This is a genomic window from Pseudomonas sp. MWU12-2319, from assembly GCF_023242525.1.
Taxonomy (GTDB): Bacteria; Pseudomonadota; Gammaproteobacteria; order Pseudomonadales; family Pseudomonadaceae; genus Aquipseudomonas; species Aquipseudomonas gingeri_D.
In genome coordinates this window covers 1-56610 of sequence record NZ_JALJES010000020.1, presented here as the reverse complement: position 1 = coordinate 56610, position 56610 = coordinate 1, and the positions used below count along the sequence as shown (strand labels likewise).

50 protein-coding genes (1 of these 50 only partly in view) are annotated in these 56610 nt (G+C 63.8%); 32 read left to right on the top strand and 18 right to left on the bottom strand.

The annotated features are described in order from the left end of the window. The 5 genes from M5C01_RS26910 to cobG all read right to left on the bottom strand — a co-directional run. A protein-coding gene (locus tag M5C01_RS26910) for an ATP-binding protein (RefSeq protein ID WP_152741589.1) crosses the window boundary here: on the bottom strand, positions 1 to 1121 show its 5' portion. The gene continues 61 nt to the left of window position 1, outside the view; only the first 1121 of its 1182 coding nucleotides appear in the window; it begins with the start codon at positions 1119 to 1121; its stop codon lies off the left edge, out of view. Positions 1122 to 1252: 131 nt separating this feature from the next. After that, positions 1253 to 2959, bottom strand: coding sequence for a precorrin-3B C(17)-methyltransferase (gene cobJ, locus M5C01_RS26905; RefSeq protein WP_152741587.1), 1707 nt, complete (start codon positions 2957 to 2959; stop codon positions 1253 to 1255). Continuing rightward, positions 2956 to 3687, bottom strand: a complete 732-nt coding sequence (locus M5C01_RS26900; RefSeq protein ID WP_100944275.1) for a precorrin-2 C(20)-methyltransferase — start codon at positions 3685 to 3687, stop codon at positions 2956 to 2958. The genes cobJ and M5C01_RS26900 overlap by 4 nt, the downstream gene beginning before the upstream one ends. Further along, positions 3687 to 4313: a precorrin-8X methylmutase gene (locus M5C01_RS26895; RefSeq protein ID WP_100944274.1), complete on the bottom strand. Its 627-nt coding sequence runs from the start codon at positions 4311 to 4313 to the stop codon at positions 3687 to 3689. The genes M5C01_RS26900 and M5C01_RS26895 overlap by 1 nt, the downstream gene beginning before the upstream one ends. After that, positions 4306 to 5631: a precorrin-3B synthase gene (gene cobG / locus M5C01_RS26890; RefSeq protein ID WP_248764418.1), complete on the bottom strand. Its 1326-nt coding sequence runs from the start codon at positions 5629 to 5631 to the stop codon at positions 4306 to 4308. The genes M5C01_RS26895 and cobG overlap by 8 nt, the downstream gene beginning before the upstream one ends. 137 nt (positions 5632 to 5768) lie before the next feature. Between cobG and cbiE the strand changes: the two genes are divergently transcribed. The 25 genes from cbiE (at position 5769) to ureC (ending at position 30549) form a co-directional block, all read left to right on the top strand. Beyond that, entirely contained in the window at positions 5769 to 6971 is a 1203-nt protein-coding gene (gene cbiE / locus M5C01_RS26885; RefSeq protein ID WP_152741584.1) for a precorrin-6y C5,15-methyltransferase (decarboxylating) subunit CbiE, read from the top strand. A gap of 126 nt (positions 6972 to 7097) precedes the next feature. Beyond that, positions 7098 to 8195: a cobalt-precorrin-5B (C(1))-methyltransferase gene (locus tag M5C01_RS26880; RefSeq protein WP_152741582.1), complete on the top strand. Its 1098-nt coding sequence runs from the start codon at positions 7098 to 7100 to the stop codon at positions 8193 to 8195. Next, positions 8192 to 8917 (top strand): cobalt-precorrin-6A reductase, encoded by a 726-nt coding sequence (locus M5C01_RS26875; RefSeq protein WP_152741580.1) that lies wholly within the window; start codon positions 8192 to 8194, stop codon positions 8915 to 8917. The genes M5C01_RS26880 and M5C01_RS26875 overlap by 4 nt, the downstream gene beginning before the upstream one ends. Before the next feature lie 54 nt (positions 8918 to 8971). Further along, on the top strand, positions 8972 to 9307 hold the full coding sequence (locus tag M5C01_RS26870) for a type II toxin-antitoxin system RelE/ParE family toxin (protein WP_152741578.1): 336 nt from the start codon (positions 8972 to 8974) through the stop codon (positions 9305 to 9307). Between the two features lie 7 nt (positions 9308 to 9314). Beyond that, entirely contained in the window at positions 9315 to 9638 is a 324-nt protein-coding gene (locus M5C01_RS26865; protein WP_100944269.1) for a transcriptional regulator, read from the top strand. A 146-nt stretch (positions 9639 to 9784) separates the two neighbouring features. Then, entirely contained in the window at positions 9785 to 10186 is a 402-nt protein-coding gene (locus tag M5C01_RS26860) for a DUF2946 domain-containing protein (RefSeq protein ID WP_152741577.1), read from the top strand. A gap of 48 nt (positions 10187 to 10234) precedes the next feature. After that, complete coding sequence (locus M5C01_RS26855) at positions 10235 to 10729, top strand: copper chaperone PCu(A)C (RefSeq protein WP_103495217.1); 495 nt, start codon at positions 10235 to 10237, stop codon at positions 10727 to 10729. 21 nt (positions 10730 to 10750) lie between these two features. Further along, a complete protein-coding gene (locus M5C01_RS26850; protein WP_152741576.1) occupies positions 10751 to 11176 on the top strand; it encodes a DUF2946 domain-containing protein in 426 nt (141 codons plus the stop codon). A 97-nt stretch (positions 11177 to 11273) separates the two neighbouring features. Beyond that, positions 11274 to 13394, top strand: a complete 2121-nt coding sequence (locus M5C01_RS26845) for a TonB-dependent copper receptor (protein WP_152741574.1) — start codon at positions 11274 to 11276, stop codon at positions 13392 to 13394. 89 nt (positions 13395 to 13483) lie between these two features. Continuing rightward, positions 13484 to 14866: a PepSY domain-containing protein gene (locus tag M5C01_RS26840; protein WP_152741573.1), complete on the top strand. Its 1383-nt coding sequence runs from the start codon at positions 13484 to 13486 to the stop codon at positions 14864 to 14866. Positions 14867 to 15019: 153 nt separating this feature from the next. Beyond that, a complete protein-coding gene (locus M5C01_RS26835) occupies positions 15020 to 17146 on the top strand; it encodes a TonB-dependent receptor (RefSeq protein ID WP_152741572.1) in 2127 nt (708 codons plus the stop codon). Positions 17147 to 17447: 301 nt separating this feature from the next. Then, positions 17448 to 18236, top strand: coding sequence for an ABC transporter ATP-binding protein (locus M5C01_RS26830; protein ID WP_152741571.1), 789 nt, complete (start codon positions 17448 to 17450; stop codon positions 18234 to 18236). Then, complete coding sequence (locus M5C01_RS26825; RefSeq protein WP_152741570.1) at positions 18233 to 19183, top strand: ABC transporter substrate-binding protein; 951 nt, start codon at positions 18233 to 18235, stop codon at positions 19181 to 19183. The genes M5C01_RS26830 and M5C01_RS26825 overlap by 4 nt, the downstream gene beginning before the upstream one ends. After that, entirely contained in the window at positions 19180 to 20190 is a 1011-nt protein-coding gene (locus tag M5C01_RS26820; protein ID WP_152741568.1) for an iron ABC transporter permease, read from the top strand. Before M5C01_RS26825 ends, M5C01_RS26820 begins: the two co-directional genes overlap by 4 nt. A gap of 312 nt (positions 20191 to 20502) precedes the next feature. Further along, the gene (gene urtA, locus M5C01_RS26815) at positions 20503 to 21768 is read left to right on the top strand and encodes an urea ABC transporter substrate-binding protein (protein WP_152741566.1); all 1266 of its coding nucleotides are present in this window, start codon (positions 20503 to 20505) and stop codon (positions 21766 to 21768) included. A 159-nt stretch (positions 21769 to 21927) separates the two neighbouring features. Beyond that, positions 21928 to 23430 (top strand): urea ABC transporter permease subunit UrtB, encoded by a 1503-nt coding sequence (gene urtB / locus M5C01_RS26810; protein WP_152741565.1) that lies wholly within the window; start codon positions 21928 to 21930, stop codon positions 23428 to 23430. Then, a complete protein-coding gene (gene urtC / locus M5C01_RS26805; protein WP_152741564.1) occupies positions 23430 to 24509 on the top strand; it encodes an urea ABC transporter permease subunit UrtC in 1080 nt (359 codons plus the stop codon). The genes urtB and urtC overlap by 1 nt, the downstream gene beginning before the upstream one ends. Next, complete coding sequence (gene urtD, locus M5C01_RS26800) at positions 24506 to 25366, top strand: urea ABC transporter ATP-binding protein UrtD (protein WP_103495227.1); 861 nt, start codon at positions 24506 to 24508, stop codon at positions 25364 to 25366. Before urtC ends, urtD begins: the two co-directional genes overlap by 4 nt. Positions 25367 to 25394: 28 nt before the next feature. After that, positions 25395 to 26093, top strand: coding sequence for an urea ABC transporter ATP-binding subunit UrtE (gene urtE / locus M5C01_RS26795; RefSeq protein WP_103495228.1), 699 nt, complete (start codon positions 25395 to 25397; stop codon positions 26091 to 26093). Positions 26094 to 26123: 30 nt separating this feature from the next. Next, positions 26124 to 26963 carry an urease accessory protein UreD gene (locus tag M5C01_RS26790; RefSeq protein WP_152741563.1) on the top strand — a complete coding sequence of 280 codons (840 nt, stop codon included), beginning with the start codon at positions 26124 to 26126 and terminating at the stop codon, positions 26961 to 26963. A gap of 43 nt (positions 26964 to 27006) precedes the next feature. Further along, entirely contained in the window at positions 27007 to 27309 is a 303-nt protein-coding gene (gene ureA, locus M5C01_RS26785) for an urease subunit gamma (RefSeq protein WP_103495230.1), read from the top strand. Between the two features lie 8 nt (positions 27310 to 27317). Next, positions 27318 to 27851 carry a GNAT family N-acetyltransferase gene (locus M5C01_RS26780; protein WP_152741562.1) on the top strand — a complete coding sequence of 178 codons (534 nt, stop codon included), beginning with the start codon at positions 27318 to 27320 and terminating at the stop codon, positions 27849 to 27851. Positions 27852 to 27856: 5 nt separating this feature from the next. Further along, positions 27857 to 28390 (top strand): GNAT family N-acetyltransferase, encoded by a 534-nt coding sequence (locus M5C01_RS26775; protein WP_103495232.1) that lies wholly within the window; start codon positions 27857 to 27859, stop codon positions 28388 to 28390. Next, positions 28387 to 28695, top strand: coding sequence for an urease subunit beta (locus M5C01_RS26770; protein ID WP_100944249.1), 309 nt, complete (start codon positions 28387 to 28389; stop codon positions 28693 to 28695). Before M5C01_RS26775 ends, M5C01_RS26770 begins: the two co-directional genes overlap by 4 nt. 153 nt (positions 28696 to 28848) lie before the next feature. After that, entirely contained in the window at positions 28849 to 30549 is a 1701-nt protein-coding gene (gene ureC / locus M5C01_RS26765; RefSeq protein ID WP_152741561.1) for an urease subunit alpha, read from the top strand. A 29-nt stretch (positions 30550 to 30578) separates the two neighbouring features. Here the strand turns inward: ureC and M5C01_RS26760 are convergent, their stop codons facing one another. Beyond that, positions 30579 to 30833 (bottom strand): hypothetical protein, encoded by a 255-nt coding sequence (locus M5C01_RS26760; RefSeq protein ID WP_152741560.1) that lies wholly within the window; start codon positions 30831 to 30833, stop codon positions 30579 to 30581. A 198-nt stretch (positions 30834 to 31031) separates the two neighbouring features. Here M5C01_RS26760 and M5C01_RS26755 point away from each other — a divergent pair, with 198 nt between their 5' ends. Then, the gene (locus tag M5C01_RS26755; RefSeq protein WP_152741559.1) at positions 31032 to 32171 is read left to right on the top strand and encodes a HAMP domain-containing sensor histidine kinase; all 1140 of its coding nucleotides are present in this window, start codon (positions 31032 to 31034) and stop codon (positions 32169 to 32171) included. Positions 32172 to 32186: 15 nt separating this feature from the next. Here the strand turns inward: M5C01_RS26755 and M5C01_RS26750 are convergent, their stop codons facing one another. Together M5C01_RS26750 and M5C01_RS26745 are read right to left on the bottom strand one after the other, a co-directional pair. Next, positions 32187 to 32492, bottom strand: a complete 306-nt coding sequence (locus M5C01_RS26750; protein ID WP_152741558.1) for a chaperone modulator CbpM — start codon at positions 32490 to 32492, stop codon at positions 32187 to 32189. Between the two features lie 2 nt (positions 32493 to 32494). Then, a complete protein-coding gene (locus M5C01_RS26745) occupies positions 32495 to 33445 on the bottom strand; it encodes a DnaJ C-terminal domain-containing protein (protein WP_103495237.1) in 951 nt (316 codons plus the stop codon). A 309-nt stretch (positions 33446 to 33754) separates the two neighbouring features. On the opposite strand from M5C01_RS26745, the gene M5C01_RS26740 reads away from it, so the two are divergent. Further along, entirely contained in the window at positions 33755 to 35020 is a 1266-nt protein-coding gene (locus M5C01_RS26740) for an Hsp70 family protein (protein WP_152741557.1), read from the top strand. A gap of 152 nt (positions 35021 to 35172) precedes the next feature. Here M5C01_RS26740 and M5C01_RS26735 read toward each other — a convergent pair whose 3' ends face one another. The 3 genes from M5C01_RS26735 to M5C01_RS26725 all read right to left on the bottom strand — a co-directional run bounded on the left by M5C01_RS26735 (position 35173) and on the right by M5C01_RS26725 (position 37620). Continuing rightward, on the bottom strand, positions 35173 to 36183 hold the full coding sequence (locus M5C01_RS26735) for a hypothetical protein (RefSeq protein ID WP_152741556.1): 1011 nt from the start codon (positions 36181 to 36183) through the stop codon (positions 35173 to 35175). A gap of 201 nt (positions 36184 to 36384) precedes the next feature. Then, a complete protein-coding gene (locus M5C01_RS26730; protein WP_103495240.1) occupies positions 36385 to 36750 on the bottom strand; it encodes a PsiF family protein in 366 nt (121 codons plus the stop codon). Between the two features lie 84 nt (positions 36751 to 36834). After that, complete coding sequence (locus M5C01_RS26725) at positions 36835 to 37620, bottom strand: helix-turn-helix transcriptional regulator (RefSeq protein ID WP_152741555.1); 786 nt, start codon at positions 37618 to 37620, stop codon at positions 36835 to 36837. A 100-nt stretch (positions 37621 to 37720) separates the two neighbouring features. Between M5C01_RS26725 and M5C01_RS26720 the strand changes: the two genes are divergently transcribed. Continuing rightward, a complete protein-coding gene (locus M5C01_RS26720; RefSeq protein WP_152741554.1) occupies positions 37721 to 38596 on the top strand; it encodes a DMT family transporter in 876 nt (291 codons plus the stop codon). Between the two features lie 23 nt (positions 38597 to 38619). On the opposite strand, the gene M5C01_RS26715 is transcribed toward M5C01_RS26720, so the two are convergent. The 4 genes from M5C01_RS26715 to M5C01_RS26700 all read right to left on the bottom strand — a co-directional run bounded on the left by M5C01_RS26715 (position 38620) and on the right by M5C01_RS26700 (position 42255). Next, on the bottom strand, positions 38620 to 39741 hold the full coding sequence (locus M5C01_RS26715) for a GNAT family N-acetyltransferase (RefSeq protein ID WP_152741553.1): 1122 nt from the start codon (positions 39739 to 39741) through the stop codon (positions 38620 to 38622). A gap of 162 nt (positions 39742 to 39903) precedes the next feature. Next, positions 39904 to 40407: an OmpA family protein gene (locus M5C01_RS26710; RefSeq protein WP_103495244.1), complete on the bottom strand. Its 504-nt coding sequence runs from the start codon at positions 40405 to 40407 to the stop codon at positions 39904 to 39906. A gap of 4 nt (positions 40408 to 40411) precedes the next feature. After that, a complete protein-coding gene (locus tag M5C01_RS26705; protein WP_177101376.1) occupies positions 40412 to 41680 on the bottom strand; it encodes a diguanylate cyclase in 1269 nt (422 codons plus the stop codon). After that, positions 41680 to 42255, bottom strand: a complete 576-nt coding sequence (locus M5C01_RS26700) for a YfiR family protein (RefSeq protein WP_152741551.1) — start codon at positions 42253 to 42255, stop codon at positions 41680 to 41682. The genes M5C01_RS26705 and M5C01_RS26700 overlap by 1 nt, the downstream gene beginning before the upstream one ends. A gap of 333 nt (positions 42256 to 42588) precedes the next feature. Here M5C01_RS26700 and M5C01_RS26695 point away from each other — a divergent pair, with 333 nt between their 5' ends. From M5C01_RS26695 to M5C01_RS26680, 4 genes are all read left to right on the top strand, one after another. Continuing rightward, on the top strand, positions 42589 to 43440 hold the full coding sequence (locus M5C01_RS26695) for a TIM barrel protein (RefSeq protein ID WP_152741550.1): 852 nt from the start codon (positions 42589 to 42591) through the stop codon (positions 43438 to 43440). Positions 43441 to 43452: 12 nt separating this feature from the next. Further along, complete coding sequence (locus tag M5C01_RS26690; RefSeq protein ID WP_152741549.1) at positions 43453 to 44511, top strand: 2-oxoglutarate and iron-dependent oxygenase domain-containing protein; 1059 nt, start codon at positions 43453 to 43455, stop codon at positions 44509 to 44511. A gap of 42 nt (positions 44512 to 44553) precedes the next feature. Then, on the top strand, positions 44554 to 45342 hold the full coding sequence (locus M5C01_RS26685; protein WP_152741548.1) for an ABC transporter substrate-binding protein: 789 nt from the start codon (positions 44554 to 44556) through the stop codon (positions 45340 to 45342). 225 nt (positions 45343 to 45567) lie between these two features. After that, the gene (locus M5C01_RS26680) at positions 45568 to 47109 is read left to right on the top strand and encodes an amino acid ABC transporter permease/ATP-binding protein (protein ID WP_152741547.1); all 1542 of its coding nucleotides are present in this window, start codon (positions 45568 to 45570) and stop codon (positions 47107 to 47109) included. Positions 47110 to 47223: 114 nt separating this feature from the next. On the opposite strand, the gene recD is transcribed toward M5C01_RS26680, so the two are convergent. Genes recD through recC form a run of 3 tightly spaced genes read right to left on the bottom strand, consistent with a single transcriptional unit; the run spans position 47224 to position 56464 of the window. Continuing rightward, entirely contained in the window at positions 47224 to 49326 is a 2103-nt protein-coding gene (gene recD / locus M5C01_RS26675) for an exodeoxyribonuclease V subunit alpha (protein ID WP_152741546.1), read from the bottom strand. Beyond that, a complete protein-coding gene (gene recB / locus M5C01_RS26670; RefSeq protein ID WP_152741545.1) occupies positions 49323 to 53009 on the bottom strand; it encodes an exodeoxyribonuclease V subunit beta in 3687 nt (1228 codons plus the stop codon). Before recB ends, recD begins: the two co-directional genes overlap by 4 nt. Further along, positions 53006 to 56464 carry an exodeoxyribonuclease V subunit gamma gene (gene recC, locus M5C01_RS26665; RefSeq protein WP_152741544.1) on the bottom strand — a complete coding sequence of 1153 codons (3459 nt, stop codon included), beginning with the start codon at positions 56462 to 56464 and terminating at the stop codon, positions 53006 to 53008. The genes recB and recC overlap by 4 nt, the downstream gene beginning before the upstream one ends. Positions 56465 to 56610 lie beyond the last annotated feature (146 nt).

The window sequence follows — 56610 nt, the reverse complement described above, 5'->3', positions numbered from 1 at the left end:
ACGACGCTTTGCTCCTCGACGGCGTAGACCCCTCGTGCCGCGCGCCACACCAGCTTCTTCTCCTGCAACGCCACAAGCGCCTGTTGTACGCCGGTGATTTCGGCTTTCGCCACATCAGGAGCAATGCCGGCCGCCAGCAGTGCAACATCGTAAAGCGCCATGGTCTGGCTCTCGAAGGGGGCGTAATCCGACCCCGCAGCCGCCATCACCCGTAACACCGCGGATTGAATCGGTGTGAGGCTATGCACCACTCGCATCAATTCCTGATTCATACCCTGTGCCTGAATGAGCACTTCCTCGGCAAAGCGCGCCGGCCCGTCCTCATCGCTCAGATCGAACTCGTACTGTAAAACCCCTGCCGCCGCCGCGAGGACCTCGGGACGGCTCGAGGCCTGCCTGAACAATTCAAGAACCGACTTGGGCTCCAGAGCGAAGGGCAAAGCCACATTGGCACAGAACCACTCAATGTAATCAGCGCCCAATGGTGGGAACTTGATCAGGGGCGCGCCGAAGAATGCCTGGTCCTTGCTGTTGCGCAGCATCGCCAGCTTGTCACTGTTGGACCCGGTACAAACCACCCGTAAACCAAAGTGCCGGCTACTGTTGAGCTCGTCGCGGGCGGCCTTGAGGGCAAACATCGTCGCAACGCCCGCCTCGGTGGTGATCGCGTGCTGGGCTTCATCGATGATCAGCACAATCATCTTCCGAGTTTCATCCGAGAGTGCCGCCAGCGCGGCACTCAAGGAAATATCCTTGCCCAGGCCGATACGATCAAGGTCGAACGACAACCCGCCGACCTTGAGCTTGTCCATTCCGGCCCCCTTGGCCAGGCGCTGGATAACCCCTTCATTTTTTGCCAGCTCGCCGCGAATGGCGCTCAGGATGACGGTGCCCGGATCGGCCGACATGTTTTCCCAGAGGTCGGCGTATACCACCAGGGTCCCTGCCGCCTCCAGCGCCGGGCGCAAGTCTTCACGCATGAAGGTGGACTTGCCGGTTCGACGTGGCGCGGCAAAAAACAGACCGGAGCTGGCGGCGCTGCCAACAGCCGTGCTGAGGATATTTTTGGTGTATGCCTGGGCCTGACCCGCGCGGTGGAAAAACGGCTGATGGGAGGACATGACAGGCTCCTTTATAGTCAATTATAGATGATTATAGTCAATTATAGATGATTATAGAAAAGCCGTTTTACAGCCAATTACATACGATTATAGAGAATTATAGACGCCGTCCTTTTTGAGCCCGCAGCCCCTCAAGACCGTGGCTTTTCACCGTACCAGCGCGGGGTGTAGACCCATTCGCCACCCTCGGCACGGGGAAAGACACAGGTGGTGGACGAACCGATGATGACCATGGTGCGCATGTCCACCTGGTCCGGCGTCAGCTCACCCAATGTGGTCACCCGCAAGGTCTGTCCCGGCCGACCGATATCCCGTCCCAGCACCACCGGCGTCTGCGCCGTGCGGTGCCCGGCGACGATCTCCAGGGCCCGGCCCAACTGCCAGGGCCGCGAGCGCGAGATCGGGTTGTAGAAGGCCAGGGCCAGATCGGCCCGGGCCGCCAGGTCGAGGCGCGTCTCGATGATGCTCCAGGGCTTGAGGTTGTCCGAGAGCGACATCACACAGAAATCATGCCCCAGCGGCGCACCGGCCTGGGCCGCCGTCGCCAGCGAGGCGGAAACCCCCGGCAGGATTTCCAGATCGACGCTGTGCCAGCGCGGGTCAGTGGACTCATGCAGGGCTTCGAGCACCGCCGCCGCCATGGCGAACACGCCTGGATCACCGGATGACACCACCACCACCGAACGCCCCTCGGCCGCCAGTTCAAAGGCGTGTCGGGCACGCTGCATCTCTTCGCGGTTATCGGTGCAATGCAACACCTGATCCGCACGGAACGGACCGGCCATGCGCACGTAGGTTTCATAACCCAGCACGTCGTTGGCCTTGGCCAGTTCGGCCTTCACCGCCGGCACCATCAGTTCGGCGGCACCGGGACCGAGGCCGATCACCGCCAGCCGCCCGCGAGGACGACCGATGCGCTCAGGCTCCAGTGGCTGACTGGCGACCGCGATCGCCAAGCCCTCACCGACAGAGATCGGCGGCAGCAACTGCGGTATCGCCTGTTGCGCCATTTCAGCGACAGAACCGGTCGAGGCGACAAACCGCAACGGCACGCCCAACTCGACAGCCGCTTCTCGCAACGCGGGATTGGCCATCTCGCTGTCCGCCGCCAACAGGCAGGCCAGCGACTGGCGGGCGATGTTTGCGCCGTGCAAGGCATCGCGCACTGCTCTGGCCAGTTCCGGCACACGGGCGGCAACTGCCACCAGCACGCTACGCGGATAAATCAGCAACTCATTGGCCGCCGGCGCACGCTCGGCGCTGCCGACATGAATCGACAGGCGCGCCTGATGGTCTTCCGGCAAATGCGCCTGCGCCAACCAGGGTGCCGCGCCTTCGATGCGCACGCTTTCACCGGCCAGCAGGTCCGAGACAAAACGCTTGCCCAGTTCCAGGTCGCCCAGGGCATAACCGCTCGGCGGGTTCAGCAGGCAGGTGCCGAAACGCAGCTCGCCGCTGGTGGTGATGGCCGCCGCCACGCCGAGGCCGGCGGCCATTTCCCGGGCCATGACATTCACCCCGCCCAGTCCGCCCAGCAGCGGCACCACGGCGCTGCCGTCCTCGGCCACCGCCAGCACCGGCGGTTCGGCACCTTTCTCCAAGAGCACCGGGGCCAGCGTGCGAATCACGATACCGGCCGCGCACAGGGCAATGATCGGGGTGTCCTGCTGATAGAGCTGGCGCAGCGTCGCGCCAAACTCCTGATACAGCCGATCCGCGCCGTCGACCCGCTCCGCCAGCCCGTAGACCAGCGCATCCGGATAGATCTGTTGCAGCCGCCGCGCCGTTGCCAGGCTGCCATTGCCGAGGATGACAATGGCCGGTTGCGCGCGGCTCATCCCTGCCACCGTTCGCCGGGCACGATAATCAGCGAGAAGTATGGCGAGGACATCGGCTCGACCTTATCGAGCGGGACGATTTTCTGGTTGGCCATGGTCGCGCGCTCCACATAGAGCGCCCGGTCGGCCAGGCCCAACTCTTCCAGCACCTGGCGAACCTTGGGGAAGTTGCGCCCCAGTTTCATGATCACCGCCGCATCGGCGTCGGCCAGGCGGCGCTTGAGTTCGTCATGGGGCAGCACACCGGACAATACCGACAGGCTCTGGTTGCGGTACACCAGCGGCACGCCGAGCACCGAGGCGCCGCCGAGCATCGAGCACACGCCGGGAATCACTTCGGTCTCATAACGCTCGGCCAGGCGGTCGTGCAGGTACATGTAGGAACCGTAGAAGAACGGATCGCCTTCGCAGATCACCGCCACATCGCGACCGGCATCCAGGTGCGCGGCCACTTCCAGGCTGGCTTCGTCGTAGAAGTCGCTGATCACCTGCTCATAGGACAGGGGCGCGGGCAGTGCCTCGGTGGTCACCGGGTAGACCAGCGGCAGCAGGCCCTGGGCCTCCTGCAGGTGCGCCTCGATAATACCGAACGCGTTGCCTTTCTTGCCCTTGGCGACGAAGTACGCCACCACCGGCGACTCGCGCAGCAGGCGCAGGGCCTTGACCGTAATCAGTTCCGGGTCACCGGGGCCCACGCCGAGGCCGATCAGACGTCCAGGCTGCTGCATCATTCAATCTCCGTAGCGAGGGCATTCACGGCGGCGGCGGCCATGGCGCTGCCACCGAGCCGACCCTGCATGATCACGAACGGCACGCCGCGGCTGTCGGCCGCGAGCATCGCCTTGGATTCGGCGGCACCGACAAAACCCACCGGAAAACCGAGGATCAACGCCGGTTTCGGCGCGCCGGCATCGAGCATTTCCAACAGGTAGAACAGCGCCGTCGGTGCATTGCCGATCACCACCACGCTGCCTTCCAGATGGGGCCGCCACAACTCCAGTGCCGCCGCCGAACGGGTATTGCCCAGCTCCTGGGCCAACTCGGGCACGCGCTCGTCACGCAGGGTGCAGATCACCGGGTTGTTGGCCGGCAGGCGCGCACGGGTCACGCCCTCGCTGACCATCCGCGCATCGCAGAGAATCGCCGCGCCGGCCGCCAGGGCCTCGCGCCCGGCCTTGCCAGCACCTGGGGAAAACTGCAGGCCGTCGATGGCATCGACCATGCCGCAGGCGTGGATCACCCGCACGGCGAGCTTTTCCAGATCCGCAGGAATCCGTGCCAGGTTGGCTTCCGCGCGAATGATCGCGAAGGAGTTGCGATAGATCTCCTGACCGTCGCGGATGTAATCAATCATCGGTGTTGCTCCGTGAGCGGGCTGCCAGCAGGGCGCCCGCCGCATCAATAGTAAGGTGGCGGGCGTGCAGCCGGCCGAAGCCCGGGTGCGCGACATCGCGGAAATAGAGGTCGTAATGGCCGGACGCAACCGCCAGCAAGGTGGCGGGCGCGACATGGGCCGCCGCGCAGGATCGCGTACAGCCGGAAAGGTGCACGCCCTGGGGCTGGTCTTGCAGGTGCTGCGCCAGGCGGCGGGCGTCGGCCTTGGTGTCGGCCAGGCCCTTGCCGCAACCGGCCAAGCCGGTGCAGGCGATCAGTTGCGCCAGGGCGTCGGCGGCGTCGCATAACAGGCCGAGGTGTTGCAGCCGGGTGGTAACGGTGAGCGCATCTTCGGCACGGATATTGGGCAGCAACAGGCTCTGCCAGGGTGTCAGGCGCAGGCTGCCATCGCCGAACTCACTGGCCAGTCGGGCCACGCCGTCGAGCATCGCAGCGTCGAGTCGGCCCAGGGGCGTCGCAGCCCCCACGTACACACGCCCCGGCTGGCGCTGTGGATAAGTGCCGATATGCAGCAGACCGGGAGAGGCTGGTCGGTGCCAGGACGGGACTGCCGCCGGTTCGTAGCCAAGGCGCAGGGTCAACCGAGCAAGAAACTCAGCGGGCACGACTTCAGCCAGCAGATGGCGCATGCGTGTCTGTTCGGGACGGGCCAGATCGAGGAACAGCTCCAGCACCGCCACCACCAGCGAATGCCCTTCGGCCAGGGGCACGGCGGCCAGGGGCAGGTCATCGGCCGGACAGCCGGCCAGGCCGAATGCCAGGTATGGCTGATCGTCCAGCAGCAACGCCGACAGCCACAGGTCATGGGAATGCTCCAGCATCGCCAGGGCTTCGCCGCCATCCAGTTGCAGCGCGAACTTGGCCGACAGCTCATGAAAGCGTGGATGAGTCTGCAAGCTCGCCAGGATCTGCTCGGCCAGGGGCCGGGTATCGATCAATAACTGACGGTCGATACCCGCGCCCGGACTGAGCATCAGGTTGCGTACATCATCGCCCGCGGGCGTGGTCGGTCCGAGGCCTGCGGCCAACAATTCGTCGATCAACGCTGCCTGCTGCTCGCCGATACCGCGAATCTGCAGGTTGGCCCGGTTGGTCGCCTCGATCACGCCACCGGCATAACGTGCGGCCCCCCGGGCCACGGCCTGGGCCTGGGCGCTGCCGATCACCCCGCCGGCCAGCTTGATCCGGCAGATACCGCCGTCCAGCGCCGGGACGATGCGCAGCAACCCCGGACAGGCCGAGGGGCGAATAGCAGTGGCGGGCGGGCGTTGGTTCAAGGGGCAACCGGCAGTAAAGGAAAGGTATAGGCTGTTATCGAAGAGCATTTCGCCCTCGAAGGCACGGTATTATGCCTGCTTTGTCCGATGGCATGAAAAGCCTGCCCGTCGGAACCGCTGTGTTTTGAGGATTTTAGATGGTGCCTTGGCTGACAATCGTGGGAATCGGTGAAGACGGCTTCAGTGGCCTGGGTCAGCAGGCCCAGGCAGCTCTGTCGGCAGCTTCGCGGGTATTCGGCGGCCAACGGCAGCTTGACCTGCTGCCGGACTCCGTCCGCGCCGAGCGTCTGGACTGGCCGAGCCCGTTTTCCCTGGAGCCCGTGCTGGCCCTGCGCGGTGAGCCGACCTGCGTGCTGGCCAGTGGCGACCCGATGCTGTTCGGCGTCGGTGCCAGTCTGGCGCGGCGAGTGACCACCGAGGAAATGCAGGTGCTGTCCGCGCCGTCCTCCTGTTCACTGGCCGCTGCCCGACTGGGTTGGGCCTTGCAGGATGTGGTGACGCTCTCGGTGGTCGCCCGTCCGCTGGCGGCTCTGAATGCCCATCTGCACAGCGGTGTGCGTCTGCTGGTGCTGAGCAATGACGGCCTGAGTCCCGCCGCGATTGCCGCGCAGTTGCGCGAACGGGGTTTCGGTCCGAGCCGGATCAGCGTTCTGGAACACCTCGGTGGCCCGGTGGAACGGCGGATCGACGGACTGGCCGATGACTGGAGCGACCCGCCGGTGGCTGACCTGAACCTGGTGGCCATCGAATGCCTGGCCGCTCCAGGCACGCCACGTCTGTCGCGTATCGGCGGGCTGCCGGACAGCGCCTTCGAGCATGATGGACAACTGACCAAACGCGATGTCCGCGCCATCACCCTGGCCCGCCTTGCCCCGGTGCCCGGTGAACTGTTGTGGGATGTCGGCGCGGGCAGCGGCTCCATCGGTATCGAATGGATGCGCGCCCACCCCAGTTGCCGGGCCATCGCCATCGAGGCCGATACCGGGCGCCAACACTTGATCGAGCGCAACCGGGACAGCCTCGGTGTGCCAGGCCTGCAATTGATTCGCGGCAGTGCGCCCGAGGCCCTGGAAGGACTGGAGCCGCCGGATGCGATCTTTATCGGTGGCGGCGTTACCCGTCCCGGTGTCCTGGACAGTTGCTGGGCGCAGCTCAAGCCGGGAGGCCGGCTGGTGGCGAATGCCGTGACCCTGCAAAGTGAAATGCTGCTGATGAACTGGCGCCAGGTCCATGGCGGCGAACTGACCCGCATTCACATCGCCCAGGCCCAACCGCTGGGGGATTTCGACACCTGGCGCCAGGCCTTGCCGATCACCTTGCTCGACGTGGTCAAGCCTTGAACCCCTCAGACACTGTAGGAGCGAGCTTGCTCGCGATGGGCGTCAACGATAACGCGGGGAGCCTGATACCCAGCGGTGCCTGGACTACCATCGCGAGCAAGCTCGCTCCTACAAAGAGCAATCGTCATGCGCGATGAAACCGCCGAACAGCCCGCCCCTCTGCGCAGCGGCCTGACCACCGGCAGCTGCGCCACCGCCACCGCCCTGGCGGCGGCACGCCTGCTGCTCAGCGGCATCAGCTGCGATGCGGTGCAGATCACCCTGCCCAAGGGCAAGCGTGTGGATATGCGCCTGGAGTTCTGTCGCCGCCATGACGACGGCGCCGAGGCCGGCACTATCAAGGATGCCGGCGACGACCCGGATGTCACCCATGGCGCCCTGCTCTACTCGCAAGTGAGGCTGATCGCCGAACCCGGCGTACGTTTTCATGCCGGAAAAGGCGTCGGCACCGTCACCCGCCCCGGCCTGGTCCTGGCCGTCGGCGAACCGGCGATCAATCCGGTGCCGCGCCGAATGATCACTGACCACCTGCTACAACTGGCCGCTGAACTGGACTACACCGGCGGCTTCTCGGTCACCGTCAATGTCCGCGACGGCGAGGCCCTGGCGCTGAAAACCATGAACCCGCGCCTGGGGATTCTCGGCGGGCTGTCGATCCTCGGCACCAGCGGTATCGTCCGGCCGTTTTCCTGCGCGGCCTATATCGCCTCGATCCATCAGGGCATCGATGTCGCCAAGACCAACGGCTACCTGCATATCGCCGCCTGCACCGGCAACGCCAGCGAAGACACCATGCGCCGCGTCTACAACCTGCCGGAAATCGCCCTGATCGAAATGGGCGACTTCGTCGGCGCCGTGCTCAAGCATCTGCGCAAGGTCCCGGTGGACAAACTGAGCCTGTGCGGCGGCTTCGGCAAGATCAGCAAGCTGGCGGCCGGGCATATGGACCTGCACAGCCGGCATTCGAGCATCGACCTGCCGCAACTGGCCGAATGGGCGGCCGAGGTCGGCGCCGACCAGGCCTTGCAGGACGCGATTGTCCAGGCCAATACCAGCCAGCAGGCACTGGCCATGGCCAGCGCGGCGGGCGTCGCCCTGGGTGATGCGGTCTGCCGGCGCGCCCGCGACTTCGCCCGCAGCGTGGTCCCCAGGCAAGTGCAAGTGGAAGTCTTCGCCATCGACCGCCAGGGCGGTGTCGTTGGTCATGCCGGAGTGCAGTTATGAAACGCCTGTTGCTGCTTGGCGGCGTCACCGAGGCGCTGGCGATTGCCCGGACCTTGGGCCCCGAGCATATCTACAGCCTGGCGGGAGTCGGGCGGGTACCGACGGACTTGCAGTGCCAGGTCCGGGTCGGCGGTTATGGCGGCGCCGAGGGCCTGGCGCAATTTATTCAGGAAGAAGGCATCGACCTGCTACTGGATGCCACCCATCCCTACGCCGCGCAAATCAGCAGCAACGCCGCCACGGCCGCGCGCTTGAGCGGTATTCCCTGCTGGGCGCTACGGCGTCCGGCCTGGGTTGCGGAACCTGGCGACGACTGGCGCGAAGTGGCCGACTGGGCCGCACTGGTCGAAGCCCTCAAGCCCTTCCAGCGCCCGCTGTTCACCCTCGGCCGCGAGCCGCTGCAACATCTGGAAGAAATTCCCTCCGGGCAATTCTGGACCTTGCGTGCCCTCGACGAGTACCCCGGCAATGCCCGCTGCGAAGTGATCGGCGCACGCGGCCCGTTCCTGCTGGAAGACGAGCGCGCCCTGTTCGAACGCCGCGCCATCGACGTGCTGATCAGCAAGAACAGCGGCAGCAGCGCGACCGAACCCAAGCTGCAGGTGGCCCGGGAACTCGGAATTCCGGTGCTGATTCTCCAGCGACCGGCATTGCCGCCGGTGGAGCGGGAGTTCCAGACGCTTGGTGAAACACTCGCGGCGTTGGCAAGCACTGCTCAATAGATCACGATCATCAGCTTGCAAATATAGTAACCTTTAGGTTACCTTGAGAGCGCAATGATCGAGGTCGAAGAATATATTCGGGACAACCAGGCCAACCCATTTGAAAAGTGGTTCGCGTCATTGGATGTGCAGGCCGCCACAAAGGTATCCACTGCAATCCTTCGCATGCAGATGGGCAATACCTCCAATATCAAGTGGTTCGACGGCCTGGGTGAATACCGTATCGATTGGGGCCCGGGCTACCGGATCTATCTGCTACAGGAAGGCAAAAAGCTGATCATCCTGTTTGGCGGTGGTCACAAATCCAGCCAGACAAACGACATCAAGCAAGCCAAGGCGCTCATTGCCGAATACCAGCGCCGTAAAAAAGCCGCATCGAAAACGAGGTAACACTGACATGGCCCTTACTCGCAGCTTCAAACAGACCATCGCCGAGCGGGCGCAGCGCGACCCGGCGTTCGCCCAGGCACTGCTGGATGAAGCCGCCACCCTGTTTCTCAATGGCGAGCCAGAGATTGCACGGGTGATTTTGCGTGATCTGGTCAACGCCACCGTCGGCTTCGAGGGCCTGGCCAAGGAAACCGACAAGCCGAGCAAAAGCCTGCACCGCATGCTTTCGGCCAAGGGTAATCCGAGCATGGACAACCTGGCCGCTATCTTCAGTGTGATTCGCGCCACCCTGGGCGTGAAGATTGAGGTCCATGCCGTTCCGACCCTGTGACGGCATCCTGCTACGCTTGTGCACCAGGATCACCGACAAAGCCTACACAAGCTTGCGACCTTTCACCGCAGCTCACGCTTTTACTTATGAAGGACGTTCAGGCTAAATAACCCATCTGTTTGAAAACACTCACGGAAATCCTTTCCATGCCCCGACAACGGCTAGCCATTGCCTGGATCGCCTGCTTTGCAGTGCTGTTCAATCTGCTCGCCATGCCGATGTCCGGAGCCATGGCGCAAGCCTCGCAAGACTCGATCGCGGAGCAACTGTTGTGGGGCAGTTTCTGCTCGGCCAGTGGCACCCGCCTGGTGGCCATCGACCTCGGCAAGCTGGAACAGCAAGCCCCGCAAAACGATGAGCATTCCAATATGCAGCACTGCTGGTGCTGTGCGGGCTTCGCCTCGTTGCTGGCGTTGCCCGGCCATGTTCCACAGTTGCCGGTGGCCCAGGACGAAACCCAGCCGGCACGCCCCGCCACCCAGATCGACCTCCCCACCCCGCGCCAGCAATGGCCCTCGCTCAATCCCAGGGCTTCTCCGCTAGCCTGATTCACACCCACAGTCTGTGTGCGTCATGAATCGTTATGGAGAACCACCATGTTCAAGAATGCCCTGTTGCTGGCCGCCCTGCTGCTGCCCGCCTGTTTTGCCCATGCCCATGAATTCAAGGCCGGTGACCTGAGCATCACCCATCCCTGGTCCCAGGAACTGCCGCCCAACGCCCCGACGGTGGCGGCCTATTTCGTGATCCACAACCCGGGCAGCACGGCCGACCGCCTGACCGGCGTCGACAGTCCCATCGCCGGCAAGGCCGAACTGCATGAACATGTGATGCAGCTCGACCTGATGAAAATGCAGCAAGTCGCCAGTGTCGAGGTACCCGCCGGCGGTGAAGTGAAGTTCGCCCCCATGGCCTTTCATGTGATGTTGCTGGACCTCAAGGACCGTAGCCTCTTGCAGGATGGCAAGCACTTTGCGCTGACGTTGCACTTTGAAAAAGCCGGCGACGTGACCGTCGAGGTATCGGTACAGAAACAGCCGCCTGCCGGGACCAATGAGATGAGCCACATGGATCACGCGCCCGTTCAATAATCGACGACGCCCGTGAACGCCATGCACGCCGCACGCCTCAGGTCACCCCGCTCCCGCGCCCAAGTACGCGGCAGTTGGCTAAGCCTGTTCGCCATGCTGATGATCTTTATCGGACCGCTGATTTCCCAGGCGATGCCGATGGATCACCGCATGCCCATGTCGATGGGCATGGACATGTCGATGGAGATGCCCGGGCAGGCAGGCGAGGTCATGGCGCCCAGCGCCGACGAGCACCACGCCCCCAGCGCCGAGCACCATGCGCTATGGGAAAAATGCGGCTATTGCACCCTGCTGTTCAGTTGCCCGGCCCTGCCGCAGACCCTGAGCTTCGCCGCCCTTGACGGCCCCAGGCCGACGGCCGCCGTCGCTACCCAGACCCGCCTGGGCCATGCCCGGCAAACCACCTTTCCCGGTGCCCGTACCCGCGCCCCGCCCGCGTTCCATTAAGCAGCGACCCACTACCCTCTCACGCGGCCCGCCTGAACTGTAACCCGCAGTTCCAAAGCGGCTGCCGTGTTGTATTCGCTTGAATGATGGAACGCTTATGTCCACTGCAAACACTCGCCTGCGCGCTGCCCGGGCGTCTTCCCCGTTCGCCCTGAACGAGGCCCGCGCCCGCCTGCGCCAGAGCACCGCGCTGATGTGCGGCGTCCTGCTCGCCCCTGCCGTCTTCGCCGCCGACGCGCCAGAGGAATCCGCCCGGGAAATCGCCCCGACAGTCATTACCGCCATCGCCCCCAGCTCGCCGCTGACGGTGATCACCGATCCCAAGGACCCGCGCCAGCCGGTCCCCGCCAGTGACGGCGGCGACTACCTCAAGACCATCCCCGGCTTTGCCCTGGTGCGCAATGGCGGCACCAACGGCGACCCGGTGCTGCGCGGCATGTTCGGCTCGCGGCTGAATATCCTCACCAATGGCGGCCAGATGCTCGGCGCCTGCCCGGGGCGGATGGACGCACCGACCTCCTACATTTCCCCGGAAACCTACGACAAGCTGACGGTGATCAAGGGACCGCAAACCGTGCTCTGGGGCCCCGGCGCCTCGGCCGGGACCATCCTCTTCGACCGTGAGCCGGAGCACTTCGGCGAACTCGGCACGCGGGTCAACGCCAGTGTGCTGGCCGGCTCCAACGGGCGTTTCGACAAAGTGGTCGATGCCGCCGCTGGCGGTCCGTCGGGCTATGTCCGGGCGATCGGCAACCAGGCCCGTGCGGGCGACTACAAGGACGGCAATGGCGACCGCGTGCCCTCGCGCTACGACAAGTGGAACGGCGACGTCGCCCTGGGCTGGACGCCGGATGCTGACACCCTGCTGGAACTGACCGCCGGCAAGGGCGACGGTGAAGCCCGCTACGCCGGGCGCGGCATGGACGGTTCGCAGTTCAAGCGCGAAAGCCTCGGCCTGCGTTTTGAAAGGTCGAACCTCGGCGAAGTGCTCGACAAGCTCGAGGCCCAAGTCTACTACAACTACGCCGACCATGTGATGGACAACTACAGCCTGCGCCAGCCCTCCGGCACCGGGATGATGGCCGGCCCCATGGCCTCCAATGTCGACCGCCGCACCCTCGGCGCGCGACTCAAGGCCACCTGGCGCTGGGCCGACTGGCAACTGATCGGCGGCCTTGATGGGCAGACCGACGAACACCGCCAGCGCAGCAGCATGGGCATCGACACTTACGAGAGCCTGCCACGCAACCGGGATGCCGAGTTCCACAACTACGGCGTCTTCGGCGAACTGACCTGGTACGCCGCCGAGCGTGACCGCCTGATCAGCGGCGCGCGGCTGGACCGCGCCTCGGCCAAGGACTTTCGCCAGCGCATCGGTTCCGGGATGAGCGCCCAGCCCAATCCGACCGCCGGCCAGACCCGTGCAGACAGTCTGCCCAGTGGCTTCATGCGCTACGAGCATGACCTGGCCGACAGCCCGACCACGCTGTACGCCGGCCTCGGTCACGCCGAACGTTTCCCGGACTACTGGGAACTGTTCTCCCCCAACCAGGGCCCGAGTGGTTCGCTCAACGCCTTCGATGCCATCAAGCCGGAGAAGACCACCCAGCTGGATGTCGGCCTGCAGTACAAGACCGAGGACCTGGAGGCCTGGGCATCGGGCTATGTCGGCCAGGTGCGCGACTTTATCCTGTTCAACTACCAGCCGGGAATGATGGGCACGACCTCCCAGGCGCGCAATATCGACGCGCAGATAATGGGCGGCGAGCTCGGCGCGGCCTATCGGCTGACGGCCAACTGGAAAGCCGATGCCAGCCTGGCCTATGCCTGGGGCAAGAACACCAGCGACGGCAAGGCACTGCCGCAGATGCCGCCCCTGGACACCCGCCTGGGCCTCACCTACAGCCGCGACAACTGGAGTGCCGGAGGTCTGTGGCGAGTCGTTGCGCGACAGAACCGCATCGATCTGAACGAGGGCAATGTGGTCGGCAAGGACTTTTCCAAAAGCGCCGGCTTCGGCGTGTTCTCCCTCAACGGCGCCTATCGGATCAACAGCCACGTGAAGCTCAGCAGCGGCGTCGACAACCTGTTCAACAAGGCATACGCCGAGCACCTGAACCTGGCGGGCAACGCCGGGTTCGGCTACCCGGCCAATGACCCGCAAGCCATCAACGAACCGGGGCGCACGTTCTGGACCAAGGTGGATATGAGTTTCTAACCGTAACTGTGGCGAGCGGCGTCCCGACAAGCCCGCTCGCCGCACTGCCGCCGTATATCCAATGACTGATACCTTGCGGAGCGCTCCTGATGAGCCAACCTAAAATCTCCTTCTACAACCTGGCCTGGCGCTGGCATTTCTATGCCGGGCTGTTCGTTGCGCCGTTCATGGTCCTGCTGGCCCTGACCGGGATCATCTACCTGTTCAAACCGCAACTCGACCCGCTGTTGTACAGCGACCTGATAACGGTCCAGGCCGGTCATCACCGCCTCAACGCCGACGATCAGATGCGCCGCATCGAGATGGCTTATCCACAGGTGCGGATCAAACAGTACCTGCCGCCGATCAACGCCGAACGCAGCGCTCAGTTCGTGCTGATTCGCGACGGTCGCGAGCTCAACGTGTTCCTCGACCCCTATCGCGGCAACATACTCGGCGAGCAGGATGCCAAGCTCAATCTGCAAGCCGTCGCCCGCGCCCTGCACGGCGAACTGATGATCGGCACCCTCGGCGATCGCCTGGTGGAACTGGCCGCCGGCTGGGGCGTGATGCTGGTGGTGTCCGGCCTCTATCTCTGGTGGCCACGGGGCCGTTCCAGTGCCGGCGTGCTCTGGCCACGCCTGAGCCAGCGCGGACGCATCGTCTGGCGCGACCTGCACGCCGTCACTGGGTTCTGGGGCGCCGGGCTGCTGCTGTTCATGCTGCTCAGCGGCATGACCTGGACCGGGGTCTGGGGCAAGCAGTACGCCGAGGTCTGGAACCAGTTTCCCGATGCCATGTGGAACAACATGCCCAAGTCCGACCTCGAGGCCCGCAGCCTCAACGACGCGACCCGCCAGACCGTGCCCTGGGCCCTGGAAAACACGCCGATGCCGATGTCCGGCGACCATGCCGAACACATGAACCACGGCGCCACCTCAAGCGGCCCGGCAGCACCGGGCATCAGCCTGCAACAGGTGGTGGACATCGCCGCCACGCGCCAGGTCGAACCCGGCTACAGCATCACCCTGCCGACCACCGCCGAAGGCGTGTTCACCATCGCCGTGTTCGCCGACGACCCGCGCAACGACGCCACCCTGCATGTCGACCAGTACAACGGCAGGGTCCTCGCCGATGTGCGCTGGCAGCACTACGGCAATGTCGCCCGGGCCACGGAAATGGGCGTGATGCTCCATGAAGGCAAACTGTTCGGGACGATCAACCAGCTGGTCATGTTGCTGGTGTGCCTGATGATCCTGCTCAGTGCCGTCAGCGGCGTGGTGATGTGGTGGAAGCGTCGTCCGCAAGGTGGCCTCGGTATACCGCCGCTGCGCCACGATCTGCCACGCTGGAAAACCGCCCTGGTGATCATGTTCGCCCTGGCGATCCTGTTTCCCCTGGTCGGGGTCTCGCTGATCCTCGTCTGGCTGCTGGATTGGGCGCTGCTGTCGCGTCTCAAGGGCCAACCTGAATCGGCCTCATCTTCAACCTGAACAGGTTGAGAGGCGCATTCCAGAGGAGTCTGTAGACTTTTGACGAGAATATGTTGCAATTGCATATTGTTATAATATAACAATATGCAACATCCCTACTCGCAGTCCCTGGCTGCGGGTATCGCCTCTGAAGATAAGCGACTCCCTGTCCCGATGAACAAGTACCTCTTGCCCGGCCTCTGCCTGCTGGCGTTGAACCACGCCCAGGCCGACGGCACCCTGACCCTGCCCACCGGCACCATTACCGCACCCGCCGTCGACGACGAGCGCATCGACCTGAAGACCCCGACCACCGCCGGCTCACGTCTGGGCCTGACGGCACTGGAAACCCCCGCAAGCACCGACAGCCTGAGCGGTGAACAGATTCGCCAGCGCGGCGATATGAGTGTGCAGGATGCCGCATCGCGCAGCGCCGGGATCAGCCGTACCGGCAACCCGGGGGATGGCGGCACTTCGTTGCAGGCGCGGGGCTTTACCGGGCAGAACTCGGTGATGCAGTTGTATGACGGCACCCGGATGTACGCTGGTGCCGGCACCGTGACCTTCCCGGTGGACACCTGGTCGGTGGAGCGCGTCGATGTGCTGCGTGGGCCGGCATCGGTACTGTATGGCGAAGGGGCCACCGGCGCGGTGATCAACACCCTTCCGAAAAAACCGTTCGAAGGCGAGATCGAAAACCATATGCGCCTGGGCTATGGCTCCTACGGCAGTCAGCAAGAAGCCCTGGACAGCGGCGGTTCGCTGACGGACACCCTCAGCTATCGCCTCAATCTCAATCGCCTGAGCAGCAACGGCTGGGTCGACCGTGGCGATTCGAGCAGCAACTTCTTCAGCGGCGCCTTGCGCTGGCAGGCCAACGATGACCTGGTGTTCACCCTCTCCAGCGACTACGGCGACCAGGAGCCCACCGATTATTTCGGCGTGCCGCTGATCAACGGCCACTACCAGGAAAACCTGCGCTTCAAGAACTACAACGTCGGCGACGACAAGCTGCACTACAACGACCAGTGGACGCGCCTGCGCACCGACTGGCAGATCTCCGATACCGTCAGTTCCAGCAACGAGCTGTATTACCTCAAGGCCCAGCGTCGCTGGCAGAACGCCGAAAACTACAATTTCGACCCGACGACGCAAACCCTGTCGCGGGCCAGCTATATCAGCATCAAGCATGAAGAAGAACAGACCGGCGACCGCCAGACCTTCACCTTCAAGCACAGCCTGTTCGGCCTCGACAGCCAGACGCTGACCGGTGTGGATATCAACCGTATCCGCTTCAAGCTCGACAGCAACGCCGGCTTCGATGACCTGCCCGGCAGCCCGCCACTGGATCTGGGCAACCCGCAACCCGGCCAGTTCGAGAGTGCCGACGCCTACCGCCCACAGTTCTCGGCCACCACCCGGCAGTTCTCGCTGTTCGCCGAAAACCGTACCCAGTTGAGTGAGCGCTGGTCGCTGGTGACCGGTGTACGACGTGACTATGTGCACATCGACAATGACAATCTGATCAGCGACACCCGCAGCGACAAGAGCCTCACCGGCAACAACTGGAAGGCCGGCCTGGTGTTCGCGCTGACCGACGACACCTCGCTGTACGGCCAGTATTCCACCAGCACCGAGGGCGTCGGCGGCCTGGTGACCCTGGGCGCCAATGCGCAGCAATTCGGCCTGTCCAGCGCCAAGCAGTCCGAAGTGGGCCTCAAGCAGATGTTCTGGGACCAGCGCGGCGAATGGACCCTGGCGGCCTACCACATCGTTAAAAAGAAGCTGCTCACCGCCGACCCGAGTGCTCCGAACGACCCGAGCAAACAGCTGCAGGTCGGACAGCAATCGTCCGATGGGCTGGAAGCCAGCCTCGACCTGAAATTGGCCCACGACTGGCAGTTGCAGGCCAACGCGTCAATCGTCAGGGCGCAATATGATGACTTCGATCAGTCGGTCAATAATGTGATCGTCTCTTACAAAGGCAACCGTCCTACCGATGTACCCCGTCGCACCGCCAACCTCTGGTTGAGCAAGGCGATCACCGATAACGTGCGCGCCGGGGCGGGGGTGCGTTATGTGGATGCGCGTTATGCGGATCTGGCCAATACCGAGGAACTTCCGAGCTATACCGTGGTGGATGCCAACGTCTCGTGGAAAGCCTTGCGCAACACCACGCTGGGCCTGCAGTTGAACAATTTGTTCGACCGCCAATACGCCCAAAGCCAATACAATAGTGGCCAGCAATGGATACCGGGGCAACCGCGGTCGTTCTTCGTGACGGCGGACTACACCTTTTGAAAACACAACTGAGTACAACACAAACCTGTAGGAGCCGGCTTGCCGGCGATGGCGGCCGAACGGTCGGTGCAAGGCTTGCGGGCCTCTTCGCGGGCAAGCCCTGCTCCTACAATACTGCGGCAAATACAAATGCAGCGTACGACACAAACCCTGTAGGAGCCGGCTTGCCGGCGATGGCGGCCGAACGGTCGGTGCAAGGCTTGCGGACCTCTTCGCGGGCAAGCCCTGCTCCTACAATACTGCGGCAAACACAAATGCAGCGTACAAAGCTCTGCGTACATACACAGACAATGAGTAACGAATGACCTCGCTGACCCTCACCGATCTCGCCTGGACGCCTCCCGGCCATGACCGCTGCCAACACCAGTTTCAACTGCGTGATGCCAACCTGCGGGTGGCGACCGGTGAGTTCGTCGGCCTGATCGGTCCCAATGGCAGCGGCAAGACCAGCCTGCTGCGTTGCGCCTATCGCTTCAGCCAACCGGAACACGGCGAGGTCCTGCTCGAACACCAGAACGTCTGGAAACAATCGCCACGCTGGTGCGCCCAGCGCATCGCCGTGGTGCTCCAGGAATTCCCCGATGCCTTTGGCCTGACCGTTGCCGAAGTGGTCGCCATGGGCCGCACCCCGCACAAGAAACTCTTCGACGGCGACACCGAGGCCGACCACCAACTGATTCGCCAATCCATTGAGTCAGTGGGCATGCAGGGCTTCGAAGAGCACGCCTTCGCCACCCTCTCCGGTGGTGAAAAACAACGCGTGATCCTCGCCCGCGCCCTGGCCCAGCAACCGCAACTGCTGATCCTCGACGAACCGACCAACCACCTCGACCCGCGCTTCCAGTTGGAACTGTTGCGCCTGGTCAGGCAACTGAAGATCGGCACCCTGGCGAGCATCCACGACCTCAACCTCGCCGCGGCCTTCTGCGACCGGCTGTATGTGCTCCAGCACGGGCGCATCGTCGCCAGCGGCACACCCGCCGAGGTCCTGACCGTCGAGCTGCTGCGGGAAGTCTTCGGCGTCGAAGCGCTGATCGATACCCACCCACTCTCCGGCTACCCGCGAATCACCTGGATAACCCAACCATGAAGCTACGGCACCTGGCGCTCTGCCTCGGTTCACTGTTCACGTCCATGGCCGCCCTGGCCGAATCGACGCACTACCCGCTGACGGTCCAGAGCTGCAACCGCGAGGTGACCTTCAAGGAGGCGCCGAAACACGCGGTCAGCCATGACATCAACATGACCCAGATGATGCTCGCCCTCGGCCTCAAGCCACGCATGGCCGGCTATAGCGGGATCAGCGGCTGGAAATCAGTCACCCCGGAAATGGCGAAAACCCTCGACGGCCTGCCGGAACTGGCGGCCAAGTACCCGTCGGTGGAAACCCTGCTCAATGCCAACGTCGATTTCTTCTTCGCCGGCTGGGACTACGGCATGACGGTCGGCGGCGCCCTCACCCCGGCGACACTGACGCCCCTGGGCATCAACGTCTACGAGCTGACCGAGTCCTGTGCCTTCGTGATGAAACGCGCGGGTGCCAGCCTCGACGACACCTACAACGACCTGCGCAACCTGGGCAAGATCTTCGACGTGCAGGACCGCGCCAATGCCCTGATCGGCGCGATGCGGGCGCGAGTGGCCACGGTGCGGAAAACCCTGCCGGCCGACCGTCCACGAGTGTTCCTCTATGACAGCGGCGAAGACCGCGCCATGACCTCCGGCCGCCTGGCCATGCCCCAGGCGCTGATCGAAGCCGCTGGCGGGCGCAACGTCCTCGACGACGTCGATGCCAGCTGGACCCGGGTCAACTGGGAAAGCGTGGTGGAGAAAAATCCCCAGGTGATCGTGATCGTCGACTACAGCGAAGTCACCGCCGAGCAGAAGCAGCACTTCCTGGAAACCAACCCGGCGCTGCAGTCGGTGGACGCTATCCGCAACAAGCGCTTCGTGGTCATCCCTTATGTCGAGGCGACGCCGGGCATCGATAACGTCAAGGCCATCGAAACCCTCGCCAAGGCCTTCCACCCGCAATGATGAATCGCCGCTATGGCTCGTTGCTGGCCGCCCTCGGCGCCTTGTTGCTGCTGTCCTGCGTCCTCTCGCTGGGCTTCGGCCCGGCGCGGGTGCCGGTGGATGTCGTGTGGCGGATTCTCTCGTACAAGGCGCTGGGCCTGGGCGAGGTGAACTGGAGCGCCGGGCAGGAGCATATCGTCTGGCTGATCCGCGTACCGCGCATGCTCCTCGGCGTGCTGGTGGGCGCCGGGCTGGCGTTGATCGGCGCGGTCTTGCAGGCGGTCACGCGCAATCCCCTGGCCGACCCGCACCTGCTCGGGGTGACCTCCGGGGCGACTCTCGGCGCGGTGATCGTGGTCCTGCATGTGGGCGAGATCGTCGGCCTGCTGACCTTGCCCATCGCCGCCTTTATCGGTGCCCTGGCCAGTATGCTGGCGGTGCTCGCCATCGCCAGTCGCAACGGTCGGCTGGAGAGCGACCGGCTGCTGCTGTGCGGGGTCGCGGTGTCCTTCGTGATGATGGCGCTGGCCAACCTGCTGCTGTTTCTCGGCGATCATCGGGCCAGCTCCGCGGTGCTGTTCTGGATGCTTGGCGGCCTCGGCCTGGCGCGTTGGGAGCTGCTGCCGATACCGGCGGCGAGCGTGCTGCTGGGGCTGGTGCTGCTGGTGAGCATGGCCCGGCCATTGAACGCCCTGATGGCCGGCGAGCAGACTGCCGTGACCCTCGGCCTGAGTGCACGCAATGTGCGTCTGAAGGTGTTCCTGATCGCCTCGCTGATGACCGGCGTACTGGTTTCCATCAGCGGCTCCATCGGTTTTGTCGGCCTGATGGTGCCGCATATCGCCCGCTACCTGGTGGGCGCGGAACACCGGCGCCTGCTGCCGGTGTCGGCGCTGCTGGGAAGCCTGTTCCTGGTCTGGGTCGATGTCGCGGCGCGGACCCTGATCGCGCCCGAAGACTTACCAATCGGGGTGGCCACGGCGGCCATTGGCGGGTTGTTTTTTATCGGGTTGATGCGGCGCCGGTGAGGGCCTCTTCGCGAGCAAGCTCTGCTCCTACAGGTTCCGCGTCGTTCACAAAATAGTTGATCGACACGAACTCTGCAGGCGCAGAGCTTGCCGGATCGCCGCACCGTCGCGAAGACGGTATCAGCACCAATCTGGCACTCCCCGCGCACCGCAACGCCCATGTCGCCCCCGCTTGGTGCGACTGTTCAGACCAGTACCGCTCAAACACGACGGTTTCCTGCCTTTCCCCGACTGGGCACAGCCTTTGCAAAAGCCCCTTCAGTGTCTGCATCTGCCAACCAAAAAAACTTTGAACATCTGGAGATCGCACCAATGAAGCGTCGTAGCTTGATCAAGGCTTTCACACTGACGGCATCCATTGCCGCCATGGGCATGACCTGGACCGTCCAGGCCGCCGAGACCATCAAGGTCGGCATCCTGCATTCGCTGTCCGGCACCATGGCAATCTCCGAAACCTCGCTTAAAGACATGGCGCTGATGACCATCGACGAGATCAACGCCAAGGGCGGGGTCAACGGCAAGATGCTCGAACCGGTGGTGGTCGACCCGGCGTCCAACTGGCCGCTGTTCGCCGAAAAAAGCCGGCAGTTGCTGACCCAGGACAAGGTCGCCGTGGTGTTCGGTTGCTGGACCTCGGTGTCACGTAAATCGGTGCTGCCGGTGTTCGAGGAGCTCAACGGCCTGCTGTTCTACCCGGTGCAGTATGAAGGCGAGGAAATGTCGCCGAACGTCTTCTACACCGGCGCCGCGCCGAACCAGCAGGCGATCCCGGCGGTGGAATACCTGATGAGCGAAGACGGCGGCGCGGCCAAGCGCTTCTTCCTGCTCGGCACCGACTATGTCTACCCACGCACCACCAACAAGATCCTGCGCTCGTTCCTGCACTCCAAGGGGGTCGCGGACAAGGATATCGAAGAGGTCTACACCCCGTTCGGCCATGCCGACTACCAGACCATCGTCGCCAACATCAAGAAGTTCTCCGCCGGCGGCAAGACTGCGGTCATCTCCACCGTCAACGGCGACTCCAATGTGCCGTTCTACAAGGAACTGGCCAACCAGGGCCTGAAAGCCACCGACGTACCGGTGGTAGCCTTCTCCGTGGGCGAGGAAGAACTGCGCGGTATCGACACCAAGCCACTGGTGGGCAACCTGGCGGCGTGGAACTACTTCGAGTCGGTGGATAACCCGGTGAACAAGAAATTCGTCGCCGACTGGAAAGCCTACGCCAAGAAGAAAAACCTCCCGGGCGCCGACAAGGCCGTGACCAACGACCCGATGGAAGCCACCTATGTCGGCATCCACATGTGGGCCCAGGCGGCGGAAAAAGCCAAGTCCACGGATGTCGACAAGGTCCGTGCAGCCCTGGCCGGCCAGACCTTCGCCGCGCCATCGGGCTACACCCTGACCATGGACCCGACCAACCATCACCTGCACAAGCCGGTGATGATCGGCGAGATCCAGGCCGACGGTCAGTTCAACGTGGTCTGGCAGACCAAGGGCCCGATCCGTGCCCAGCCGTGGAGCCCGTTTATCCCGGGCAACGACAAGAAGCCGGATTATGCGGTGAAGAGCAACTGAGTAACCGCTGACGGTCGGCCCGGCAGGTATTCGCGGGCCGACCCAATCCCCTTGTAGGAGCCGGCTTGCCGGCGATGGCGGCCGGACGGTCGATACAAGACTTGCGGGCCTCATCGCCGGCAAGCCGGCTCCTACAAGGTCTTATGCAAGGCCATTGCTATGCCCACTGCCCTATACCGCTTTCTCCTCGCCCTGGCACTGCTGTTGCCGATGGCCGCCCACGCCGGGGACGCCGAAGACTTCGTCGCCGCCGACTCCAGCCAACAGGCCGCCCTGCTGGAAACCTGGGCCGCGCACCCGGAACCGGCACGCATCGAGCTGATCGACGCCCTGCAAAGCGGCCAGTTGACCCTCAATGGCGAAACCAAGACCCTGCACCTGAACAACCGCCTGCGCGGCCTTATCGACACCGCCGTCGCCGCCCAGCAACTGCTCGCCGCCGATGCCAAGGTGCGCCTGGCCGCCGCCCAGCAACTGCAAAAAAGCGCCAAGCCGGCGCAACTGAAATTCCTCGACCAACAACTGGCCGGCGAAACCAACACCGATGTCCACGCCGCCCTGAGCCTGGCCCTGGCCAATCTGCAATTGGTCGACAACGACCCGGCCGTCCGCCTCGCCGCCGTGCGCCTGCTCGGCGAGAGCGGCGACCCGCTGGCCCGCACCCGCCTCGAAGGCCTGCTGCAACCCGGGGTCGAAGCCGACGCCGGCGTGCACACCGCCGCCGAAACCAGCCTGGCGCAAGTCAAACGCAAGCTGATGATCGGCGAATGGCTCGGCCAGGCCTTCAGCGGCCTGTCCCTCGGTTCGATCCTGCTGCTGGCGGCCCTCGGCCTGGCGATCACCTTCGGCCTGCTCGGGGTGATCAATATGGCCCACGGCGAAATGCTGATGCTCGGCGCCTACGCCACCTACGTTGTGCAGTTGCTGTTCCAGCGCTTCCTGCCCCAGGCCATCGAGTTCTACCCGCTGGTGGCCCTGCCGGTGGCGTTCTTCGTCACCGCCGGGATCGGCATGGCCCTGGAACGCACGATCATCCGCCATCTCTACGGGCGTCCACTGGAAACCCTGCTCGCCACCTGGGGTATCAGCCTGATGCTGATCCAGTTGGTCCGCCTGGTATTCGGTGCGCAGAACGTCGAGGTGGCCAACCCGGCCTGGCTTTCCGGCGGCATCCAGGTGCTGCCCAATCTGGTCCTGCCCTACAACCGCCTGGTGATCATCGCCTTCGCGCTGTTCGTGGTGGTCCTCACCTGGCTGCTCCTGAACAGAACCCGCCTGGGCCTGAACGTCCGCGCCGTCACCCAGAACCGAAATATGGCCGCCTGCTGCGGCGTGCCCACCGGACGGGTGGACATGCTCGCCTTCGGCCTCGGCTCCGGGATCGCCGGTTTGGGCGGCGTCGCCCTGAGCCAGATCGGCAACGTCGGCCCGGACCTGGGCCAGAGCTACATCATCGACTCCTTCCTGGTGGTGGTGCTTGGCGGGGTCGGCCAGTTGGCCGGCAGCGTCATGGCCGCCTTCGGCCTGGGCATAGCCAACAAGATCCTCGAACCGCAGATCGGTGCGGTGCTGGGCAAGATCCTGATCCTCGCGCTGATCATTCTGTTTATCCAGAAACGCCCGCAAGGACTCTTCGCACTGAAAGGACGGGTGATCGACTGATGAACCAGCCCCTGATGCTCACCGCGAGCCAAAAAGCCGGGCCCGGCCTGACCATTGCCGTCGGCGTGATCGTGCTGGCGCTGCTGCTGGCCCTGCCGCTGCTGTCGCTGCTGCCGCCGGAAAACCTGCTCCACGTCTCGGCCTACACCCTGACCCTGGTGGGCAAGATTCTCTGCTACGCCATCGTCGCCCTGGCCCTGGACCTGGTCTGGGGTTATGCCGGCCTGCTGTCCCTCGGCCACGGCCTGTTCTTCGCCCTCGGCGGCTATGCCATGGGCATGTACCTGATGCGCCAGGCGTCCGGCGACGAGCTGCCGGCGTTCATGACCTTCCTGTCCTGGACCGAACTGCCCTGGTACTGGACCGGCACCAGCCACTTTCTCTGGGCCCTGTGCCTGGTGGTGCTGGCGCCGGGGCTGCTGGCGCTGGTGTTCGGCTTCTTCGCCTTCCGCTCGCGGATCAAGGGCGTGTACTTCTCGATCATGACCCAGGCCCTGACCTTCGCCGGGATGCTGCTGTTCTTCCGCAACGAAACCGGCTTCGGCGGCAACAACGGCTTTACCAACTTCCGCAGCATCCTCGGTTTCGGCATCACCGAACCGGGCACCCGCGCGGTGCTGTTCTTTGCCACAGTGGTCTTGCTGGTGACCAGCCTCTACAGCGGCTGGCGCCTGGCCAGGAGCAAGTTCGGGCGGGTGCTGACGGCACTGCGCGATGCGGAAAACCGATTGATGTTCTGTGGCTACGATCCCCGTGGTTTCAAGCTCTTCGTCTGGGTCTTGAGCGCCGTGTTGTGCGGCCTGGCCGGGGCGCTGTATGTGCCGCAGGTGGGGATCATCAACCCCAGCGAAATGTCGCCGACCAACTCCATCGAGGCCGCCGTGTGGGTGGCCCTCGGCGGGCGCGGCAGCCTGATCGGCCCGATTCTGGGCGCGGGTATGGTCAACGGTATGAAGAGCTGGTTCACCGTGGCCTTCCCTGAATACTGGCTGTTCTTCCTCGGCGCTCTGTTTATCGTCGTGACCCTGTACCTGCCCAAGGGCGTGATCGGGCTGCTGAAGAAAAGGGGCGAACAATGAGAGTCACCGCGACCGCCGAATTCATGCTCGAACCGATCCTCGAGCCCAACAAGGATGCCGGCAGCAGCCGTGACGCCCTGGGTCTCGGCCAGGCCAAGGGCGACGGCCTGGACACCCGCCACGGCACCATCCTGACCCTGGAAGATATCAGCGTCAGCTTCGACGGCTTCAAGGCCCTGAACAACCTGAACCTGTACATCGGCGTCGGCGAGCTGCGCTGCATCATCGGCCCCAATGGCGCGGGCAAGACCACCCTGATGGACGTGATCACCGGCAAGACCCGCCCCAGCCATGGCAAGGCCTGGTTCGGCGAAACCCTCGACCTGTCGGCGATGAGCGAAGTGCAGATCGCCCAGGCCGGGATCGGCCGCAAGTTCCAGAAGCCGACGGTGTTCGAGGCGTTGACGGTGTTCGAGAACCTGGAGCTGGCGCAGAAGACCGACAAATCGGTATGGGCCAGCCTGCGGGCGCGTTTGAGCGGTGAGCAGAAGGACGGGATTGCCCAGGTCCTGGAAACCATTCGCCTGACCGGCTCGGTCAATCGCCCGGCCGGTTTGTTGTCCCATGGCCAGAAGCAGTTCCTGGAGATCGGCATGTTGCTGGTGCAGGACCCGCAACTGTTGCTGCTCGACGAACCGGTGGCGGGCATGACCGATGCCGAGACCGAGTTCACCGCCGAGCTGTTCAAGAGCCTGGCCGGCAAGCATTCGCTGATGGTGGTGGAGCACGACATGGGTTTTGTCGGCGCGATTGCCGACCATGTCACCGTGCTGCACCAGGGCAGTGTGCTGGCCGAAGGCTCGCTGGAGCAGGTGCAGGAAAACGAACGAGTGATAGAGGTCTACCTCGGTCGCTGAAGGCACCCCACATCTCAGGAACACAACCATGCTCCAAGTCGACAAACTGCACCAGTACTACGGCGGCAGCCACATCCTGCGGGGCCTGTCCTTTGACGTGAAAGTCGGCGAAGTCACCTGCCTGCTGGGCCGCAACGGGGTGGGCAAGACTACCCTGCTCAAATGCCTGATGGGCCTGCTGCCGGCCAAGGAAGGAGCGGTGCAGTGGGAAGGCAAACCCATCACCAACCTCAAACCGCACCAACGGGTCCACGCCGGCATTGCCTACGTACCCCAGGGCCGGGAAATCTTCGGCCGCCTGAGCGTGGAAGAAAACCTGCTGATGGGCCTCTCGCGCTTCCCTGGCGCCGAAGCCAAGGAAGTGCCGGCGTTCATCTACGAACTGTTCCCGGTCCTGCTGCAAATGAAACAACGCCGTGGCGGCGACCTTTCCGGCGGCCAGCAACAACAGCTGGCCATCGGTCGGGCACTGGCCAGCCGCCCACGCCTGCTGATCCTCGACGAACCCACCGAAGGCATCCAGCCCTCGGTGATCAAGGAGATCGGCGCGGTGATCAAGAAACTCGCCGCCCGCGGCGATATGGCGATCCTGCTGGTGGAGCAGTTCTACGATTTCGCCGCCGAGTTGGCCGATCAGTACCTGGTGATGTCCCGGGGCGAGATTGTCCAGCAAGGTCGCGGAGAAAATATGGAAGCCGAAGGTGTGCGCGGACTGGTTACGATCTAACCTGTAGCGTCACGACGATAATTAGAAACCATGAATTCAACTGTCACTCACGCCCTGTTCACCCCCAGCTGGCACGCCGAGCTCGAACTCGGCTACGCCCGCTTCGGCGATTGCACGCGCCCGGTCACCCGGCGCCATCTGGGCCCGTTGCGGGTGCAGAAACACCTGTATGCCGAAGGTCCGCAAGTCTGCCAGCACATTATCGTCCACCCGCCCGGGGGGATTGCCGGCGGTGACCGGCTGGCCATCAGCGCCCGCGTCGAAACCGATGCCTGGGCGCAACTGACCAGCCCCGGCGCCGCGAAGTGGTATCGCGCCAACGGGCCGGCCTACCAGACCCTGGACCTGAAGGTCGCCGCCGGCGCGACCCTGGAATGGCTGCCCCAGGAAACCATCGTCTTCAGCGCGGCCCAGGCCGAGTTGAGCACCCGCATTGACCTTGAAGGCGACGCCCGCTTGCTCTACTGGGATATGGTCGCCCTCGGGCGCCCCGCCAGCGGTGAACGCTTTGATCGCGGGCATTTCCAGTCACAGCTGGATATCCGCCGCGACGGCCAACTGCTCTGGCACGAACGCCAACGCATCCAGGGCGACGACGGTCTGCTCGACTCGCCCATCGGCCTCGACGGCCAACCGGTCTTCGCCACCCTGCTGGTGACCGGCGAGATCGACAGCGAGCTGCTCGAACGCTGCCGTTCAGTGCCGACCCGGGTGCGCGGCGACCTCACCCAACTGCCCGGCCTGCTGGTCGCCCGCTGCCTGGCCGGCGAGGCCCTGCATGCCCGTGCCTGGCTGATCGAGCTGTGGCGGCTGTTGCGCCCGGCCCTGCTGGGGCGCGAGGCCGTGCCGCCGAGGATCTGGAACACATGAATATGCCAACCTTCTTTTACTGCCTGCCAACGGACTCCGAACCATGGACCTGACCCCCCGCGAAAAAGACAAACTGCTGATTTTTACCGCTGGTCTGGTGGCCGAACGGCGCCTGGCCCGTGGGGTGAAACTCAACTATCCGGAAGCCATGGCCTATATCTCGGCGGCTCTGCTGGAAGGTGCCCGCGATGGCCGGACCGTGGCCGAGCTGATGCACTTCGGCACCACCCTGCTCAACCGCGAACAAGTGATGGAAGGCATCCCGGAAATGATCCCGGAGATCCAGGTCGAGGCCACCTTCCCCGATGGCACCAAGCTGGTCACCGTCCACCAACCCATCGCCTGAGGCCGAGCATGTCCTACGTAATCCGCGATGCCGTCCACGCCGACCTGCCGGCGATCCGCGACATCTACAACGACGCGGTGCTCAACACCACGGCGATCTGGAACGAACAACCGGTGGACCTGGGCAATCGCCAGGCCTGGTTCAGCACCCGGCAAGGCCAGGCTTACCCGATCCTGGTGATCGTCGACAGTGCTGACACCGTGCTCGGCTATGCCTCCTTCGGCGACTGGCGGCCCTTCGAGGGCTTCCGCCACACCGTCGAACACTCGGTCTATGTGCGCAGCGACCAGCGCGGCAATGGCCTCGGCCCGCAACTGATGGCGGTGCTGATCGAGCGCGCCCGTGACTGCGGCAAACATGTGATGGTCGCCGCCATCGAAAGTGGTAACGCCGCTTCCATTCGCCTGCATGAACGCCAGGGTTTCACCATCACCGGGCAGATGCCCCAGGTGGGGGTGAAGTTCGGCCGCTGGCTGGACCTGACCTTTATGCAACTGACTCTGAATCCGGGTGCCCTGCCGCCCGCCGTCAACCAGGAGTAACCGCCATGAACGCCGCCCAACTGCGTCGTGTGAATAACGAAAGCTTTGCGCACTACCGCCAGGGTTTGATCGATTTGCTGCTGGACGCCGTTCGGCACGGCGCCAGTGTGGGTTTCATGGCCGATCTCGATGCCGGCCAGGCCCGCGACTACTTCGATACGGTGCAAACCGCGCTGCAGGACGGCAGCCTGCTGCTCTGGGTGGTGGTGCGTGACGAACAGGTGCTGGCCAGCGTGCAACTGAGCCTGTGCCAGAAGGCCAACGGCCTGAACCGCGCCGAAATCCAGAAGCTGCTGGTGTACAGCGAGGCCCGCCATCGCGGTCTCGGCCAGCAACTGATCCAGGCTCTGGAGCAGACGGCAAAACAGCACAAGCGTGGCCTGCTGCACCTCGACACCGAGGCCGGCTCCGAAGCCGAAGCCTTCTACAGCGCCCTGGGCTACACCCGGGTCGGCGAACTGCCGAACTACTGCGCGACACCGGATGGTCGCTACAAGGCCACCGCCATTTATTTCAAGACCCTGGGACAACCCGAATGATTCCTGGTGAATATCAGATCCAGCCCGGCGACATCGAACTCAATGTCGGTCGCCGCACCCTCAGCCTGAATGTGGCGAACAGCGGTGACCGACCGATTCAGGTCGGTTCGCACTATCACTTTTTCGAGACCAACGACGCCTTGAGCTTCGATCGCGCCGCCAGCCGTGGCATGCGCCTGAATATCCCCGCCGGCACCGCCGTGCGCTTCGAACCGGGGCAGAGCCGGGACGTTGAATTGGTGGAGTTGGCCGGGTTGCGGCGGGTGTTCGGGTTTGCCGGGCGGGTGATGGGCGACCTGGATTGATGGGTTGCCAGTACTGACGCCTTCGCGGGCAAGCTCCGCTCCCACAGGTTTTGTGTCGTACCCGAGTCCAGGGTTCAACACGGACAGTGTGGGAGCGGAGCTTGCCCGCGAAGAGAGCATCACGGTCTCTTTCCATTGCACCAAGGAATCAGCATGAAGATTTCCAGACAAGCCTACGCCGACATGTTCGGCCCCACCGTCGGCGACAAGGTGCGCCTGGCCGACACCGAACTGTGGATCGAAGTGGAAAAGGACTTCACCACCTACGGTGAAGAAGTGAAATTCGGCGGCGGCAAGGTGATCCGCGATGGTATGGGCCAAGGCCAGCTGTTGGCCGCCGAAGTCGTCGACACCCTGATCACCAATGCCCTGATCATCGACCACTGGGGCATCGTCAAGGCCGACGTCGGCCTCAAGGACGGGCGCATCGCCGCCATCGGCAAGGCCGGCAATCCGGACATCCAGCCCGACGTGACCATCGCCATCGGCGCCAGCACCGAAGTCATCGCTGGCGAAGGCATGATCCTCACCGCCGGCGGCATCGACACCCATATCCACTTCATCTGCCCGCAGCAGATCGAAGAAGCGCTGATGAGCGGCGTCACCACCATGATCGGCGGCGGCACGGGGCCGGCCACCGGCACCAACGCCACCACCTGCACCTCCGGGCCCTGGCACCTGGCGCGCATGCTCCAGGCCGCCGATGCCTTCCCGATGAACATCGGCTTCACCGGCAAGGGCAACGCCAGCCTGCCACAGCCGCTGATCGAGCAGGTCGAGGCCGGCGCCATCGGCCTCAAGCTCCACGAAGACTGGGGCACCACGCCGGCGGCCATCGACAACTGCCTGAGCGTGGCCGACCAGTACGACGTGCAGGTGGCGATCCACACCGACACCCTCAACGAATCCGGTTTTGTCGAAACCACCCTCGGCGCGTTCAAGGGCCGTACCATCCACACCTATCACACCGAAGGCGCGGGCGGCGGCCATGCGCCGGACATCATCAAGGCCTGCGGTTTCCCCAATGTGCTGCCCAGCTCGACCAATCCGACCCGGCCGTTCACTCGCAACACCATCGACGAACATCTGGACATGCTGATGGTCTGCCATCACCTCGACCCGAGCATCGCCGAGGACGTGGCCTTTGCCGAGAGCCGCATCCGCCGGGAAACCATCGCCGCCGAAGACATCCTCCACGACCTCGGCGCGTTCTCGATGATCAGCTCCGACAGCCAGGCCATGGGCCGCGTCGGTGAAGTCATCACCCGCACCTGGCAGACCGCCGACAAGATGAAGAAACAACGCGGCCCGCTGCCGGGCGACGGTGACGGCAACAGCAACTTCCGGGTCAAGCGCTACATCGCCAAATACACCATCAACCCGGCGATCACCCACGGCATCAGCCATGAAGTGGGCTCGATCGAAGTGGGCAAATGGGCCGACCTGGTGCTCTGGCGCCCGGCGTTCTTCGGTGTGAAACCGACGCTGATCCTCAAGGGCGGGGCGATTGCCGCCAGCCTGATGGGCGACGCCAATGCCTCGATCCCGACGCCGCAGCCGGTGCACTACCGGCCGATGTTCGCCAGCTACGGCGGCTCATTGCACGCCACCAGCCTGACCTTTATCAGCCAGGCGGCGCAGGCCGCGGGGATTCCCCAGAGCCTGGGCTTGAAGAAAAAGATTGCGGTGGTCAAAGGCTGCCGCGATGTGCAGAAAACCGACCTGATCCACAACGACTACCTGCCGCAGATCGACGTCGACCCGCAGACCTACCAGGTCAAGGCCGATGGCGTACTGCTATGGTGCGAACCGGCGGACGTGCTGCCGATGGCGCAGCGCTACTTCCTCTTCTGAGCCCAGGCCAGCCATGGATGGCTTGGCCGTCAGGGTTGGATGGCGGCAAAGAAGGTTTTCGACGTATCGACCAGCCCCAACTGCTGCAGGCAGTCATTGATCCCATCCATCATCCCGAGGTCACCCGGATGGGGCTTGCCGTCCAGCACACGATGCAAGGCACACAGGAACAATAATTTGCCGACGGCATTGTCGTTGGCCATATCCTTTTTCCCGTCGGCAATGCTCAGTGCCGCCTGGTTGATCTGGCTTTCGGTGTTGCTCAACAGATCTGCTTTGTTCATGACAGTCGCTCCTTTGAAGAGGTACTGCTTTGAGTGAATACAACACGAATTCACACTAAGCCTGCCGGGAGGTAGCGTCTACTGTCAGAAATGACAGGTATAGATGAGTCAGGCCACCTGAAACCCACCCCTCAAAAGGGACTGAAAAGCGCTAAGCTAGCCCTCATAAAGAGCGATCCTCCCTTCGAGGCAACAAGCATGCACCTATCAACCTTTATCGTGCAGCAGGTCGACAGCATCGTCGATGAGTGGGAACAGTTCGCCAAAACCCTGACTCCGGCGGCGGATGCCATGGGCCGGGTCGCCTTGCGCGACCACGCCAAATCGATCCTGCTGGCCGCCGCCCGGGATATGGAAACCAGCCAGAGCGCCAGCGAACAGACCGCCAAGTCCAAGGGCGACAGTCCGGACAACAGCCCCGGTCTGGACAGCGCCGCCGCCAGCCACGGTGAACTGCGCCACACCGCCGGTTTCGACCTGATGCAGATGACTTCGGAATTCCGCCATCTGCGCGCCTGCGTGATTCGGCGCTGGGTCGCCAGCCTGGCCACGCCGGAGCTGGGCCACTTCCAGGACATGGTCCGCTTCAACGAAGCCATCGACGAAGCCCTGACCGAATCCACCGCCGCCTACGCCGAACAGGTCAACCGCTCCCGGGATATTTTCCTCGCCATTCTCGGTCATGACCTGCGGGCGCCCTTGCAGGCTGTGAGCATGTCCATCGAAATGCTGGTACGCAAGAACCGCCTGGATGCCGACGGACTGGTGTATGTCGCCAGCATCAAGCGCGGCACCCGGCATATGGGCAGCATGATCAGCGACTTGCTGGAGTTTGTCCGCAGCCGCCTGGGCAAGAGCCTGCCCATCGACCCGGCACCGATGGACCTGAGCAGCGCGGCGAAGGCCGTGATCAATGAAGCCTGGGCCGGGCAGCAGGATTGCATGCCACAGTTGAAGGTGGAAGGCGATGTGCATGGGGTGTGGGATCGCGGGCGCATCGAGCAGTTGCTGCAGAACCTGATCGGCAATGCCTTGCAACATGGAGCCAGTCATCGACCGCTGACCCTGACCCTGGACGGCACGACGGACAGCGTCCGCCTGACCATGCACAACTTCGGCACGCCGATCCCGCAGGACGCCCTGGCGACAATCTTCGATCCGTTGGTGCGCGGCGCTGATGAAGAGATCGGCCAACCGGGTACCGCCACCAGCCTGGGGTTGGGGCTGTATATCGCCAAGGAAGTGGTGACGGCCCATCAGGGCACGATAGAGGTCAGTTCCAGCGCCGAGGACGGCACACGTTTTAGCGTGGTCCTGCCCAGAATCTCTCGGGCCTAGGGCCCAGGCCTGTATTCACTCGTGCACAAAACGCCCCAGGCGCTGGCGCAGCATCTGGTTCTCCGCCCGCAGCAGCTGCACTTCTGCCAGCAGGTCCAGCGCCAGGGCGACGCCTTCCCACTCCAGTTCCAGCTCCCGGTGCAGCTTCACCGCGCGGCGGGCAATACCCGGCGCTTCATCGCCAAAACGCCAGGCCTCGGGCGAGCGCCCCTGAGGTTCAAGAATGCCGTGTTCGACGATTTCGATCACGTAGGCAACCGGCAATTGGGTCACCTCACAAAAAGCCTGCATATCCAGTTGAACGTTCAAGGGGCTGCTCATGATTAGCTACTCCATTGCTCTCTCGGGTCGAAGGCGGCCTTTTTCGCCAGTTCCTGCCACAACGCCTTGACGGCATCGTCGTTCTGCCGTGGCATCACCGCCTTGAGCTGCACGAACAGATAACCGCGCTGCCCGGCCTTGTTCAACAGGCCGTGGCCCTTGGCCCGCATGCGCTGGCCGTTCTGGCTGCCCGCCGGGACCTTGAGGTTGATCTTGCCGGTCAGGGTCGGCACCGCGATCTCCGCGCCCAACGCCAATTCCCAGGGCGCCAGCGGCAGGGTGATGATCAGGTTCTCTCCTTCGACATCGAATTTGGGGTGAGGTGCAAAACGAATCGTCAGGTACAGGTCGCCATTTGCCCCACCGCCGACACCCGGCGCGCCCTGGCCCTTGAGGCGGATACGCTCGCCGTCGGTGACACCGGCCGGAATCTTCACGTTCAGGCTCTTGCTGGTGTTGCTGACATGCTGCCCGGCGGCATTGTGCTGCGGAATCTGGAAGCTGACCTTCTTCGACTCGTTCGAGAGGCTTTCCTCCAGGAAAATCGGTAGTTCCAGCTCCACGTCCTGCCCTCGCCGGCCGGCGCTGCGGCCCGGTTGTCCACCGCCAAAACCGTTGCCGCGCGAGCCGAAGATCGAACTGAAGAAGTCCGAGAAGTCGCCTGTGTCCGCGCCGCCACCACCGAAACCGCCACGGCCCTGCCAACCCGGCGGGCCCTGAAACGGCTGGCCGTGCTGGCCGTATTTGCGCAAGTCGTCGTATTCGGCGCGCTTGTCGGCGCTTTTCAGCGCTTCATAGGCTTCCGACGCGTCCTTGAACTTCGCTTCGGCGTCCTTTTCCTTGCTGACATCCGGGTGATACTTGCGCGCCAGCTTGCGGTACGCGGCCTTGATGGTCTTGTCGTCCGCCGTCGGCTCCACACCCAGGATCTTGTAATAGTCTTTGAAGTCCATCTAAGGATCACCATCCGTTATCGATATCGCGCCGCTCGGCAAGACACAGCATGCGCGCATCGGCGCGACAAAGATTGACCGATCTCAAGGCTGTGACTCAGGGGCGCTGCAGAAGTTTATCGGCCGTTGCCGGAATTTCTTGTCATCGACGGCAACAGGCAGAACCAATGAGTGCAAGTTTGGGGACGATTGCCCACCTTTCAAGTCCAAGCCGTTACAAGAACCGCTATTTAACGGATCACCGGCCTTCGAATCCGTGCGCGACTGGCATACACTGCGCGGCCGTTTTGCAACCGGAACCCGAACACCATGAACAACGCCTCTCCAGCCCGTGCCTGCGGTATCGACTTCGGCACCTCCAACTCCACCGTCGGCTGGATACGTCCCGGCATGGAAACGCTGATCGCGCTGGAAGACGACAAGATCACCCTGCCGTCGGTGCTCTTCTTCAATTTCGAGGAGCGCCGTCCGGTCTATGGCCGGCTGGCCCTGCATGAGTACCTGGAAGGCTACGAAGGCCGGCTGATGCGCTCGCTCAAGAGCCTGCTGGGCTCCAAGCTGATCAAGCACGACACCAGCGTGCTCGGCACGGCGATGCCATTCAAGGACCTGCTGGGGCTGTTTATCGGCCAGTTGAAGCAACGCGCCGAAACCACTGCCGGACGTGAGTTCGAGCAAGTGGTACTGGGCCGCCCGGTGTTCTTCGTCGACGAAGACCCGGCCGCCGACCAGGAAGCCGAAGACACCCTGGCGGAAGTAGCGAAGAAGCTCGGTTTCAAGGAAGTGTCCTTCCAGTACGAACCGATCGCCGCGGCCTTCGACTACGAGTCGACCCTGGACCGTGAAGAGTTGGTGCTGATCGTCGACATCGGCGGTGGTACCTCGGACTTTTCCCTGGTGCGCCTGTCGCCGGAGCGCCGGAACCTGGACAACCGTCACGACGATATCCTCGCCACCGGCGGCGTGCACATCGGCGGGACCGACTTCGACAAGCAGCTGAGTTTGCAAGGCGTGATGCCGCTGTTCGGCTACGGCAGCCGGATGAAGAGCGGCGCCTATATGCCTACCAGCCATCACATGAACCTGGCGACCTGGCACACCATCAACTCGGTGTACTCGCAGAAAACCCAGCTGGCCCTGGGCAGCATGCGCTACGACATCGAGGACACCGGCGGCATCGATCGCCTGTTCAAGCTGATCGAACAGCGTGCCGGCCACTGGCTGGCGATGGAAATCGAAGAAACCAAGATCGAGCTGACCCATGCCCCACTGCGCCATGTGCCGCTGGATCGCATCGAGCCGGGCTTGAGCGTGGAGTTGAGCCGGGCCCTGTTCGAGTCGGCCATCGACAACCTGCTGGAGCGCATCCGCACCAGCGTCACCCAGTTGCTCGGCGATGCCGGGGTGGGTGTCGCGCAGGTCGACACGGTGTTCTTCACCGGCGGCTCCAGCGCCATTCCGGCACTGCGCCAGAGCGTCTCGGCGATGCTGCCCAATGCCCGCCATGTGGAAGGCAATATCTTCGGCAGCATTGGTAGCGGTCTGGCGATCGAAGCGAAGAAGCGCTACGGCTGACACCATTCCTTGTGGGAGCCCGGCTTGCCGGCGATGGCGTCCAAACGGCCGCCGCAAGGCTCACGGGTCTCATCGCTGCGATGCGGCGCCCCGACAAGCCAGCTCCGACAAGGTTTTATGGCCACACGATACCTGGCTGCGATACGCCAACCTCAGACCAACTCGGCCAGCTTCAGCTCGCTCTTGATGTACGCATAATAGATCGGCCCCGCCACCACGCCCGGCAGGCCGAAGGCGGCCTCGAACACCAGCATCGCCATAAGCAACTCCCAGGACTTGGCACTGATCTGCCCACCGACGATCCGCGCGTTGAGGAAGTACTCCAGCTTGTGGATAAACATCAGGTAGCCCAACGCCGCCGCCGCGACCCAGATCGACAGCGACAGGCCGACGATGGTGATCAGGGTGTTGGACATCAGGTTGCCGATCACCGGCAACAGCCCGAGCAGGAAGGTCAGCACGATCAGGGTCTTGGTCAGCGGCAGCTTGATCCCGCACAGCGGCAGGATCACCGCCAGGAAGATCGCGGTGAACGCGGTGTTCAGCGCCGAGATCTTGATCTGCGCGAAGACGATATTGCGGAACGCCTGTACCAGCAGCCGCAGGCGGTCGAACAGCGCCGCCGCCAGGGGCTTGCGCAGGCTGATGTCGGAGGCATGCTGCAAGGCCACGATCGCCCCCAGCACCATGCCGATCAGCAGGGTCACGAACATATGCGCCGCGTCCTTGCCCACCAGCTGCAACTCGCTCAGGTGCTTGGTCAGCCACTCGCCGATAGCGACCTGGAACTCCGCCGCACTGGCCGGCAGGTAGGCGTCGATAAACGGCGGCAACTGCCCGCGCGCCTTGTCCACCACCACCATGAATTTGCCGAGGGATGCGCCGGGGTTTTCCGCTTCGTGCAGCAGAAAACTGATGGCCCCGGCAAAGATCAGGCTCAGCACACTGACGATCAAGGTGCCCAGCAACGCCACCGCCAGCCAGCGCGCACGCCGTCCGGCAATCAGGTGCTCAAGCTTGGGCGTGAGCATATTGACCAACTCGAAGACCAACAAACCGGCCAACAGACTGGGCAACAGCCGCAACGGCAATGCCAGCAACAACCCACCGAAAACAAGGATCAAACTGGCCAGGACTACGTAACGCTGGGAAAACGCTGACATACAGCCTCAAAAAGAACGGCGCTAAAAGACAGGCAGTCTGCCAGCCTTCTCTTGGGAGGACCAGCGGCAGGCGCCAGAAGGACGGTGGCCTGGCATCTTAATGAAGAGTTGTGACAGGCAGGCGACGCAGCATCATGAAATTTCGCGGCAGCAGGGCTTGCCCGGATCACGAGCAAGCCCTGCTCCGGTAGAGCGTCAAAACTACTTCTTCTTCAGGCAATTGCTGATGTAGGTCTTGTACGCATCGCCCTTGAGCCCCTGGGGCCGGTTGGCGTTGCAGTCCTTCATTTTCTGCTGCTGTGGGGTCAGCACCTTGGCCGGTGCCGCCGTGGTCGCCGCCTTGCTCGCGGGCATGGCCGGTGTGGCGGCAGGGGTAACCGCGGGAGTGGCGGCAGGCGCGGCTTTCAGGCAATTACTCATAAAGGCCTTGCGCGCGTCACCCGCAAGATTCTGGGCCTTGGCGTCCGCGTTGCAAGTGCTCATCTTGCTTTGCTGAGCCGTCGCCGCAAACCCCTGCGAGCAAAGTAACAAGCCGATCAACAACAATGGGATACGAAGCATCTTCATGGAGTGTTCTCCTTGTTACCGTACCGAAGGGCACGGCATGCTTTCAGTGTAGACAAACGCTGTTACACATCCAGCGAGGCCAGGCTAGGCCATGCGCGCCTGACGCCGGTATTGCTCCGGTGAACAACCGGCCTGGCGCTGAAACATGGCGATAAACGCCGAGGCCGTGCTGTAACCCAGGTCGAAGGCGATCTCCTGCACGCCGCGACTGGTTTCCAAGGCCTGCAGCGCGCCGATAAAGCGCAGGCGCTGGCGCCATTCACCAAAGCCGATCCCCAACTCGCGGACGAACAGGCGGGCCAGGGTTCGCTCACTGACGTGCAACTGCTCGGCCCACTGCACAAGCGGGCGGTTGTCCGCCGGGTCCTGCTGCAAGCCCTCCAGCACCTTGAGCAAGGCCGGGTCATCGGAATACGGCAGGTAACAGTGCTGCACCCTGGCCTGGTGCAACTGGTCCACCAACACCTGCGCCAGGCGCACATCCGCCGGGGTGTCGGGGATTTTCACATCGCGCCGGGCGAAGTCATTGAGGATCGACTTGAGAATATCGCTGATGGCCAGGGTGCTCGCCTCGGCGGGCAGATCGAGGCAATGCTCCTCGGCCAGGTACACCGAACGGTAGACAATCGCCTGGGCGTTATGGGAGCTGTGCACGGTGTTCGGCGGTATCCACAAGGCATAGCGCGACGGCGACATGAAGCGCCGGCCAGCCACTTCGTAGTGGATGACACCGTGGGACACATAGTCGAGCGAACCCCAGGGATGACAATGGGCTGCCGCATGGCGATCGGGGCCGAATTCGGCATAGCGGAAGTACACCGAGGCCGGCAAAGAGGGAAAATCGGGGATATCGATGTAGTGCTTGCCCATGCTGTCCGGATTCCAACGCAGATTGACCGGATCGAAGTATAGGCTTTCATCCAGACACGCGGATAATCCCTCCTCATTGACGATTCTGGTTGTAACCCTTATGCAATACGCGTTTCCCCTGCTGGCAATCTTTATCTGGGCCGGCAATACCGTGGTCAACAAGATGGCGGTCGGCGCGATCTTCCCGGCGGAGATCGGCTTCTACCGCTGGTTGCTGGCGGGCCTGCTGTTCACTCCGTTCATGTTTCGCCAGGTGCTGGCCCACTGGAGCCAGATCCGCCCGAACCTGGGCCGGATCTTCGTGCTCGGGGTGCTCGGCATGGCGGTCTACCAGAGCCTGGCGTACTTCGCCGCGACCCTGACCTCGGCCACCAACATGGGCATCATCCTGTCGTTGATGCCCTTGATGTCCTTGACCCTGGCGATCCTCAGCCTCGGCCAGCGCCTGACCGTCGGTGCCTTGGCCGGGGCGGTGCTGTCGTTTGCCGGGGTTCTGGTGGTGGTGTCGACCGGCAGCCTCACGGCGCTGCTGAGCCACGGTGTGAATCTGGGTGACGCAATGATGCTGATCGCCACCCTGGCCTATGCGGTCTACAGCACCCTGTTGAAAAAATGGCAACTGCGCCTGCCACCGCTGGTGTTGCTGTACCTGCAGGTGCTGGTGGCGGTGGTGGTGCTGTTCCCGCTGTTCTGGCTGTCGCCGAAGGTCGGGCCGAACCTGCACAACGCCGGGCTGGTGCTGTATGCCTGCCTGCTGGCGTCGATGCTGGCGCCGCTGGCGTGGATGCGCTCGGTGGCCACCCTCGGGCCGAGCCGGACCACGCTGTTCTTCAACCTGCTGCCACTGATCACCGCGCTGATTGCCGCCGCGGTGCTGCACGAAGAATTGGCGTGGTATCACCTGTTGGGCGGGGCACTGACCCTCGGCGGGGTGATCCTCTCGGAACGCTGGACCACAGCGTTGCGCCGCGCCTGAACGGGCTGCGGCACTCGCCGTGCCTACTGTTCCTCGGCTGTTATCTGTAGATCCGGATCCAGGCTTTGCAAGGTAATGCCCTTGGCCACCGCGCCGAAGACCCGGTGCAGCAACGGGTTGCGATGCCGGCAATAGCAGTCCAGCGCGACCAGTTGATGACCGAGTTCGCGCTTGACCCGGTAGCCGGTCTGGCCGCTGTCCAGGCGCGTGGCCCCGACACTGTAGGACCACTTCACCGCCTGCTCCCAGAGCTGGAAATACAGGTGCGCCTGTTTGCCCACCTGGTAGTCGATGCCGATGAACTTGTTGATGGCCTTGTCACCGAGCAGAAAGCACAGCATGAACGCCACCATCTTGCCGGTCGTTCCATCGCTCAGCAGAATGAAATGCGACTCGGGCTTGAGGGCGATCTGCTGGAAAAACTCATAGGTGAGCTTTTCGAATTTGGTCTTGCCCTTCTCGTAGGTCTGCAGAAAGAGGCTGAACAAGGCTTGCAGCGTTTCCTCGTCCGGCTGCTGCACGATCTGCACGGTCAGCGCGCCCGGCACCAGACCGTGCTTGAGCTTCTTTTTCAGCAGATAACGGTGACGGCTCTTGAGGGTCTTGAGATAGCCCTCGAAACCACCCGGAGCCAGTTCGACCGCCGTGCCCGGAAAACTCACCATGGGAAACAGCCCGCGGGTTGCGCACAGCCCTTCAAACGCCGCTTTCTGCGCTTCGCCAAAATCCTTCCAGACAGTCATCGCCGCGTTCTTGGCTTTCGCCCGCAGGCTCAGCGCGTCTTGCAGCGGCCCGAGGATATCCGCCAGCGAATACCCCGGCAGCAAACCGATGGTGCCCTCGTCGGAACAGGGTGAACCGACGAACAGGGTCCGCTGGTAACGCAGTGTCGGGATCACCCGGAGCATCTTGGCAATCACCGGCGGGACGACCAACTCCATGGGCACGTTCATGATGAACGTGGGCGCCAAGCCGATCGGCTGCCCATCTTTCTCCAGAATGGCATAGGCAAATTCGAACTGGTCTTCAAGCCCGCCCTCTTCCAGGGCTTCATACCACCAACGACCTTCGACACCGCTAAAACAGCTTTCCCACAGTGTCGCGGGAACAGACGCAGCGTGGCTGGCCCATTGAACTTGAAGCATTAAAACATCCTCTCAGTCGACTCCCTCCTGAGAGGGCCCATCCTTATACCCCCATGCAGGTGCATCGAGAAAGGATGGAAGCCAATTATTTCAACCGCTATAGCGCGGTTCGCCACGTTGCCAAAGGCCGTGCCCGGGCAACGCTCACGCGACTTGCGGCACTCAGTCGGCAATCACCACAATCGACACCCGGCGGTTCTCGGTGCGCCCCGCCACCGTGTCGTTGCTGGCCACCGGCTCGCGGCTGCCCAGGCCGCGCAACTGGATATTCTCGTGTTTCATGCCGGACCGCTCGAGTACCGTCGCCACGCTGTTGGCCCGGCGCATGGACAGCTGTTCGTTGTAGGACTCCTTGCCCGACGCATCGGTATGCCCGTCCACCCGCACCCGCTGGATACCCACGCCCAGCAGCGCCTTGGCGATGCGCTCGACGATATCGTGGCTTTCCTTGTTCAGCACTTCCAGGTCACTGCCGAACAGCACCTTGCCCGACAGGCCGAAAGCCCAGCCCTCGTCCGTCAGTTCGAAACCCTGTTGCTTGAGCACGGCGATCTGCGCCGCGCTCAGGCCTTTGGGCGGCGCGGTCTGGCAGCCGGCCAGCGCCAGCAGCGCGGTAAACAGGGCCAGGGTGAAAAAACGCAGGGTCCGACGGGTCAATGTGTACAAGGGTTCAACTCCTGGTCTGAACAATGGCGGCGGAGTGCTCCGACCCCGCCGTGTGCTGCCCGCCTCGGGCGAGGCGCTTGGCATGGTACATGGCCGCATCGGCGGCGTTGAGCAAGGTGCCCGGGGTGGCGCCATGATCGGGATAAACCGCGATGCCGATGCTCAGCGAGGTCAGCACCTGGGCTTCGCCGGGCACCGGGATGGGGGCGTCCATGCTGGCAATGATCTTGTCGGCAATGCGCTGGGCGTCTTCGATCTTGTGCACCGGCGTGAGCAGCACGGCGAACTCATCGCCGCCCAGGCGCGCCACCAGGTCCTCTTCGCGCAACTGCGCCCGCACCCGCGTGGCCACGGCGACCAGCACCGCATCGCCCGCCGCATGACCGAAGTTGTCGTTGATCTGCTTGAAGCGATCACTGTCGAGAAACAGCACGCCGACCCGCTCGCCCTGCTTGGCGGCATTGCGCAGGGCGCGCATCAGCCGGCCTTCGAAGAAGGCCCGATTCGGCAGGCCGGTCAGGCTGTCGTGGCTGGCCTGGTGGGCCAGGGATTCGTTTTCACTTCGCAGGTGGGTCTGCCAGGACTCCAATTCGTCGAGCAGGGCATTGAAGTCGGAGCCCAGGTTGTCCAGCTCGGCAATCTGCGCCGGCGGCACACGTCGGTCGAAGGCACGCTCGACGCGCGCGGCGTGGGCCACGTCGGCGAGGCTGCGCAACGGACCGATAATACCGCGCAACAAGCGCCGGGCCAGGTACAGCCCGAGCCACGCCGCCAGGGCACTGCACACGACGATACCGAGCAGACCGCTGATCAGGAAACGCAACAGGCTACCGCCATGGCCAGTCAGGCGAATGCTGCCGACCTCGCGATCCTGATGGACAATCGGCAGGCGGATCGGTTGTTCCAGCAGGGCCCGCGCCAATTGCATTTCCACTTCAGAGAGCAGGCCGGTTTCCGGCCGCTGCCAGCGCGCCAGCAATTGACCGCGGGCATCGAAGACTTCGGCATCGGCCACCTCCTCCGTCTCGGCGATCAGGGCCAGGGCCTCGGTGGCCGCGCTGCTGTCGTTGAACACCACCGCCGCTTCCACGGTGTAGCTGATGGAACGGGCGATCAGCTGCAGATTGTGGTCGGCGTAGACCCGCAGGGCCAGCACACCGAGAAAGGTCAGCGAAACACTCACCAGGCCAACGGCGGCCATGGCCGCCAGCAGATGCCCACGCCCGAGCACCGAACGCAGGCTGGGGCGCGTGCCGGACCTGAGCCAGCCGATCATGGCTGGGGACTCCGGCGTCGCGAGAGTTGCAACACGCTGGGGTGAATACGCACGCCACTGCGGGCGACCGAGTCGAGGTTGACCTCGAACGACACCTGGCTATCGGCGACCCGCAGGCAGAACAGACTGCCCACGGTGCACTGATCGCCGCCTTCGCTGATGCTCAGCACCGCGTGGCCGTTCAGGGCACTGAAGAGTTGACTGCGTTCTTCGCTGTTCAGCTTGCCGATATACACGGCATCACAGGCACTGCCGAGGGTCGGGCTGCTCGCCAGCAGGCGCTGGACCAACACCGGTCGCCCCGACGCCTGGGTGGTGCCCTTGACCAGATCGTCGGTGTACTCGGTGGGACCGACAATACACAGGCGCAGTTGCGCAGGCTCCACCGGCCAGCGCGCATAACTGAGAATCCCCAGTACCACCTGGGTGACCGCCTGGGCACGCTGATCGGCCGCGGCGCTGGGCACGGCGTCCTGGGCAAAGCTGATGTGCGTCGACAAACAGAGAAGGGCAGACAGGCAGAACTGTCTCCAACCCCAAAACCGCCCTGTCGTCGAGACAGCCACGCCCATGAAGGAATTCTCTTAAAGCAACGTAGGAATAGTGCCGCAACGATAGCACACCCCTTGGATCGTCAGAATGGGTCTGCAGCACTAGATAGCCAACTATTGGTTTATAAATCTCTGAAGTATGGATTTGAGCTTTCCTATTCTTCTGCGTGCCATGGGCTGCCTAAGATCGACACCACGCTCCTGCAGGGGAGAAGGCTCTCCCCTGATCTGATGTCAGACCGGCTCCGCAGAGAACTGGCTAGACGAACGCCCTCTGTTACTGCCGTAACCGCTCGTCCCGGCCTCACACCGTGACGCGCATCGAACCGTTCAAGGCTTCGTTGAGGCGCACCGATGAAACTGGAGATTTTCCGTACCCTTTGGGGTTATACCGCGAGCAAGGCCCAGGCCCTTGAAGAACTGCTGGCCGCCGGCTTCGACGGCCTGGAGGCGCGGCTGCCGCTGGACGCCGCTGAACGCCGCGAGTTCGCCGCCTTTCTGCGGGCCAACCACCTGGGCTATATCAGCACCGTTTTCACCGCCTACGACGTGCTCCCCCAACAGGCCGCCGCGCCCGCCGAACACCTGCAGGACCTGGACCGCAAACTGGCCTGGGCCGCCGAGCTGCAACCGCGTTTCGTCAATGTGCTGGCCGGCAACGACCGCTGGCCCCTGGCGCAACAGGTGGAATTCTTCGGCCAGGCCATGGCCCTGGCGAAACGTCACGACCAGTTCTGCACCTTTGAAACCCATCGCTCGCGCTCGCTGTTCAATCCCTGGGTCACCCTGGAACTGATCAGGCAACTGCCCGACCTGCGCTTCACCAGCGACATCAGCCACTGGATCGTCACCTGCGAACGCCTGCTGGACGATCCCGCCGACGACCTCAGCGCCTTTGTCGAGCGCGTCCACCATATCCAGGCGCGGGTCGGCTACGACCAGGGCCCGCAGGTACCGCACCCCGGCGCCCCGGAATACGCCCGCGAACTGGCCTTCCACCAGGCCCACTGGGAAAGCATCTGGCGGGCCCAGCAGGCACGCGGCTACACGGTCACCACCTTGACCCCCGAGTTCGGCGCCGACGGCTACCTGCATCACCTGCCCTTCACCAATGTGCCGGTCGCCGACCTGTGGTCGCTGAATGTCTGGATGGCCCGGACCGAACGCGAACATTTCCAGCGTTTCAGCCAATCAACCCAACCCTGAGGTGCTTGCGTCATGCCCGAGAACACACCCAACAGCCCGGCCCAGGCCAACTTCAAGAGCATTCCGCAGGTAAACATCGCCGGGCTGTTCAGCGTCGAGCTCGAACACCGGCTGGCGGTGGCCGAGCAACTGGGGGCCGCCGCCAGCGAAGTGGGCTTCCTCTACATCACCGGGCACGGGATCGATCCGCAGTTGATCGACAACCTGCGCCAGGCGGCCAAGGACTATTTCGCCCAGCCGTTCGAAACCAAGATGCGGCATTACATCGGCACCTCGGAATCCCACAAGGGCTTTGTCCCGGAAGGCGAAGAGGTGTACGCCAAGGGCAAACCGGACCACAAGGAAGCCTTCGACATCGGCTTCGAAGTACCGGCGGACGATCCGCTGGTACTGGCCGGCACACCGCTGCTGGGACCGAATGACTGGCCGACCCTGCCCGGTTTCAAGGACGCGGTGCAGGCTTATTACGCGGCGGTCTTCGCCCTCGGTCGCAAGCTGTTCCGCGGTTTTGCCCTGGCCCTGGGCCTGGAAGAGAACACCTTCGATGCGCTGGTCACCCGGCCGCCATCGAAGCTGCGACTGATCCACTACCCCTTCGACGGTGCCGCCCAGGATGCCCCTGGCATCGGCGCCCACACCGACTACGAGTGCTTCACCATTCTGCTGGCGGATAAACCGGGCCTGGAAGTGATGAACGACCAGGGCCAGTGGATCGATGCGCCGCCCCTGCCGGGAGCCTTCGTGGTGAATATCGGCGACATGCTCGAAGTAATGAGCGCCGGGGCCTTTGTCGCCACCGCGCACCGGGTGCGCACGGTGAGCGAGGAGCGGTATTCCTTCCCGCTGTTCTATGCCTGCGACTTCCACACCCTGATCCAGCCGCTGCCGGGTTTCGCCCAGGCCGGCCAGGACTATGAGCAGATCGCCATTGGCGAGCACATGTACGGCCAGGCCTTGCAGACCTACCAGTACCTGCGCAAGCGCGTGGAAAACGGCGAGATCGCCCTGCCGGACAAAGCTCGCAAGCCGTCGAGTTTCGGCCACTTGAAAAACCAGTCGCAGCCGTCCTGACCCAGCCCTCACACCCCAGCCTTCACATCGGAGCCACCCAACATGTATAAGAAAACAACCAGCCTGACCCTGATCGCCGCCGGCCTGCTGTGCAGCAGCGCCGCCTTCGCCTCGACGGCCACCCCCGGCCAATTGAAGGTCGGGATGGAAATCACCTACCCGCCCTTCGAATCCTATGACGCCGACAAGAACGTGGTCGGTTCCGATCCCGAGTTGTCCCAGGCCCTGGCCAAGCACCTGGACGCCAAGGCGCAGTTCGTCGACACCAAGTTCCCGAGCCTGATCCTCGGCCTCAATGCCGGGCACTACGACGCAATCATTTCCGGCATGTACATCACCCCCGAGCGCCAGACCCAGGCCATGACCATTGCCTATGCCAAGACCGGCGCGGCGATCATGGTGCCCAGCTCCAGCACTCTGAAACCGGGCACGCCGGAGGACCTCTGCGGGCTGAAGATCGGCCTTGAACAGGGCACCACCTGGGTCGCGCAGTTCCAGAAGCTGTCGACCGATTACTGTGTACCCAAGGGCAAGGGCGCGATCACGGTGAACGAGTATCCCTCGGCACCGGAAGTGACCCAGGCGCTGCTGTCCAACAACGTTCAGGCGCAAGTGGAAATTGCCGGTGCGGCCAAGCTGATCGCCGAGAAGACCAAGGGCCGGGTGGTGGTGACCAGCGAACACCTGATCTATGCGCAGACCCTCGGGATCTTTGTGAAGAAGGGCAATGACGCGACGTACCAGGCGCTGCTCAAGGCATTCGAGGAGACGAAGAAGAGCGGCGAATACGCGGCCATACTGAGCAAGTACAGCCTGGAAGCGGCGGAGTAAGGTCCACTACAGGGCTTGAGTCCTGTGGGGTTTTTAATGTGGGAGCGGTGCTTGCCCGCGAAGAACGATGACGCGGTATGCCTGGACGACCGCAGCGACTTCTTCGCGGGCAAGCTCCGCTCCCACAGGAGCGTCGTTCTTCGTCGGAACGCCGCCCGGACCAAGCACCGCGCCCACAAGGATGTCATCGCTCAGTAATCGCTCCATTGCAACACCGAGGTATCTATGCAATTCGATTGGCCCTATTTCTTTTCGCTGTTCTCGATGCCGGCCTTCTGGCAGGCCTGCGTCACTGTGGTCGAGCTCAGCGCCCTGGCCTGGTTTATCGGCATGTTGCTGGGTTTCTTCCTGGCCTCGGCCAAGCTATCGGCCTCGGCCTGGTTACGCCTCCCGGCGGCGGCCTATATCTGGTTCTTTCGCAGCATTCCGCTGCTGGTGCTGGTGGTGTTCGTCTACAACCTGCCACAACTGTTCCCGAGCACCGGCGGCGTACTCTCAGACCCATTCTATTCCGGGTTGCTCGCGCTGGTGGTCACGGAAGCCGCCTACATGGCCGAGATCCATCGCGGCGGGCTGATCTCGGTCGCCAGGGGCCAGAAGGAAGCCGGCCGCGCCCTGGGTATCGGCGTGCTCGGGATGCAACGGCTGATTGTGATTCCCCAGGCCTTTCGTATCTCGCTGCCAACCCTGATCAACGAATACATCACGGTGGTGAAACTGACCTCGCTGGTTTCGGTGATCTCCCTCACCGAGCTGCTCACCGTCGGTCAGCGCCTCTATGCGCAGAACTTCCTGGTGATGGAAACCCTTGGCGCGGTGGCGGTGTACTACGTGTTGATCGTGAGCCTGTTCGGTTGGCTCCTGCAACGCCTGGAGCGGCATCTCGACCTGGGTCAGCGCAAGCCGCAGACCCTCGATGAGACCGCCATCGCCGGACTCAGGGCCGCGCAGCCGACGCTGACCCCGCCACCTCGCACGCCGTCGGTCAGCGGTGCTCCGCTGGCGCTGGACCTGCAGAATATCCACAAGTGCTATGGCAGCCACGAAGTGCTCAAGGGCATTGATCTGGCGGTCGGCAGTGGCCAGGTGATTTCCATTATCGGCCCGTCCGGCTCGGGCAAGACCTCGCTGATCCGCACCGTCAATGGCCTGGAAAGTATCGACCAGGGCAAGATCGTGCTCTTCGGCGAGGGCTTTATCAGCGCCGCCAATCCCCCGAACAACCCGCAGATTCGTCGGGGTGTGCGGCGCATCGGCATGGTGTTCCAGAACTTCAACCTGTTTCCCCATCGCTGCATTCTCGACAACATCACCCTGGCGTCACGCTACCACGGCGTGGCCCGCGAACTGAGCGAACAGCGGGCACTCGCCTTGCTCGACAAGGTCGGCCTGCTGGCCCATGCCCGCAAGTACCCGCACCAGTTGTCCGGCGGTCAGCAGCAGCGGGTGGCGATTGCCCGGGCGCTGGCGATGGAACCGCAGATCATGCTGTTCGACGAGCCGACTTCGGCACTGGACCCGGAGCTGGTCGGGGAAGTGCTGAAGGTGATTCGCGAGTTGGCGGATGAAGGGATGACAATGTTGATCGTCACCCATGAGATGGATTTCGCCATGTCGATTTCCGATCGGGTGGTGTTTATGGAGAACGGGGTGGTGCAGTTGGACGCCAGCCCGCAGGCGATTCGCGAGGAGGCGGCGGGTGAGCGGGTGCGGCGGTTCATGGGGATTGAAGCCGCTACCACAGCGAGCGTGGCGCAGGCCAGCTGAAGCGAACGCCGTCCCTGTAGGAGCTGGCTTGCCAGCGATGGCGGCCGGATAGTCGATGCAAGACTTTCGGGCCTCATCGCTGGCAAGCCAGCTCCTACAAGGTTCGTGGCGCTCTCAAAGTCCCGTTTCAGCGCCCAACTCCAGCATCAATCCACTGAGCCGCTTGACCTTGCGCCCCACCGCCTCTTCGAACACCCCGCCACGGGGTTCGATCAAACTGAACCAATCCTTGGCCCGGGTGATACCGGTGTAGATCAGTTCCTTGGTCAACACCGGGTTCAACACCTGCGGCAGGATCAAGGCGGTATGGGCAAACTCCGAGCCCTGGGACTTGTGCACCGTCATGGCGTACACCGTCTCCACATCGTTCAACCGGCTGGGCAGGACAAAACGTACCCCGCCCTGCCCGTCATTACGCGGGAAGGCCACCCGCAATACCGGCTGGCCGGCCTCGGGCCCGTCGCGCTCCGGCAGTTTCAAGGCAATGCCGATATCGCCGTTCATCAAACCCAGGCCGTAATCGTTGCGGGTCATCAGCACCGGGCGCCCCTCGTACCAATGCTGGTCGCTGTCGATCAGCCGATGGGCAAACAACGCCGAGGTAATCCGCTGGTTCAACCCTTCGACGCCCCAGGGCCCCTTGCGCACGGCACAGAGCAACTGGAACTCGTCGAAAGCCTGGAGCACCGTGCGCGCCCAATCGGTCCAGCGCGCATCCGCCAGATCGGTGCCGGCATCCGGACGCCGACTACGCAGTACCCCCAGGTAGTGCCGGTAACCTTTCGGGCCGGTGCCCTGGCCATCCAGCACCAAACGTTCGAACTGCCTGTCATGCTCGCCCTTGAGCGACAGTGCAAACAGGTCCGCGTGACTGCCGGCCGCCAGCAGCGCCCGCGCCTCGTCCGCCGACTGGCGATTGACCAGGCGGGCCAGTTGGCCGATACCGCTGCCTTCGCCGAAGCGCCGGGAGTGCCGCAACATCACCACCTGCTGGGCCAGTGGATGGCTGTCGTCCAGGTCTTCCTGCAAACCGCTGCCGCTCAAGTCCTCGCCGCTGACCGCTTGCAGCCAGCCACGGGTCCCCGCGCCGTACCAGCCCTCCTCGGCATCCCGACACAGATCCCCCAGTACCGCACCGGCTTCCACCGAGGCCAACTGGTCCTTGTCGCCCAGCAGCACCAGCCGGGCATGATCCGGCAAGGCATCGAGCAGATTGGCCATCATTTCCAGGTCGATCATCGACGCCTCGTCCACCACCAGTACATCCAGCGGCAGGCGGTTGCCCGCATTGTGGCGGAAGTGCCGCGTGCCCGGCCGGCTACCCAGCAGACGGTGCACGGTGGTGACGTCGCTGGGGATCTTGCCGCGCACGCCATCGTCGATCTCCAGCGAGCGCACCTGGGCACTGATGGATTCGGTCAGCCGCGCGGCGGCCTTGCCGGTGGGTGCCGCCAGGCGGATGCGCAGGGGTTTTCCCGCCGCCACCGCCGGCGCCTGGAGCAAGGCCAGCAGGCGCACCACGGTGGTGGTCTTGCCCGTGCCGGGGCCACCGGTAACGATGCTGAATGCTCCCCGGGTAGCCAGGGCACAAGCGAGTTTCTGCCAATCGATAAGCGCACCGGGCTGCGCCGCGCCGAACAGTGCGGTCAGGCGTTGCGCCAGGTCATCCGGGGTCTCTTCCTGTTCCGCCAGGCGCCGGCGCAGGGCCTCATCGATACGCCGTTCGTAAGACCAGTAGCGACGCAGGTACAGGCGTCGCCCGCTGAGCACCAGCGGACGCTGTGCCGCTTCGATACCCACCTCGTCCGCCAACGCCACCAGCGAGCTTGTTTGCAGGGAGCGACACCAGTGCTCACCGTCCAGGGCCACCAGCAATTGCGACGGCAGCAGCAGCGCCCCGCCCTGCACATCGCCTTCCGGTGGCAGGGACAGGGCGAAGTCCGGCTCCTGCAAGGTGGCGAACAGATCGAGGCAGACATGCCCATGGCCCAACTGGTGGCTGGTCAACGCCGCCGCCAACAGCACCAGCGGATCGGCCTCGGGATCGAGTTCATGGAGAAAGGCCACGAAGGCCTTGTCCAGCGCCCGCAACCAACCCCGTTCGACCCAGCGTTCCAACAGCAACAACAAGTCCGCCGCGCGGCTCAGGGGCGTCAGTTCAGCCAGGCTGTCGTCGCTCAGCGCCGTCGGCAGGATTTCCGAAAAAGAACGTTTCATAACAGACTCCCCTGCTCCCAGGCGGGCTCGCCGCGGGGCACCGGTTTACCCTGGAACAGCAGGTCCAGGTGCTCGATCAGCTCACGGGGCGGCCGGGTGAAAAACACACCCTGGCTCGACGCCCGGGTGCCGCGCAGGAACAGGTACAAGGCCCCGCCCATATGCCGGTCGTAGTCGTAATCCGGCAGCCGCACCTTGAGCTGGCGATGCAGGGCCAGCAGGTAGAGCACGTATTGCAGGTCGTAGCGGTTGTCGAGGATCGACAGGTTCATGGCCTGCTCGGTATAGGCCGCGTCATCGGCGCCCAGCCAGTTGGATTTATAGTCGGCCACGTAGTAGCGCCCCTGGTGCTCGAACGTCAGGTCGATAAAGCCCTTGAACATGCCATTGAGCAGGACCGGCTCGGCCTTGGCCCGGGCGACGCCGCCGTGGGTATGGCGGCGCACCAGCTCGTCGACCTTGAGCACATCCACCGTGTGGCTGGCGAACCAGAACTCCATCTCCACCCGGTAGGCCTTCAGGTCCTGGAAGACCACCGGCGGTTGATCGTTGCCCAGGCGCAAAGGGGTTTGCAGCAGATCGGCGAGCCAATCGCTCAGGGCTGTGATCCAGCCTTTCCAGCCCCGCAGATTGCAGCGTGGCGCAACGGCCTTTTCGATCAATGTGCGATCGGCATCAAAGCCTTCGTCACCGGCCCATTCGAGCAGGCCGTGGAGAAAGGTACCGGGGTTCGGGCCACGGGGGAAACGGTGAATATCGCTACCGCTTGGCACCAGGTCGCGGGGTGCGGCCGGATCGAGACGTTCGTCGTCGAAGAGTTTTTGCGCCTGGGGGCTTTCCGGTGCTTCCTCGGTGTCAGCACTCTGCGCCTCGCCGATGCGCAAGGCGCTGTAGGAGGCGATCCACCAGTACTCGGAGGCACTGCGCTTGGGCAGGCGCGGGGCGAGCAAGAGGGCTTCATTGCGCGGCGGCTGGAAAGCTTCGGCGGTGGCCGCCGGCAGTGATTCGTAGCCCAGCGCCGGGCAGCCTTCCCGCAGGTCCAGCAACCAGCGTTCAAGGCCCGTGGACTCGCCCAACACAGCGCCGCCACCGAGCAGATAGCCGAGGGCCGAGAGGTGCAGCACCGAGGCGTTGTGGTTGCCACGCTTGAGGTCGGCCACTCCCAGCCAGCAAGCATGCCGGGCCCGGGTCAGGGCCACGTACAACAGGCGCAAGTCTTCAGCCAGGCGCTCGTCGTCGGCCTGGGCGATCAACTCGGCGGTAGGCTTCAGGCTGACCTGGGCCCTGCGCTCGGCATCGTGGTAATGCAGCGGCAGGCGGCTGCCATCCACCGGTTTGACCGAGCAGATAAACGGCAGGAACACCAAGGGGTATTCCAGGCCCTTGGACTTGTGGATGGTCACCACCTTGACCAGTTGCTCGTCGCTTTCCAGACGCAGGATCTGTTCTTCACCGGCCTGGCCGGAAGACGCCAGGTGCTCGCCGAGATGACGGATCAGCGCCTGTTCGCCGTCCAGCTCGGCGGCCGCCTGTTGCAGCAGTTCGGACAGGTGCAGCAAGTTGGTCAGCACCCGTTCGCCATCGCTGCGGGTCATCAGCGCCTGGGGCAGGTGGAAGTCATGGATCAGCCGACGGAGCATCGGCAACACGCCTTGTTTGCGCCAGATCTCGCGGTAGCGGCGGAACTGCATGACCCGCGCCTCCCACGCCAGCTCGTCCTGGTTGAGGCGCTCCAGTTCGGCCAGCGACAGGTTCAAGGTGATGCAGGCCAGGGCCGCCCGCAGCGGACGTTCGACATCCGGCTCGGCGCAAGCCTTGAGCCAGGCCAGCAGGTCATGGGCCTCCTGGGCGGCGAACACCGAATCCTTGTCCGAGAGGTAAACACTGCGTACGCCGCGACTGGCCAGCTCGCCACGGACCGCCTGGGCCTCCTTGCCGTCACGCACCAGGATCGCGATATCGGAGGGCAGCACGCCCTTGAGGACGCCGTCGCGGACGAAACCGCTACGCTGCTGTTGACCACCGTTGAGCAACTCGACAATGCGCGTGGCGCAGGCCGCGGCCAACTGCTGGCGATACAGCGCGCCGGACACCGGCTGCTCGGTTGCCAACTGCCAGAGATTGAGCGCCGCCAAGGGCTGGCCGTCGATCTGCAAGACCTCCTTGCGCCCCTGGGCAGCCACCGGCAGAAACGGTACCGGGTTCTCATCGCCCTCGCGAAACAGGAATGCACCACGTCCTTGCTCGCGCTGCTCGGCACGCCCGAAGACATGGTTGACCGCCGTGACCATCGCCTGGCTGGAACGGAAGTTGGTACCCAGGGTATGCAGGCGACCGTGGGTGGCCTGGCGCGCTCGCAGGTAGGTGTAGATATCGGCACCACGGAAGGCGTAGATCGCCTGCTTCGGGTCGCCGATCAGGAACAGGCCGCACTCGGGACTGTTGTCCTCGATGCGGTAGATACTCTCGAAGATCCGGTACTGCACCGGGTCGGTGTCCTGGAATTCGTCGATCAGGGCCACCGGGAATTGCTCACGGATCAAGCTCGCCAGGCGCTCGCCACCGTCGGCCTGGAGCGCCGCATCGAGACGCAGGAGCATATCGTCGAAGCCCATCTCGGCGCGCCGGCGCTTCTCTTCCTCGAAGCGCGCACCGGCCCAGCGGGCGGCGTGTTCGAGCACGGCGGCGTCCGGGGTGGGCAAGGCATCGAGGCTGGTTTTCAAGCCGGCCATGGCGTCGAGGCCCGGGTGGCTCGGCGGCTCACCCTTCCAGGCTTCGGCCAGGCCCGCGGCGGTCAGACGGCTGAAGCCGGTGCCGATATCCAGTTGCTCCTGGGTCTCGTCCTCGGCCCAGGCGCTGAGCTTCTCGAACCAGGGCTCGAAGTAGCGCGCCTGCATCTTGCGACCGTCGACGGTCTTGTTCGCCACGCCTTGCAGGCAGATATCCCGCAGTTCAGCGGCCCATTGTCGCCAGGGCGCCTTGAGTTGCACCAGGGCCTGGCGACGTTCCTGAATACAGGCCTCGATCAGCTCGGCCGGCTCTTGCAGGTTGTCGTTGCGTCGCTCGCTGCCGAACAGGGCCCGCACCCGGGGCAACAGTGTCGCCGGGCCGCCCCAATTGGCCCGGACCCAGTTCAACGCATCGCCGTGCATCTTGTAGCAGAACAGCCGCCAGTAATCGCGCAGCACTTCGCCCAGCAGTTCGCTATGGTCGGTTTCCAGGGTCTGGGTAAACAGGCTGCCGCTGTCGAAGGCGTGTTCGCGCAGCATGCGCTGGCACCAGCCGTGGATCGTCGATACCGCCGCTTCGTCCATCCATTGGGCGGCGATATCCAGGCGATTGGCACAGGCCGGCCAGTGTTCGACCGGGTATTCGTCACGCAGTTGGGCGATCAATGCATCGGTGGCCGGGATCTCGTCGCGGAAGAACCGTGCGGCTTCCGCCAGGCGGGTGCGGATGCGGTCGCGCAGTTCCTGGGTGGCGGCATCGGTAAAGGTCACCACGAGAATCTGCGGCGGCAGCAATTCGCGACCGAACCCCGAGTCCTCGCCGCCATGGCCGAGGACCAGGCGCAGGTAGAGCGCGGAGATGGTGAAGGTCTTGCCGGTGCCGGCACTGGCTTCGATCAGTTGGCTGCCGCGCAGCGGAAAGGCCAGCGCCAGGGGGGGCTTGTTGTCGGTCATGAGCGCGCCTCCTCGGCAGCGAGAGAACGCCACGGCGCTTCGACCAGCGGCCGATAGAGCGCATCGCACCAACCTTCGAATTCCTCGCTGGCAATCAGCGCGTTGTAGTCGGCGAACTGGCGGGCCAGGGCCGCGCTTTCCCGACGCTCGCCTTCGCTGTTCACACCGTCGCCGTCATAGGCCTTGCGCGCCGCGTCCTGCGCCTTGAGCGGGTCCGATTGGGAGAGCCAGGCAAAGGCGGTCTTTACCGCAACCGGCAGCGGACGGCGCATGCCGGACTGCCAGGCCAGCAGCAGGTTGCCAAGGATCTCAGCGGCACGCGGCGCTTCGAACGGCGGCAGCAGCAGAGTATCGTCGCTGGCCACCAGGGCCGTGGTCATCGACAGTCCGCAGGCACAGGCCACCAGGTGCTCGACCCAGGGCTTGGTCAGACGGTGCCATTTGCGCGTCTTGATCGAGCCGATGCTGTTGGGGATGGTGGTCACGGCGAGCAGGCCGCCGTCACTGCGTTGATGCAAACCGCTCAGCCAGCCTTCCACCCGGGTGGCGCTGGTGTCGAAGGCGACGGGCACGGCACTGGTCAGTGGGGTCGGCCAGAGGCTGAGCAGTTGTTGATAACGTTGCAGCAAATCCGGCAGCGGTTCGATCAGTTCATGTTGCAGCAATTCGCCGAAACCGGCCATGGGCAGCAGGCCGCTGGCTTGTAACCGCCGGGCCTGGTGCTGCAGCGCCTCGTCCGGGTTGTCCGCCTGGAGCAGCGCCGCTTGCAGCAGGCTGTCGCTGAGGCTGTAGCGTTGCAGGGCATCGAGCACGAACGGTTCCTCGTCGGCCAAGGGTGCCTGGGCCGCTTCGAAAAAGACTTTCAGGCGCTGGCTGAAAAAGTGCCGGACGGGATTGCGCAGGAAATCCTGGAGCTGGGCCAGGGTCAGTGGCTCGTCCTGTTGGTAGGCGTCGAGTTCGGCACTGATTTCGTTCGGGCCCTGGGTCTCGTGCAATTGCTGCCATTCGCGGGCATAGCTGAACAATTCGGCATGGCTGTCGTGGAAATAACGGGCGCTGAAGGGTTGCAGCGGATGCGCCTGGGTCAGGGCTTTCAGCAGTTGCTCACCGTCGCCGTCCGGCAATCGCCAGCCCGCGGCGAGATGGTCGCGTAGCTGGCCGATCAGGACCGAGGCCGGACGCTCGCTGTTGTCGCGGATGCTGTGACCGACCCAGCTGATATAGAGCTGATGCCGGGCCGAGAGCAGGGCTTCGAGCAACAGGTAGCGATCGTCTTCCCGTCGCGAGCGATCACCGGGGCGGTAGTCGCTGCCCATCAGGTCGAAGTCCAGGGGTGGCTGCGCACGGGGGTAGTCGCCGTCGTTCATGCCCAGCAGGCAGACCAGCTTGAACGGGATCGCACGCATCGGCATCAGGGTACAGAAGTTCACCGCGCCGGCGAGGAAGCGCTGGGACAGCCGGCCCTGGTCGAGGCCGGCCAGCCAGGCTTCGCGGACCACGGTCAGCGGCAGGATTTCTTGCAGGTTGACGGCTTCGCAGGTTTCCAGCCAGTCGGCGCGCAGCTGTTCGAGCTGGATCAGCAGATAGTCGTCGTGTTCGGTGCTGGCGAGGAAAAACAACTGGATCAGTGCATGCAGGCGCTCGCCCCATTGTTGCGGGAGGGCCGGCTCGGAGAGTTCCTGATGGGCGATTTCCAGGGCGTCGAGCAGGGCCACCAATGGGCCGATCAAGGCGGCGTCAAGGCCGCCGATTTCGTCGTAGGGTTCGATACCTTCGCAGGCTTCGCCACTGCCGACTGCATAGCCCAACAGCATGCGGCGCAAGCCGAACTGCCAGCTGTTCTGTTCCAGAGCATCGGGCAGGCCGAGGCCGGCGCGTTGTTCGGCGTTCATGCCCCAGCGCACGCCGGCGCCTTCAATCCAGCGATGCAGGGTCGGCAGGTCACGTTCCTGCACATTGAAGCGCGCGCGCAAGGCCGGGACATCCAGCAGGTCGAGGATCTCGCTGACCGGGAAACGACTATCGGGCAGCTTGAGCAGATGTTCGACGGCAATCAGCAACGGGTCGCGACCACGCTGGCCCTGGTCGGCCAGGGTGAAGGGGATAAAACGTGGATCGTTGCGTTCGAGCTGGCCGAACACCGCGCGGATATGCGGCGCATAGCTGTCGATATCCGGGACCATGACAATGATGTCACGCGGTCGCAGGTCCGGCTCGGCACTGAAGCGTTCGAGCAGTTGGTCGTGGAGGATCTCCACTTCACGCTGGGCGCTGTGGGCGATATGGAAACGGATCGACGGGTCGTGCTCGAGGTCGATCGCCGGCCAGTGCTCGCGGGTTTCGTTGAGCGGGCGCAGCTCGAGGATATCGTCCTGCAATTGATTGAGCAGGGTTGTCGGCGTGCTGTCGCTGAACAGGTCGATACGACCATCGCGGAAAGCCGCGCGGTAGCTGGCGGGATCGTCGTAGCTGTCCAGCAGGTTGATATAGTCGCGGCCCTGCTTGCCCCACGCGGCCAGCAGCGGGTGCGCGTGCTGGTGCAGGGTTTGCGGGTCGAGGGCCAGGGGCATCCCGGCTTTGCGGGTCTGGCGTTTGTATTGGTTACGCAGCAGGTCCTTGTCGGCGACGATATCGGACCAGTGATGACGGCAGGGGTTGTGCACGCAGAGCAGCACCTGGCTGAAGCGGGCCAGTCCGGCGAGGGCTTCGAGGGCCTGGGCGGGCAGCGAGGAGATGCCGAATACGATGACTCGCGGCGGCAGGCCTGGTGGTGCGCTTTGCAACTGGTTGATCCGTTCGATAAAGCGCTGGTGCACACCGGCGCGACTTTGGGCCATGCCCGACTCACCGACGTCCAGCAGCAATGCGCGCCAGAGCTCGGCCTGCCAGCAATTGGCGGGCGGCAGCGGTTTGATCTCGCCGCGACCGCTGCGCAGTTGATGGCGGCCGGCAGCCCAGTCCTCCAGCCAGTCGGCGCGGTAGACCTGGTATTGGTCGAACAGGTCGGCGAGGCGCTCGGCCAACTGGTAGCGCTTGCGCAGGTCGGTGTCGTGGGTGAGGAAGCGTTGCAGCGGCTCGAAGTGCGGCTGGTCGATCAGTTCCGGCAGCAGGCGCATCAGGCGCCAGGTCAGCGGGCCCTTGTCGAGCAGGGATTTGGCCGGGATCTCGTCGCGACCCAGGACCCTGCGGTAGAGCTGCCACATAAAGCTGCCGGGCAGTTGCACATCAATGGCGGCGGCGATGCCGCAGCCGCCCTGGTCGTCGCCTTCCGGGTCTTCGGCCAGGGCGAGTTTCAGCCACTGGGCGATGCCGTTGCTCTGCACCAGGGCGATTTCGTTCTCCAGGGGCGCCAGGGGATAACGTCGCATCACGTTGATCACCAGGCTGCGCAGTTCCTCGGGGCTGTTGCTCTGCACCACCATGAAGGCGGGGTTGAGTGAGGTGGCGTCCGGCATGCCGACTTCCTTGGAGAATTCAAAACGAAAGCAGGACTTTAACACCTCCGGCGCAGGCGATCCCTCTTGAGCCTTGCAGCGCCTATTCGGCCGTCTTCGCGGGCAAGCCCAGCTCCTACAGTCCTGTGCCGTACACAAGATCGGTG

What these genes read in the sequence shown, in the direction of transcription:
- M5C01_RS26825 (WP_152741570.1), top strand. Translation starts at nt 18,233, where the DNA reads ATGAAGCTACGGCACCTGGCGCTCTGCCTCGGTTCACTGTTCACGTCC.
- urtD (WP_103495227.1), top strand. Translation starts at nt 24,506, where the DNA reads ATGAGAGTCACCGCGACCGCCGAATTCATGCTCGAACCGATCCTCGAG.
- M5C01_RS26725 (WP_152741555.1), bottom strand. Translation starts at nt 37,620, where the DNA reads ATGGGCAAGCACTACATCGATATCCCCGATTTTCCCTCTTTGCCGGCC.
- M5C01_RS26835 (WP_152741572.1), top strand. Translation starts at nt 15,020, where the DNA reads ATGAACAAGTACCTCTTGCCCGGCCTCTGCCTGCTGGCGTTGAACCAC.
- M5C01_RS26830 (WP_152741571.1), top strand. Translation starts at nt 17,448, where the DNA reads ATGACCTCGCTGACCCTCACCGATCTCGCCTGGACGCCTCCCGGCCAT.
- M5C01_RS26790 (WP_152741563.1), top strand. Translation starts at nt 26,124, where the DNA reads ATGAATTCAACTGTCACTCACGCCCTGTTCACCCCCAGCTGGCACGCC.
- M5C01_RS26755 (WP_152741559.1), top strand. Translation starts at nt 31,032, where the DNA reads ATGCACCTATCAACCTTTATCGTGCAGCAGGTCGACAGCATCGTCGAT.
- urtA (WP_152741566.1), top strand. Translation starts at nt 20,503, where the DNA reads ATGAAGCGTCGTAGCTTGATCAAGGCTTTCACACTGACGGCATCCATT.
- cbiE (WP_152741584.1), top strand. Translation starts at nt 5,769, where the DNA reads ATGGTGCCTTGGCTGACAATCGTGGGAATCGGTGAAGACGGCTTCAGT.
- M5C01_RS26850 (WP_152741576.1), top strand. Translation starts at nt 10,751, where the DNA reads ATGCACGCCGCACGCCTCAGGTCACCCCGCTCCCGCGCCCAAGTACGC.
- M5C01_RS26730 (WP_103495240.1), bottom strand. Translation starts at nt 36,750, where the DNA reads ATGAAGATGCTTCGTATCCCATTGTTGTTGATCGGCTTGTTACTTTGC.
- urtE (WP_103495228.1), top strand. Translation starts at nt 25,395, where the DNA reads ATGCTCCAAGTCGACAAACTGCACCAGTACTACGGCGGCAGCCACATC.
- M5C01_RS26700 (WP_152741551.1), bottom strand. Translation starts at nt 42,255, where the DNA reads ATGGGCGTGGCTGTCTCGACGACAGGGCGGTTTTGGGGTTGGAGACAG.
- M5C01_RS26840 (WP_152741573.1), top strand. Translation starts at nt 13,484, where the DNA reads ATGAGCCAACCTAAAATCTCCTTCTACAACCTGGCCTGGCGCTGGCAT.
- M5C01_RS26690 (WP_152741549.1), top strand. Translation starts at nt 43,453, where the DNA reads ATGCCCGAGAACACACCCAACAGCCCGGCCCAGGCCAACTTCAAGAGC.
- M5C01_RS26735 (WP_152741556.1), bottom strand. Translation starts at nt 36,183, where the DNA reads ATGTCAGCGTTTTCCCAGCGTTACGTAGTCCTGGCCAGTTTGATCCTT.
- M5C01_RS26760 (WP_152741560.1), bottom strand. Translation starts at nt 30,833, where the DNA reads ATGAACAAAGCAGATCTGTTGAGCAACACCGAAAGCCAGATCAACCAG.
- M5C01_RS26870 (WP_152741578.1), top strand. Translation starts at nt 8,972, where the DNA reads ATGATCGAGGTCGAAGAATATATTCGGGACAACCAGGCCAACCCATTT.
- M5C01_RS26750 (WP_152741558.1), bottom strand. Translation starts at nt 32,492, where the DNA reads ATGAGCAGCCCCTTGAACGTTCAACTGGATATGCAGGCTTTTTGTGAG.
- M5C01_RS26740 (WP_152741557.1), top strand. Translation starts at nt 33,755, where the DNA reads ATGAACAACGCCTCTCCAGCCCGTGCCTGCGGTATCGACTTCGGCACC.
- M5C01_RS26855 (WP_103495217.1), top strand. Translation starts at nt 10,235, where the DNA reads ATGTTCAAGAATGCCCTGTTGCTGGCCGCCCTGCTGCTGCCCGCCTGT.
- recD (WP_152741546.1), bottom strand. Translation starts at nt 49,326, where the DNA reads ATGAAACGTTCTTTTTCGGAAATCCTGCCGACGGCGCTGAGCGACGAC.
- recC (WP_152741544.1), bottom strand. Translation starts at nt 56,464, where the DNA reads ATGCCGGACGCCACCTCACTCAACCCCGCCTTCATGGTGGTGCAGAGC.
- M5C01_RS26845 (WP_152741574.1), top strand. Translation starts at nt 11,274, where the DNA reads ATGTCCACTGCAAACACTCGCCTGCGCGCTGCCCGGGCGTCTTCCCCG.
- M5C01_RS26695 (WP_152741550.1), top strand. Translation starts at nt 42,589, where the DNA reads ATGAAACTGGAGATTTTCCGTACCCTTTGGGGTTATACCGCGAGCAAG.
- M5C01_RS26860 (WP_152741577.1), top strand. Translation starts at nt 9,785, where the DNA reads ATGCCCCGACAACGGCTAGCCATTGCCTGGATCGCCTGCTTTGCAGTG.
- M5C01_RS26685 (WP_152741548.1), top strand. Translation starts at nt 44,554, where the DNA reads ATGTATAAGAAAACAACCAGCCTGACCCTGATCGCCGCCGGCCTGCTG.
- urtC (WP_152741564.1), top strand. Translation starts at nt 23,430, where the DNA reads ATGAACCAGCCCCTGATGCTCACCGCGAGCCAAAAAGCCGGGCCCGGC.
- cobJ (WP_152741587.1), bottom strand. Translation starts at nt 2,959, where the DNA reads ATGAGCCGCGCGCAACCGGCCATTGTCATCCTCGGCAATGGCAGCCTG.
- M5C01_RS26900 (WP_100944275.1), bottom strand. Translation starts at nt 3,687, where the DNA reads ATGCAGCAGCCTGGACGTCTGATCGGCCTCGGCGTGGGCCCCGGTGAC.
- M5C01_RS26720 (WP_152741554.1), top strand. Translation starts at nt 37,721, where the DNA reads ATGCAATACGCGTTTCCCCTGCTGGCAATCTTTATCTGGGCCGGCAAT.
- M5C01_RS26775 (WP_103495232.1), top strand. Translation starts at nt 27,857, where the DNA reads ATGAACGCCGCCCAACTGCGTCGTGTGAATAACGAAAGCTTTGCGCAC.
- M5C01_RS26895 (WP_100944274.1), bottom strand. Translation starts at nt 4,313, where the DNA reads ATGATTGATTACATCCGCGACGGTCAGGAGATCTATCGCAACTCCTTC.
- M5C01_RS26865 (WP_100944269.1), top strand. Translation starts at nt 9,315, where the DNA reads ATGGCCCTTACTCGCAGCTTCAAACAGACCATCGCCGAGCGGGCGCAG.
- M5C01_RS26875 (WP_152741580.1), top strand. Translation starts at nt 8,192, where the DNA reads ATGAAACGCCTGTTGCTGCTTGGCGGCGTCACCGAGGCGCTGGCGATT.
- recB (WP_152741545.1), bottom strand. Translation starts at nt 53,009, where the DNA reads ATGACCGACAACAAGCCCCCCCTGGCGCTGGCCTTTCCGCTGCGCGGC.
- ureC (WP_152741561.1), top strand. Translation starts at nt 28,849, where the DNA reads ATGAAGATTTCCAGACAAGCCTACGCCGACATGTTCGGCCCCACCGTC.
- M5C01_RS26770 (WP_100944249.1), top strand. Translation starts at nt 28,387, where the DNA reads ATGATTCCTGGTGAATATCAGATCCAGCCCGGCGACATCGAACTCAAT.
- M5C01_RS26880 (WP_152741582.1), top strand. Translation starts at nt 7,098, where the DNA reads ATGCGCGATGAAACCGCCGAACAGCCCGCCCCTCTGCGCAGCGGCCTG.
- M5C01_RS26715 (WP_152741553.1), bottom strand. Translation starts at nt 39,741, where the DNA reads ATGCTTCAAGTTCAATGGGCCAGCCACGCTGCGTCTGTTCCCGCGACA.
- M5C01_RS26780 (WP_152741562.1), top strand. Translation starts at nt 27,318, where the DNA reads ATGTCCTACGTAATCCGCGATGCCGTCCACGCCGACCTGCCGGCGATC.
- urtB (WP_152741565.1), top strand. Translation starts at nt 21,928, where the DNA reads ATGCCCACTGCCCTATACCGCTTTCTCCTCGCCCTGGCACTGCTGTTG.
- M5C01_RS26820 (WP_152741568.1), top strand. Translation starts at nt 19,180, where the DNA reads ATGATGAATCGCCGCTATGGCTCGTTGCTGGCCGCCCTCGGCGCCTTG.
- M5C01_RS26680 (WP_152741547.1), top strand. Translation starts at nt 45,568, where the DNA reads ATGCAATTCGATTGGCCCTATTTCTTTTCGCTGTTCTCGATGCCGGCC.
- ureA (WP_103495230.1), top strand. Translation starts at nt 27,007, where the DNA reads ATGGACCTGACCCCCCGCGAAAAAGACAAACTGCTGATTTTTACCGCT.
- M5C01_RS26745 (WP_103495237.1), bottom strand. Translation starts at nt 33,445, where the DNA reads ATGGACTTCAAAGACTATTACAAGATCCTGGGTGTGGAGCCGACGGCG.